Here is a 55,905-nt window from a genome sequence, read left to right on the forward strand (position 1 = left end):
GCAGGTTCGGGCTGGGCTTCCGGATCGATCCTGACCATGGTCAGCGGATCTGCGGTGGCGGCCTTCTGGGCGGCGGTGTCGGCACTGAAGCGCTTGAGGAAGGCGTCGAAGTCGGCGTCCGGGCAGGACGTGGCCGCTGTGGATGCATCAGCGGCGGTACCGGTCGGGGCGGTGCCGGCCACGGCCGGGGCGGTTTCGGCACCTGCGGCAGGTGTGGCGGCGGCGGGTGCCTCGCCCTGCGGTTTGCAGGCGGCCAGGGCCAGGCCCAGGGCCAGGGACAGCAGAAACGGATTGCGGGCTGACAACGGATCCTCCTGATCGTGCCTGGGGGCGTCGGGGGACGCGCCTTGCCGGGCAAGCTTATACAGGGTCGATGACAACCCTGTTGTGAAGCCTGCCACGGTCCGCGCCAGGCAGCGGCTGCGTGGCGCCAGGGGGCTTTCAGTCCAGCGAGATGCCGGCCAGCTTGTGCAGGGCCTCTGCGTAGCGGGCGCGGGTGCGCTCGATGACCTCCGGCGGCAGCACCGGGCCCGGCGCGGTCTTGCCCCAGTCCAGCGTCTCCAGGTAGTCGCGCACGATCTGCTTGTCGTAGCTCGGCGGGCTGGTGCCGACCTGGTACTCGTCCGCCGGCCAGTAGCGCGAGGAGTCCGGCGTGAGCATCTCGTCCATCACATACAGGCGGCCATCGGCATCGGTGCCGAACTCGAACTTGGTGTCGGCCAGCAGGATGCCGCGCTCGGCCGCGAAATCGGCCGCATAGCGGTACAGCCGCAGGGTGGCATCGCGCACGCGCTCGGCCAGGTCCGCGCCCACGGTGCGGACCATGGCGTCGAAGTCGATGTTCTCGTCGTGGTCGCCCACGGCGGCCTTGGTCGAGGGGGTGAAGATCGGTTCGGCCAGCTTCTCGGCCTGGCGCAGGCCGTCGGGCAGGGCGATGCCGCTGACCGCGCCGGTGCGCTGGTAATCCTTCCAGCCGCTGCCGATCAGGTAGCCGCGGGCGATGGCTTCCACCGGCACCGGCTTGAGCCGCTTGGTCACCACCGCGCGCCTGGCGTACAGCGCCGGGTCCACGCCGGCCGGCAGCACGCTGGCCACCTCGATGCCGGTGAGGTGGTTGGGCATCAGGTGCGCGGTCTTGTCGAACCAGAAATTGGAGATCTGGCAGAGCATCTCGCCCTTGCCGGGAATCGGGTCGGGCAGCACCACGTCGAAGGCGGAGAGGCGATCGGTCGCCACCATGAGCAGGCAGTCGCCGGCATCGGCTGGCAGCGCTTCGCGGGGCAGGTCGAACACATCGCGGACCTTGCCGCGATGGCGCAGGGTCAGGCCGGGCAGGTCGGATTGCAACAACGTGGTGGGCACAGGCACTCCTAACGGTGACGCGCGCTCGCAGGCGCGCTCTCGCGAAAAAGTCCCCGCCGCACGCCCGTGCCGACAACAGGCCCGCCGGGCGGCGGGCCGCGTAGTGTACGGCCCCGCAAGGCCCGTGTGACGTTAAAATGCGGCTTTCCGCGCGCAAGGCTGCTGTCCTGATGAATCGCTGGTACGGAAAGGTCCTGGGTCTGGTGGCCGGCACGCTGCTGTTTCGCCCCAATCCGCTGTTCGGGGCCCTGATCGGCACGCTGATCGGACACGCCTTCGACCGCGACTGGTTCAAGCTGGCCAAGGACAATCCCTACCGGGTGTTCGACCTGACCAGCGATGCGACCGATGCCGAGGTCGACCAGGCCTACCGCAAGCTGATCTCCCAGTACCACCCGGACCGATACCACGACGCGGCCCCGGAGCTGCGCGAGCAGGCCGAAAGCAAGGCGCGCGAGCTCAACAGCGCCTACGACCGGATCAAGACGCTGCGCAAGCGCCGCGGCTGATCGCGCCCCACACCTGTCGCCTCCACGGAAACACCACGATGTCCGACTGCCTGATCGCCCCGTCCATTCTTTCGGCCGACTTCGCCCGCCTGGGCGAGGAAGTCGACAACGTCATCGCCGCCGGCGCGGACTGGGTGCATTTCGACGTGATGGACAACCATTACGTGCCCAACCTGACCATCGGGCCGATGGTGTGCCAGGCCTTGCGCAAGCACGGGGTGACCGCGCCGATCGACGTGCACCTGATGGTCGAGCCGGTGGACCGTATCGTCCCGGACTTCGCCGAGGCCGGCGCCAGCATCATCAGCTTCCATCCCGAAGCCAGCCGCCACGTCCACCGCACCATCCAGCTGATCAAGTCGCACGGCTGCAAGGCTGGCCTGGTGCTCAACCCGGCCACCCCGGTGGACATCCTGGACTGGGTGCTGGAGGACCTGGACCTGGTGCTGCTGATGTCGGTCAACCCCGGCTTCGGCGGGCAGGCCTTCATTCCCTCGGCGCTGGACAAGCTGCGCGCGGTGCGCAAGAAGATCGATGCCCTGGGCAAGCCGATCCACCTGGAGATCGACGGCGGCGTGAAGGCCGACAACATCGCCCAGGCCGCCGCCGCAGGTGCCGATGCCTTCGTTGCCGGCTCGGCCATCTTCAACGCGCCCGGCGGCACCCGCCAGGCCTACGCCGAGGTCATCGGCAAGATGCGCGCGGCCGTGGCGGGCGCGCGGTGAGCCTGCACATCCGTGCGGCCAACCCGGACGACGCGCCGCTGCTGCACGAGCTGGTCACGGCGCTGGCCGTGTACGAGCGCGAGCCCAATGCGGTCGAGGCCAGCGTCGAGGACTTGCGCCAGAGCCTGTTCGGCCAGGGAGCCACTGCCTATGCCTTGATCTGCGAGCTGGACGGGCAGGCGGTGGGCTTTGCGGTGTACTTCTTCAACTATTCCACCTGGCTCGGGCGCAACGGGCTGTACCTGGAGGACCTGTTCGTGCGTCCGGAACACCGTGGTGCCGGCGCCGGACTGGCCCTGTTGCGGCACCTGGCGCAGCTGGCCGTGGCCAAGGGCTGCGGGCGCTTCGAGTGGTCGGTGCTGGACTGGAACGCGCCGTCCATCGCCTTCTACCGCGCCGCCGGTGCGCGGCCGATGGAGGGGTGGACGGTATACCGCATGCAGGGCCAGGCGCTGGCGGACTTCGCCGCCCATGGCATGCCCTCGCGCGGGGCCTGATCGGGTCGCAAAACAAAGGCCGCATCGTTGCCGATGCGGCCTTCTTCGGAAGATTGGAGGCTGATCCTGCCTCCGCCCGTCGTCCCTGATATGGCCTCCCATGTTCCGGATGGATCATGACGGCCTGATGACACGCGCCGAAGACCATCCGGGCTGCTAGCCTGCGCTTCCCACCTAGTGCCGCTGACCATGACTTCTCCCCGCTGGCGCCTGATCCTCAACGGAAAATCCGCCAGCGATGTCGAGTTGCGCGCCGCGGTGCAGCGCCTGCGCGGCCGCGGCGTGGCGCTGGATGTGCGGGTGACCTGGGAGGAGGGCGATGCCGAGCGCTACGTGGCCGAGGCTATCGCCGATGGCGTGGACACGGTGGTCGCCGCAGGCGGCGATGGCACGCTCAGCGAAGTGGCCGCCACCCTGGCCCATCGTGCCGAACCGGCCCAAGCCCTGCCGAGCCTGGGCCTGGTGCCGCTAGGCACGGCCAACGACTTCGCCACCGCGGCCGGCATGCCGGCGACCTCGCTGGAGGCGCTGTCCTTGATCGCCGAGCGCCCGGCGCGGCCCATCGACCTGCTGCGCGTGACCGCCGACCACGGCCCACACTGGTGCGCCAACATGGCCAGTGGCGGCTTCGGCACCCAGATCACCCTGGAGACCGACGAGGGGCTCAAGCGCATGCTCGGCGGGCTGGCCTACACCATCACCGGGCTGTCGCGGCTGGGCCGCATCGAGCCGCTGCAGGCGCGGCTGGAAGGGCCGGATTTCCAGTGGGAGGGCGCTTTCATCGCTCTCGGACTGGGCAACGGTCGCCAGGCCGGAGGCGGGCAGGCGCTGTGCCCCGGCGCGCTGATCGACGATGGCCTGCTCGAATTGACCGTCGTACCCGAGCTGTCCGGCGAGATCGCCCCGACCCTGGGCCGCCTGATCACGGCCGGCAAGGAGGCGGCGCTGGAGGCGGTGGCCGTGCGCGCGCGCCTGCCCTGGGTGCGCATCGTGGCCGAGCAGCCCATCACCCTCAACCTGGACGGCGAGCCGGAAATCTCGCGCCGCTTCCAGATCGATTGCGTGCCCGCGCGCCTGCGCATGCACCTGCCCGCCGCCTGTCCGCTGCTGGGGACGCCTTGATCGTTGCATCGGAAAGGGCAGGTGACGCCACGCGCAGTTGCGGTAAAGTACGGCCGTGCTCACGCTGACGACCCCGCGTTCCTTCGATTCCGCTCGCCGCGCCTGGCGATGGTGGCCCGTTGCCGTCGTCCGCCCTGTTGCCGAGCCCTCGAAGGAAACCCGTCTTGATCACCCGCGAGCAGTTCCAGCGCCACGCCGCTGATAGCCATACCGCAGGCCCCTGCAATCTCGTCCCCGTCGTCCGTGAGGTGCTGTCCGATCTGGACACGCCGCTGTCGGTCTACCTGAAGCTCGCCGACGGGCCGCATACCTACCTGTTCGAATCGGTCGAGGGCGGCGAGCGCTTCGGCCGCTATTCCATCATCGGCCTGCCGGCGCGGCGCGTGCTGACCTTCCGTGGCCACACCCTGGAAGTGCGCGAGCAGGGCGCGCTGGTCGAATCGCGCCAGGTCGCCGACCCGTTCGCCGAGATCGAAGCGCTGCGCGCGTCCTACGCCGTGCCCAAGCTGGAGGGCCTGCCGGGCTTTACCGGCGGGCTGGTGGGCTGGTTCGGCTTCGAGTGCATCGGCTATATCGAACCGCGCCTGGCCGCTGGCGGCCTGCACGATGAGCTGGACACGCCCGATATCCTGCTGATGCTGTCCGAGGAGGTCGCCGTGTTCGACAGCCTCAAGGGCCGCCTGTACCTGATCGTGCATGCCGATCCGCGCCAGGACGGTGCCTGGGATGCGGCGCAGGCGCGCCTGGACGCGCTGACCGACAAACTGCGCCAGCCCGGCGCCGGCTATCCCAAGCCGCTCAGCGCGGGCGAGGTGCTGGACGAGAGCCATTTCGTTTCCGGCTTCACCCGCGAGGGCTTCATCGGCGCGGTGGAGAAATCCAAGGAATACATCCGCGCCGGCGACATCTTCCAGGTAGTGCTCAGCCAGCGCCTGAGCGTGCCGTTTTCCGCACGGCCGGTGGATGTCTACCGCGCGCTGCGTGCGCTCAATCCTTCGCCCTACATGTACTTCCTCGATGTCGGCGACGTGCAGGTGGTGGGCTCCTCGCCCGAGATCCTGGTGCGCCTGCAGCACGACGCGGACGGGAAGGGCAAGGTCACCGTGCGGCCCATCGCCGGCACGCGTCCGCGTGGCGCCACGCCGGAGGAGGACAAGGCGCTGGAGGAAGAGCTGCTGGCAGACCCCAAGGAACTGGCCGAGCACGTGATGCTGATCGACCTGGGCCGCAACGATGCCGGCCGCGTCTCGCAGGCCGGCACCGTGGAGGTGGGCGAGCGCTTCGCCATCGAGCGCTACAGCCACGTCATGCACATCGTCAGCGAAGTCACCGGCACGCTGCAGCCGGGCCTGAGCTATGCCGATGTGCTGCGCGCGACTTTCCCCGCCGGCACCGTCAGCGGCGCGCCGAAGATCCGCGCGCTGGAAGTCATCCGCGAGCTGGAGCCGATCAAGCGCAATGTCTATGCCGGCAGCATCGGCTACATCGGCTGGCACGGCGATGCCGATACCGCCATCGCCATCCGCACCGCGGTGATCAAGGACGGCCGCCTGCACATCCAGGCCGGCGCCGGCATCGTCTACGACTCCGATCCGCAAAAGGAGTGGGACGAGACCATGAACAAGGGCCGCGCCCTGTTCCGCGCGGTCGCCCAGGCGGCCAGGGGGCTGTGATGAATGTGATGCAGGCAGGCGACGTGGCTGCCCAGGACACCAAGCTCAGTTTCCGCAACGATTACAGCGAGGGCGCGCATCCGCGCCTGCTGCAGGCGCTGGCGCAGATCGGCAACGAGCAGAACGCCGGCTATGGCCTGGACCGCCACAGCGAGCTCGCCGCCGGGATGATCCGCACACAGATCGCCTGCGCCGGGGCCGACGTGCATTTCCTGGTCGGTGGCACCCAGACCAACCTGGTGGCGATGGCGGCGTTCCTGCGCCCGCACGAGGCGGTGATCGCCGCCGACAGCGGCCATATCGCCACCCACGAGACCGGCGCCATCGAGGCCACCGGGCACAAGGTCCTGACCGTGCCCACGCCGGACGGCAAGCTCACCCCGGCGCTGGTGCAGGGCGTGCTGGATGCGCACAGCACCGAGCACATGGTGCGCCCGCGCCTGGTGTACGTGTCCAACACCACCGAGGTCGGCACGGTCTACAGCAAGGCCGAGCTGACCGCGCTGCGCGCGCTGTGCCAGCAGCACGGGCTATACCTCTACCTGGACGGGGCGCGCATCGCCGCGGCCCTGGCGGTGGCCGGCAACGACCTGTCGCTGGCCGATGTGGCCGCGCTGACCGATGCCTTCTACCTCGGCGGCACCAAGAACGGCGCCCTGCTGGGCGAGGCGCTGGTGATCGTGCATGACGCACTCAAGTCCGACGTGCGTTTCATCATCAAGCAGCGCGGCGCGATGCTGGCCAAGGGTGCGGTGATCGGGGCGCAGTTCCAGGCGCTGTTTCGCGATGGCCTGTTCTTCGACCTGGCCACCCATGCCGATGCCCAGGCCCGGCGCCTGCGTGAAGCACTTGTGGCGGCCGGCATCGCCTTCGCTTTCGATTCGCCCAGCAACCAGCTGTTCCCGATCCTGCCCACGTCAGTGGTCGAGCAGCTGGAGGACAAGTACGAGTTCCATCGCTGGCAACCGCACGGCCAGGGCTACCAGGTCATCCGCCTGGTGACCTCCTGGGCCACCAGCGAGACGGCGGTGGAAGCATTCTGCAAGGACCTGGCGGTGTTGCTCGCGCCAGCATCGGCAACTCAAGAGACGCACTGACATGCTGTTGATGATCGACAACTACGACAGCTTCACCTACAACCTCGTGCAGTACCTGCAGGCGCTCGGCGCCGAGGTCGAAGTGGTGCGCAACGACGCGTTGAGCGTCGAGCAGATCGCCAGCAAGGCGCCACAGCGCATCGTGATCTCGCCTGGGCCGTGCACGCCCAACGAGGCGGGCGTGTCGCTGGAGGTGATCGAGCGCCTGGGTGCAACCACGCCGATCCTTGGTGTGTGCCTGGGTCACCAGAGCATCGGCCAGGCTTACGGCGGGGATGTGATCCGCGCCGGCCGCATCATGCACGGCAAGACCTCGCCGATCCGGCACGAGGGCCTTGGCGTGTTCGCCGGGCTGCCGGATCGCTACGAGGCCACGCGCTACCACTCGCTGGTGGTGGACAAGGCCACGCTGCCCGAGGCGCTCGAGGTCACCGCCTGGACCGAGAACGCCGACGGCAGCATCGAGGAGATCATGGGCCTGCGCCACAGGGAATTCCCCGTGGAGGGCGTGCAGTTCCATCCCGAATCCATCCTCACCCAGCACGGCCACGCCCTGCTGAAGAATTTCCTGGAGCGCTGAGCGCTTCTACAGACGAGAGCTTCGCCGCATGACCATCAGCCCCCAGGAGGCCCTGCAGCGCACGATCGAACATCGCGAGATCTTCCGCGATGAGATGGTCGTGCTGATGCGCCAGATCATGCGCGGCGAAGTCTCGCCGCTGATGACCGCGGCCATCCTCACCGGCCTGCGCGTCAAGAAGGAAACGGTGGGCGAGATCGCTGGCGCGGCCATGGTGATGCGCGAGTTCTCCCAGGGCGTGCAGGTGGCCGATCGCACCCACATGGTCGACATCGTCGGCACCGGCGGCGATGGGTCGCACACCTTCAACATCTCCACCTGCGCCATGTTCGTGGCCGCCGCGGCCGGGGCCAGGGTGGCCAAGCACGGCAACCGCAGCGTCTCGTCCAAGTCCGGCAGCGCCGATGCGCTGGAGGCCCTGGGCGCGGTGATCGAGCTGCAGCCGGCGCAGGTCGCCGCGGCCATCGAGGCCACCGGCATCGGCTTCATGTTCGCGCCGATCCATCACCCGGCGATGAAGGTGGTGGCCCCGGTGCGTCGCGAGATGGGCGTGCGTACCATCTTCAACATCCTCGGGCCGCTGACCAATCCGGCGGGCTCGCCGAACATCCTGATGGGCGTGTTCCACCCCGACCTGGTCGGCATCCAGGCGCGCGTGCTGCACGAGCTCGGCGCCGAGCGCGCGCTGGTGGTCTGGGGGCGCGATGGCATGGACGAGATCTCCCTGGGCGCCGGCACCATGGTCGGCGAGCTGCGCGACGGGGTGGTGCGCGAGTACGAGATTCACCCAGAAGACTTCGGCATCGCCATGTCCGCCAGCCGCAACCTGCGGGTGGACGATCCGGCGCAATCGCGGCAGATGCTGCTGGGCGTGCTCGACGACCAGCCCGGCCCGGCGCGCGACATCGTCGCGCTCAACGCCGGCGCGGCGCTGTACGTGGCCGGCGTGTGCGAATCCATCGCCGCCGGCATTGAGGCCGCTCGCGCGGCCCTTGGCGATGGAAGCGCCGCGGCCAAGCTGCGGCAGTATGTGGCGTTCACCCGAGAGCTGGCGGGTAGTTGAGGAACGAGTGGAGAGGAACGAGAAACGAGTGACTCCCCGCGCGTGCGAGCAATCCTGTGCCTTGTGCGCCCGGTAAACATGCAAAAATGACCTGGTAGCGCCGTTCGGTTTCCACTCGTGTCTCGTTCCTTCCTACTCGTTCCTCACCCCGCCATGAGCGACATCCTCAACACCATCCTGGCCCGCAAGGCCGACGAAGTCGCCGCGCGGCGGGCGCAGATGCCGCTGGAGGAACTGAAGGCGCGCCTGGCCGATGCCTCGCCGGTGCGCGGGTTCGCCAGTGCGCTGCGCGCCAGCATCGCCGCGGGCGATGCGGCGGTGATCGCGGAAGTGAAGAAGGCCAGCCCCTCCAAGGGCATCATCCGGCCCGATTTCCAGCCGGCCGATATCGCCGTCAGCTATGAGTTCGGCGGCGCGTCCTGCCTGTCGGTGCTGACCGACGTGGATTTCTTCCAGGGCAGCGATGCCTACCTGCAGCAGGCCCGCGAGGCCTGCACGCTGCCGGTGCTGCGCAAGGACTTCACGGTCGACCCTTACCAAATCTACGAGGCCCGGGTGCTGGGTGCGGACTGCATCCTGCTGATCGTCGCGGCACTGGACGATGGCCAGCTGGTCGAACTGTCCGACCTGGCCCTGCAGCTGGGCATGGACGTGCTGGTGGAAGTGCACGACATCGACGAGCTGGAGCGCGCGCTGCAGGTCCCGGCGCCGCTGCTGGGCATCAACAACCGCAACCTGCGCAGCTTCGAGGTCTCGTTGCAGACCACCCTGGAGATGAAGTCCGCGGTGCCGCGCGATCGCGTGCTGATCACCGAAAGCGGCATCGTCACCGCCGCCGACGTGGCCACCATGCGCCAGGCCGGGGTCCACGGCTTCCTGGTGGGCGAGACCTTCATGCGCGCGCCGGAACCGGGCGAGGCCCTGCGCGAGCTGTTCTTCGCATGAGCCTGCCGCGTGGTCCTTACCCAACCCCTGCGGCGGATGCGCCGTTGGTGGTGTTCGACTTCGACCACACGCTCTACGACGGCGATTCGGGCAGCCATCTGTTCGCCTGGCTGCTCAAGCGTTCCTGGCCGCGCTATCTCACCGCGCTTCTGGCCACGCCGCTGCTGGGGCCGCTGGTGGCCTTCCTGCCCACACGGCGCCACGGCATTTCCGGCTACGTCTGGATCGCCACCTTCGGCCTGCATCGGCGGCGCGAACTGGATGCCCTGATCGACCAGTACGTGGACCAGCACCGCGCCGAGGTGCGGGAGCGCCTGCTGCCGCACGCGCTGGAGATTTTCGCGGGCCATCGGGCCGCGGGCGATCGCGTGGTGGTGGCCACGGGCGCACCGCCGGAACTGGCGCGCGCCATCCTGTCCTTCGTGGCGCACCAGGACGTGCCGGTCATCGGCACCGTGACCGGGCCGCGCCTGGGCGCGGTGTATGCGCGCCGGCATTGCCACAACGAGGAGAAGATGCGGATGCTGCGCGAGGCCGGGTTCGGCGAGATCGCCGTGGCCTATTCGGACAGCACGGCCGACCTGCCCCTGCTCAAGGCCGCGCGCGCGCCGGTCGTGGTCAATCCCAAGGCCTCCAAGATCACCCTCTTCGAACGCGTCCTGCCGGCCGGCACGCCCATCCTCAACTGGGGCTGCAAGGACCGGGGCGGCCAGCCGCTGCGGGAGTAAGCGGCGGCAGCAAGCGACGCAGCCGTAGGGTGGATGACGCTCCTCCATCCACCGTCGCCACGCACCGGCCAGAGTGGGCGTATCAGTCCCGGCCTTGGTGGACAAGCTTCGCGTTGTCCACCCTACGGTAAAGGTAGGGTGGATGACGCTCTTTCATCCACCACCGCCGCGAACCGGCCAACGTGGGGGTGCCCGCATGGCAGCCTCAGCCTTCGCGAGCGCATTGGTGGACAAGCTTCGCGTTGTCCACCCTACGGGTAGGGTGGATGGCGCTTTTCCATCCACCACCGCGACAAACCGGCCAAGGTGGGCATACCAGACCCAGCCGCAAGGGTCGCACTGCCTCGTGGCACAGCTGCTTGAACAAACAGCCTGACGCGTAAGCGGACCTTGCCGCGTCAGGCCATGGGCTCAGCGGGTGCCGTAGAGCACCACGGTCTTGCCGCGGGCATGCAGCAGCCCATCGGCCTGCAGCTTCTTCAGCACGCGCCCGGCCATTTCGCGTGAACAGCCCACCAGGCGCGCCAGCTCCTGGCGCGAAACGCGCAGCTGGGTGCCCTGCGGATGACTCATGGCCTCCGGCTCCTGTGCCAGATCATGCAGGGTGCGCACGATGCGGTCGGTCACGTCCAGGAACGCCAGGCGGCTGGCCTTGCGGCTGGTATCCAGCAGGCGCCGCGAAAGCTGCGCGCCGATGGCGTACAGCAGCTTGGGCGCATCGGCCGACAGCTGTCCGCTGAACAACTGGTGCAGGCGCTCGTAGCTGATCTCGGCCAGCTCGCACTGGGTGCGGGTGCGCAGGATGACCTCGCGCTTGTCCGACTCGATGAACAGGCCCATCTCGCCCACGTAGGTCCCGGGCCCGAAATAGCCCAGCACCAGCTCGCGGTCGTCGTCCTCTTCTGTGATGATGCTCACTGATCCGGAGACGACGTAATACAATGTGCCCGCAGGATCGCCAGGGCGGAACACGTCCGCACGGGCCGGGTAGCGTCGGCGATGGCTATGCGCCAGAAATCGCTCGATCACCGCTGCGTCCGGCGTCAGCGGACTGCTCGCGGGTCTGACGGGCATGGCAGTGAGGCCTGAGTTCATGGGCGTGTTTTTCAAGGTCGATCCCCAAGCTTATGCTGAACACGTCGGGGGGTTCAATCGTGTGAATGCGACGGACATTTCACCGTAACCCGGATTGCCTCATAATTCCGCCCTTCACCCGCTCCTCCCATAAGGTCCCTTCGCCGTGGTCAAACCACTGCCGCGCCTGCGACTGCAAGGTTTCAACAACCTCACCAAGGCGCTGAGCTTCAACATCTACGACGTCTGCTATGCCGTGACCGAAGAAGAACGGCAGCGCTATATCGAGTACATCGACGAGGAATACAACGCCGATCGCCTGACCCAGATCCTCACCGATGTGGCGGAGATCATCGGCGCCAACATCCTCAACGTGGCGCGTCAGGATTACGACCCGCAGGGGGCCTCGGTCACCATCCTCATTTCCGAGGAGCCGGTGATCGACAAGAAGCAGGCGGGCAACGTCATCTCCGACGCCGTCGTCGCGCACATGGACAAGAGTCACATCACCGTCCATACGTATCCGGAGACGCATCCGCACGCCGGCATCGCGACTTTCCGCGCCGACATCGACGTGGCCACCTGCGGCGTGATCTCGCCGCTGAAGGCGCTGAACTACCTGATCGAATCGTTCGAGTCGGACATCGTGATCATGGACTACCGCGTCCGTGGCTTCACCCGCGATGTGAAGGGCAAGAAGCACTACATCGATCACAAGATCAATTCGATCCAGAACTACCTGGCCAAGAACATCCGTTCGCGCTATGAGTCGATCGACGTCAACGTGTACCAAGAGAACATCTTCCACACCAAGATGCACGTGAAGGATTTCGACCTGGACACCTACCTGTTCGAAGAGAAGGCCAAAAACCTCTCCTTCAAGGAGCGCATGCGGGTCGAGGCGCTGCTCAGGCGCGAGATCGAGGAGCTCTTCCACGGCCGCAACCTGGTCGAGTAAGGCTCGCGCCGGTCAGGCGCGCCTCATCGGGGGCGTGCCAGGCTGAGCGCACATCCGGCAGGACGACCTGCCCGCGCCGATGGCGCGATCAAACGACCGACGGCGGTCCGGTGCATACCGGGCCGCTTTTCTTTTGCGCGGTCCAAAATCGAAAGGAGTTGCGACGATGGCGTGGATCTACTTGTTGCTGGCGGGCGTGCTGGAGATCGGCTTCGCCATGGGCCTGAAGTACACCCAGGGCTTCACCCGCCTGTGGCCCAGCGTGGGCACCATGGCGGCGGCGGCCTGCAGCCTGTGGCTGATGACCCAGGCGATGAAGCAGATCCCTGTGGGAACGGCCTACGCCATCTGGACGGGCATCGGCGCCATGGGCGTGGCCCTGTTGGGCATCTGGTTGTTCGATGAGAGCGCCTCGCTGGCCCGGCTGGCCTGCATCGGCTTGATCGTGGCCGGCGTCATCGGGCTCAAGCTGACCTCGGCTTGAGGCCGGGCGCCAGTCAGAGCCGGTAGGCGACGGTCTTCATCACCTTGGAGGCCGCGGCCATCACCGCCGGGATCGGCTGCGGCAGCACGCGCGCGCCGGCATGTTCGGCGCTCTGCGCGTGGCGGGCCTCGTCGGCCTTCATCACCCGCAACACCTCGCGGCTGCGCAGGTCGGCGGGGGGCAGGCTGTCCAGGTGCTCGTCGATGTGCGCCTCGACCTGGTGTTCGGTTTCAACGACGAAGCCCAGGTTCCAGCCGTCGCCGCGCAGGCCGGCCATCAGGCCGATGGCATAGCTGCCCGCGTACCACAGCGGGTTGAACAGGCTGCCGCGGCTGTCCAGCTCGCGCAGTCGGCGCGCGCACCAGGCCAGGTGGTCTGTCTCCTCCTGGGCCGCCTCCAGCAGGTGCGCGCGGGTGCCATCGTCGCGGGCCACCGCGGCCTGGCCGAAGTACAGGCCCTGGGCGCAGACCTCGCCGACGTGATTGATGCGCATCAGCCCGGCAGAATGGCGGCGCTCGCGCTCGTCCAGCATTACCTCCGGCGTCTGCCGCGCCGGGTAATCCCGCTGCGCTGGCGGATTGCCGAACACCGTCTCCAGGGCGCGCTGGGTCTCCACCAGCAGGCGGTCGAGCGGGGAGTGCAGGGGACGGACAGCCATGGGCAACCTGAACGCGTCGGGCAGGAGTGCCACAGTGTCCTCCCTAGGGCCGGGCATGCCAAGGCTGGCCCTGGCCAGCTTGCAAACCCCCGGGGCGGTCCGTACAATCCCGCCTCTTGCATTTTTGCAATACACAACGCGTGGCAAAGTTCCGGCGGAATCGTCTGCCGCAATCCGCCCGACCTACTACGAGTTCTCCATGAGCACTTTCACCGCCAAGAACGAGACCGTCCAGCGCGACTGGTACGTCGTCGACGCCGAGGGCAAGACCCTGGGCCGCCTGTCCACCGAGCTCGCCCGCCGTCTGCGTGGCAAGCACAAGCCCGTCTACACCCCGCACGTCGACACCGGCGATTACCTGGTGGTGATCAACGCCGAGAAGATCCACGTGACCGGCAAGAAGCTGCAGGACAAGATGTACCACCGTTTCACCGGCTACATCGGTAACCTGAAGACCGAGTCCCTGTCGCAGGCGCTGGAGCGTCATCCCGAGCGCGTGATCGAGACCGCCGTCAAGGGCATGCTGCCCAAGGGCCCGCTGGGCCGTGCGATGTATCGCAAGCTCAAGGTCTACGCAGGTCCCAACCATCCGCACGCCGCGCAGCAGCCGCAGGTCCTGGACATCTAATCATGGCTATCACTCAGAACTACGGCACCGGCCGTCGCAAGTCCTCCACCGCCCGCGTGTTCCTGCGCAAGGGCACCGGCAACATCACCGTCAACGACCGTCCGCTGGACGAGTTCTTCGGCCGTGAGACCGCGCGCATGATCGTGCGCCAGCCGCTGGAGCTGACCAACAACGTCGAGAGCTTCGACATCTACGTCACCGCCGCTGGCGGCGGCACCACCGGCCAGGCCGGTGCGATCCGCCTGGGCATCGCCCGTGCGCTGGTGGAGTACGATGAAACCCTGAAGTCCGAGCTGCGCAAGGCCGGCTTCATGACCCGCGACGCCCGCGAAGTCGAGCGTAAGAAGGTCGGCCTGCACAAGGCACGTCGCGCCACGCAGTTCTCCAAGCGTTAATTCGCTTTACGCTGGGCGGCGGCGTCCGTATACTTCGCCGCCCAGCTGTTCCACAGCCCCGTCGCCAAGCGGTAAGGCACCTGACTCTGACTCAGGCATTCGGAGGTTCGAATCCTTCCGGGGCTGCCATACAAAAGGTCCTCGTCTGCACAGGATGCAGGACGTTCCCAAAACCCGCCGCGTGCGGGTTTTGGTTTATCTGGACTTGCGGAGTCTCGAGATGGTCGCCAGCTTCAGCCCCCCCTATACCGATCCTGGTGCGCTGACGCAGCAGTTGAAGGAAGGCGGGTTCGCCGCGCTCACGCCCGAGGCGGTGGCGGCCCTGGCGGGCGTGGAGCTGCAGGCACTGCACGCGCTGGACGGCAGCTGGGACGCGCTGGTGCTGGACCCGTACCTGAAGGACGGCGGCCGTTATCGCCAGCGGCGCCATTCCTGCTTCGTGGTCGCGCCCGACAGCATCAGCCAGGTCCCGCACCGGGCGCATTGGCAGTCGCTGGACTACAACGCCCTGCATGGCGGCATGCACCGCTGGTTCGAGCCGATCCAGCCGCAGGTGGTGGGGCAGCCGGCGTTCCAGCTGTTGATGGGGGCCATCGCCGCCCAGTGCAGTGCGCAGCGGCCGGACGTGCCCGAGTGGTTCGTCGAGGCGCACCAGTTTCGCATTGACACCACCGACGGCATCGGCCGTCCCACGCCGGAAGGCGCGCACCGCGACGGTGTGGATTACGTCGCCGTCCTGCTGCTTGGCCGTCACGGCATCAAGGGCGGGGAGACCCGCGTGTTCGAGGCCAATGGTCCGCGCGGCCTGCGCTTCACCCTGACCGAACCGTGGAGCCTGATGCTGCTGGACGATGCGCGCATGATCCACGAGTCCACGCCGATCCAGCCGCTGGACGATGTCGGATACCGCGACACGCTGGTGCTGACCTACCGCGCAGGTGGTTTCCAGGGCGAGGCCTGAGCACGCGCGCCACCCCGGCGCTGGCTACAATCCAGCGTTTTTAAGGCAGGGGCGCGCATGAAACTGGGGTCACTGAAGGAAGGCGGCCGCGATGGCACGTTGATCGTGGTATCGCGGGACCTGTCCCGGGCCGTGCGTGCCACCGGCATCGCGCCGAGCTTGCAGCGTGCGCTGGAGGACTGGGACAACGCGGCGCCACGGCTGAACAGCCTGTCCGACGCCCTCAATGCAGGTCAGGCCGACGGGGCCTTCGATGTGGAGTGGAGCGCGCTGGCCGCGCCGCTGCCGCGCGCCTACGAATTCCTGGACGGCAGCGCTTACCTGCCACATGTGGAGCGCGTGCGCCGCGCGCGCGGCGCGCAGGTGCCGGAGAGTTTCTACGTCGATCCGCTGATGTACCAGGGCGCCAGCGGCGGCTTCATGGGGCCGCGCGATGCGATCCGCCTGGCCAGCGAGGACTTCGGCATCGATTTCGAGGCCGAGGTCGTCATCGTCACCGACGATGTGCCGATGGGCGTGGACAGCGAGGCGGCCGAGCAGCATATCCAGCTGGTGGGCCTGCTCAATGACGTGTCGCTGCGCAACCTGATTCCCGACGAGCTGGCCAAGGGCTTCGGCTTCGTCCAGGCCAAGCCGCGCTCGGCGCTGTCGCCGGTGCTGGTGACACCGGACGAGCTGGGCGCGGCCTGGCGCGAGACGCGCCTGCACCGCCCGATGCAGGTGCAGTTCAACGGCGAGGCCTTCGGCGCGCCGCTGGCTGGCGAGGACATGCAGTTCTCCTTCGCCCAGTTGCTGGCCCACGCGGCCAAGACCCGGCCGCTGTCGGCCGGCACCTTGATCGGCTCGGGCACGGTGGCCAACCACGATGTCTCCCGCGGTGCGTCCTGCCTGGCCGAGCTGCGCACCATCGAGACCCTGCGCGATGGCGCGCCGGCCACGCCGTACATGAAGTTCGGCGACCGGGTGTGCATCGAGGTGTTCGATGCGGAAGGCCAGTCGATCTTCGGCGCGATCGACCAGCGCCTGGAGCATCACGCCGGCTGAGGTGGGCCGGTCGCTCCGGCTGCGCGGCAAGGGGCCGCGCAGCGCAGCCGGCTCAGGAGAAGCCGTGGGTGATACGGGCGCTCGAGGTGTCGTAGATGTCGCCGTAAGGGTCGTGCTCGCCGGCGCTGCCTTCGGACAGGCGGAACTTCAGCGCCAGCCCGTCGCGGGAGTCGGCCGCGCGCAGGGCTTCCTCCTGCTCGATCCTGCCTTCCTTGACCATGCGGAACAGGCACTGGTCGAAGCTCTCCATGCCTTCCTCCAGCGATTCCTCCATGGCCTGCTTGACCTCGTGCACCTGGCCGCGGCGCAGCAGGTCGCGGATCATCGGCGTGTTGACCAGGACCTCCGTCGCCGGCAGGCGTCGCCCGTCCTTGCCCTTGACCAGGCGCAGCGAGACCACCGCGCGCAGGTTGAGCGCCAGGTTCATCAGCACGTTCTTGTGCGCGGTTTCCGGGAAGAAGTTGAGGATGCGCTCGATGGTCTGGTCGGCGTTGTTCGAGTGCAGCGTGGCCAGGCACAGATGGCCGGTCTCGGCGAAGGCGATGGCCGCCTCCATGGTGGTGGCATCCAGGATCTCGCCGATCAGGATCACGTCCGGCGCCTCACGCATCGCGTTCTTCAGCGCGTTGTGGAAGGCGTGCGTGTCCAGGCCGACCTCGCGCTGATTGACGATGGACTGCTTGTGCTTGTGCAGGTACTCGATCGGATCTTCGATGGTGAGGATATGGCCGGTGGTGGTGCTGTTGCGGTGGTCGATCATCGAGGCCAGGGCGGTGGACTTGCCCGAGCCGGTGGACCCCACCAGCAGCACCAGGCCGCGCGGGGTCATGATGATGTCCTTCAGCACCTGCGGCAGGTTCAGCTCGGCGATGGACGGGATCTGGCTGCGGATGGCGCGGATGACCATGCCGACCTCGCCGCGCTGCTTGAACACGTTGACGCGGAAGCGGCCGGCCTCGGGCATGGCCACGGCCATGTTCAGCTCCAGGTCGCGCTCGAACTGCGGCACCTGGCCCTCATCCATCAATGAATAGGCGATCTTCTTGACCATGCCCGGCGGCAGGCCGGTGTTGCCGAGCGGGTACAGCTTGCCTTCGATCTTGATGTAGACCGGCGCCCCGGTGGTCAAGAACATGTCGGAAGCTTTCTTTTCCGTCATCAGCTTGAGGAAATAGCCGATGTCCATGCGCTGCGCTCCACGTCTGTTAAGCCCGCACGTTGCAAGTGCGTGGCTGGCTTCCGACAATGGCCGTGCCCTTGAAACACGGCTCCCCAATGAATCCTAGCTTCGCACACTTCCCGCGACGTCTGCGCAGGGCGTCCATCGCACTGTTGATGCTCGCCTTGGCCGCCAGCCCGGTCCTGGCCCAGGACGAGGACATCGGCGTCCTCCTCGGCCGCGCCGAAGAGGCCGTCAACCGCGCGTCGCGGGCCGATGCCGACCAGTACGCACCCGACCTGATCGGCCAGGCGCGCCAGGGCCTGGCCCAGGCGCAGGCCGCCGCGGGCGACCGCAAGGGCCGCAAGGAAGCGCCATGGCTTGCCGAACGCGCCACCGCCGACGCCGACCTGGCGCGCGTGCGCAGTGAGGAGGCGGTGGCCAACGCCAAACTGCTGCAGCAGCAGAACGAGATCGCACGGCTGCGCCGGCAGTTGGGCATGGAGGCGCAGCGATGAACACGACACGCCCCTGGCTGCGCCTGGCGCCGCTGTTGCTCGCCTTCGCCTGGCTGCAGGCCCTGGCCGCCGATCTGCCTGAAGTGCAGGCCCTGAACGACCGCATTCGCGCGTTGGACGCCAGCCCGGATCTGCGCGAGATGGCCGCCTACGAACGCATGCAGGCCCTGCGCGCGGTGCAGGTGGCGGCCGAGGCCAAGCGTCGCGATCGCGACAATGCGCTGTACGTGGCCCAGCGCCGCGTGGAAATCGCCGAAACCGCGGCCCGTGGCGACCTGGCCCGTCGCCAGGCCAATGCCCTGGACCAGGACCGCACCGCGTTGCTGCTGGAAGCCAGCCGGCGCGACGCCGACCGTGCGCGCCAGGAGAGCGAGCGCCTGCGCGTGCAGGCCCAGATCCAGGCCGAGGAGGCCGAGCAGCTGCGGCTGGCAGCCGAAGCCGAGGCGCAGGCCCGCACCGATGCCGAGGCCGCGCTGAGCAGCGCCGCCGGCCAGCAGACGGCCAAGATCAGCGCAGCGCGCCAGCGCGACGCCAAGTTGGCCCGGCAGGAGGCCGAGCTGGTCTCCGGTGCCAAGCTGCCGGCCTCCAAGTTCGAGACCCGCGGTGAGGTGTTCACCCTGGGATCGGCGCTGTACCAGTCGGGCAAGACCGCGCTGACGGCCGACGGCAAGTCCACCGCCTCGGCACTGGCGGCCTACCTGGACGCCACGCCCAAGGCCAAGGCACGCATCGTGGGTTTCAGCGAGGGCGATGCCGATGGCAAGCGGCGCGCCGAGCAGTTGCGCGATGCCATCGCCGCAGCCGGCGTGCCCAAATCGCGGCTGACTGTGGCCGCCCAGCCCAAGGGCACTAAGGCCAAGGCGGCCGAGGTCGTGATTTCAGAATAAAATCAATGGGTTACGTTGGACTCGGCGGCTTGCGCACCTCCGCTTTCGCCGGCAAATGCGACGGAAATTCCAGTCCGATCAATGGCTTGCTTTCGCCCTTGTCGGGCCGAAGGGACGGGAGTAGGGTCATATCCCCAGGTGGCAACGTTCGTCGCCTGGCCCACCGGAGCTTCGCCGATGACGCCATCGCGATTCGACCACGACCCCGTGGCCAACCCGTCCGAGCCAGCCATTGCGGCGGCCCCGGAGGCGTCCGGTGACCTGCTCCACTCCCAAGCCCACGCCCCGCGCCTGCCCGGCCGGGGCGTTTGCATTTGACGCGAAAGGAGGACACCACGATGTTCGAAGGTCAACAGGAAGAAGTCGATACGCTGATCCGCACCGATCGTGAGTTCAAGCTGCTCTACCAGCGCCACAAGGAGCTGGACAAGAAGGTCACCGACGCCGAACTGGGCGTGCTGCCCATCGACGATGCCACCCTGGGTCAGATGAAGAAAGAGAAGCTCATCGCCAAGCAGAAGTTGTTGCGCATGTACGAAGCCTCCCCGCACTGACGGTACCCGTGTTTCATTGTCACGGGTGGCGGCCGCATCCTCGTCCGCGGTCGCCGCCCGTGTCATCTCCACCTTCGCCCCCGTGTGAGCCCCCTGGCCACGCCCGCGCGCCGTCGATGCGATACTTCGCAGCACTTTCTGCTGACAGCGTGAACGCGACCGCATGGCGATCCACTCTTCCGTCCTCGACCTCATCGGCCAAACCCCCATCATCCGGGCCCAGCACCTGGATACGGGGCCCTGCGAGCTGTACCTGAAGCTGGAGAGCGCCAACCCGGGCGGGTCGATCAAGGACCGCATCGGCATGTCGATGATCACCGCGGCCGAAAAGCGCGGCGACATCAAGCCTGGCGACACGCTGGTGGAGGGTACGGCGGGCAACACCGGCATCGGCCTGGCCCTGGTGGCCCAGCAGAAGGGTTACAAGCTGATCCTGGTGGTCCCGGACAAGATGAGCCGGGAGAAGATCTTCAACCTCAAGGCCATGGGCGCCGAGGTGGTGCTGACCCGCTCGGACGTGGCCAAGGGACACCCGGAGTATTACCAGGACCTGGCCGCGCAGATCGCCGCCGACACCCCGGGCGCCTACTTCATCAACCAGTTCGGCAACCCCGACAACCCGGCCGCGCACCAGTTCGGCACCGGCCCGGAGATCCTGCGGCAGATGGACGGGCAGCTGGATGCCATCGTCTTCGGCTGCGGCAGCTCGGGCACCATGAGCGGGCTGTCGGCGTGCTTTGCCGAGCATGCGCCAAACGTAGAGATGGTGCTGGCCGACCCGGTGGGGTCGATCCTGGCCGAGTACATCAACGAGGGCACGCTGAGCGAGAAGTCCGGCAGCTGGCTGGTGGAAGGCATCGGCGAGGACTTCCTGCCGGGGATTTCCGACTTCTCCCGGGTCAAGAAGGCCTATGCCATCAGCGATGCCGAAAGCTTCCACACCGCGCGCGAGCTGCTGTCCAAGGAGGGCATCCTCGGCGGCTCCTCCACCGGCACCCTGCTGGCGGCGGCGCTGAAGTACTGCCGCGAGCAGACCACGCCGAAGAAGGTGCTGGTGTTCGTCTGTGACACCGGCAACAAGTACCTGTCCAAGATGTACAACGACTACTGGATGCTGGACAACGGCTTCCTGGAGCGCCCGCAGCACGGCGACCTGCGCGACCTCATCCTGCGCCCCTACAGCCAGAAGGACACCGTGGTGGTGGGGCCGAACGACCTGCTGACCACCGCCTACCAGCGCATGAAGCTCTATGACGTGTCGCAGCTGCCGGTCATGGATGGCGAGAAGTTGGTGGGCATCATCGACGAATCGGACGTGCTGCTGCATGTCTACGGCGATGAGGCGCGCTTCCGCGACCCGGTCTCCACCGCGATGGTCAGCAAGCTGGAACGGCTGGATGTGAAGTCCCCGATCGAGGCCCTGCTGCCGGTGTTCGACCGCGGGCAGGTGGCGATCGTGATGGACCGCGACCAAGACCGCTTCCTGGGCCTGATCACCCGGATCGACCTGCTCAACTACCTGCGCCGGCGCGTTCAGTGAGCTGAATCCCCGGCGCTGAAGGCCGGGGCCCTGGACTGGTAGAATCGCCGGCTAACTTTTGGAAGCCCTCATGTCCGATTCCAAGCACGGGAGCCAGGACGGCGATCGCAAGCTGTCGCTTGCGACGCTCGCCATCCACGGTGGCCAGTCGCCCGATCCTTCGACCGGCGCGGTCATGCCGCCGATCTACGCGACCTCGACTTATGCGCAGCATAGCCCTGGGGAGCACCAGGGCTTCGAGTATTCGCGGACCCACAATCCCACCCGTTTCGCCTACGAGCGTTGCGTGGCGGCCCTGGAGGGCGGCACCCGTGGCTTCGCCTTCGCCTCGGGCATGGCAGCCACCTCCACCGTGCTGGAGCTGCTGGACAGCGGCGATCATGTGATCGCCATGGACGACCTCTACGGCGGCAGCTTTCGCCTGTTCGAGCGCGTGCGCCGGCGCAGCGCGGGGCTGGATTTCAGCTTCGTCGATCTGACCGATGTCGCGGCCTTCGAGGCTGCGATCACCGACAGGACCCGCATGGTCTGGATCGAGACGCCGACCAACCCCATGCTCAAGCTGGTGGACATCACCCAGATCGCGGCCGTCGCGCGCAAGCGCGGGCTGCTGGTGGTGGTCGATAACACCTTCGCCACGCCGATGCTGCAGCGCCCGCTGGAGCTGGGCGCGGACCTGGTGGTGCACTCGGCCACCAAGTACCTCAACGGGCATTCGGACATGGTCGGGGGCATGGCGGTGGTGGGCGATGACGCCGACCTGGCCGAGCGCATGGCCTTCCTGCAGAACTCGGTCGGTGGCGTGCAGGGCCCGTTCGACAGCTTCCTCGCCTTGCGTGGCCTGAAGACCCTGCCGCTGCGCATGCGCGCCCACTGCGACAACGCCTTGGCGCTGGCGCAGTGGCTGGACACGCATCCTGCGGTGGAGCAGGTGATCTACCCCGGCCTGCCTTCCCACCCGCAGCATGCCTTGGCCCAGCGCCAGATGCCCGGCTACGGCGGCATCATTTCCATCGTCCTTAAGGGCGGCTTCGAGGCGGCCAAGCGCTTCTGCGAGCGCACTGAGCTGTTTACCCTGGCCGAATCGCTGGGCGGCGTGGAGAGCCTGGTCAACCACCCCGCAGTGATGACCCATGCCTCGATCCCGGTCGAACGCCGCGCCCAGCTCGGCATCAGCGATGCGCTGGTGCGGTTGAGCGTGGGGGTGGAGGAGGTGGGGGATTTGCGGTTGGATCTCGAGCTGGCGCTTGCGCCCGCGCCCTGCCACTGACCCGTTCCAAGAGGCGAAGTTCCTGATGAGCAACCTCCTGTCGCCGGCCTCGGCGCTGCGCAGCTTCGCGCGACACCGCAAGTTGATCTATCAACTCGCCAAGCGCGAGGTGCTCGGTCGTTATCGTGGCTCCATCGCTGGCCTGGCGTGGTCGTTCTTCAATCCGCTGTTGATGTTGGCGGTCTACACCTTCGTGTTCTCATACGTATTCAATGCGCGTTGGGGCGGCTCTGCAGAAACGAATCGTGCCGAGTTCGCGATCATCCTGTTTGCCGGCATCATGGTCCATGGATTCCTGTCCGAGTGCATCAGTCGTGCGCCGATGCTGGTGCTCGCGAACGCAAGCTATGTCAAGAAGGTCGTATTCCCGCTGGAGATCTTGACGTGGTCGGCGGTGGCGTCGTCGCTTTTCCACATGGTCATCACCTTGGCGGTACTCCTCGTTGCGCAGTTCCTTTTGCTACATCGCCTGCCGTTGACGGTGGTTTACTTCCCGCTGGTGATTGCACCGCTGGCGATGGTTGCTGCGGGAGTGACCTGGTTCTTCGCTGCGTTGGGCGTGTACTACCGCGACATTGGGCAGATCACCGGTCTCCTGGCGACTGTGCTGCTGTTCATGAGTCCGGCGCTGTATCCCATCACCGCGCTGCCAGAGGCCATGCGGAAGTGGATCTATCTCAATCCGCTGACTTTCATTATCGAGCAGTCCAGGAACGTGTTGATGTGGGGGCTGCCCCCTGACTGGATGGGACTTCTCAAGTACTCAGTCGGCAGTCTCGTCCTGGCCTATCTGGGCTACTACTGGTTCCAACTTGTGCGTCGCGGTTTTGCGGACGTCGTCTGATCGTTAGCGAAGCATCGAATTCAATTCAAGGGTTCATCATGTCGGAAGTAGCCATTCGCGTCTCTGGCGCCTCCAAGTGCTACCAGGTGTACGACAAGCCGCACGATCGCATCAAGCAGGCTCTTTTCCCGCGTATCGGGCGTTCGTTGGGTCTTTCCTCGCGCAAGTACTTCAAGGAGTTCTGGGCGCTGCGGGATGTGTCCTTTGAAGTGCGCCGTGGTGACACCGTGGGCATCATTGGTCGTAACGGTTCAGGGAAGTCCACCCTCCTGCAGATGATCTGCGGCACGCTATCGCCCACGTCTGGCTCAATCCAGGTCAATGGTCGCGTGGCCGCATTGCTGGAACTGGGTGCTGGCTTCAATCCTGAGTTCACCGGGCGCGAAAACGTCTTCATGAGCGCTTCGATCCTTGGACTTAGCCACGCGGAAATCGAGGCGCGCCTGGACCGCATCCTTGCGTTCGCCGATATCGGAGACTTCGTCGATCAGCCCGTCAAGGTTTACTCCAGCGGTATGTACGTACGCCTCGCCTTCGCGGTGATCGCGCATGTGGACGCCGATATTATGGTGGTTGATGAGGCGCTGGCGGTGGGTGACGCAGTCTTCGTACAGAAATGCATGCGCTTTCTGCGCGCCTTTCGCGAGCGTGGCACGCTGCTCTTCGTCAGCCATGATACCGGCTCGGTTCTGAGCTTTTGCCAATCGGCCCTTTGGCTGGACAGGGGGATAATGCGGATGCATGCCTCCGCGCAAGAGACAACTCAGGCTTACATCGAGTATTGCGCTCAGGAAAGCTATGGCGACGAGGTAAAGCTGCAGGCGCTCGACCAGCGGGAGGGCAAGGCCAGCGCGTCGCGCCCGGCAGCTAAGCCGGTGGAGGAAATCAGGCTTGAGCTGTTCGACAATATCGCCCACTCGGACGGCTGGAAGTCTGGTGCGGCCAGTATTGCCTCGGTGACACTCACTAACCTAGATGATCCCGGAAAGCCCTACTTCTTCGGCGGCGAGCATGTCTCGTTGCGCGTCGTTGCCGAGGCGCACCGCGAAATGAAGAGTCCCATCTTGGGCTTTTTCGTCAAGGACAGTCTGGGTCAATCGTTGTTCGGCGAGCACACCTTCACCCATGTGCAGCCGCCGTTGGACGTGGCCGCTGGCAATCTGTTGGAAGCGGAGTTCGTCTTTCATCTGCCACTGTTGCCAAACGGCGATTACTCGATGACTGTTTCCGTTGCCGAAGGCGATCCGCTGACCAATACGCAGCATCACTGGCTGCACGACGCGGTGATCATCAAGGTGTCATCCCCGTCCCTGCGCTACGGACTTGTTGGCATTCCGTTCGAACGGGTGCGGATGGAGATCGCGGCACCAAAATGAGCGACGTTTACCAAAGCAGGATCGCGCCACTGACCAGCGACGACCCACGTATCAGCGTGGGACGCTTTACCTATGGCAACCCGACGCTCAAGGTCTGGGCAGAAGATGAGTCCATCAGCATCGGTGCGTTCTGCTCGATCGCCGATGCGGTGGTCATTTTCGGAGGCGGCGAACATCGTAGCGACTGGGTCACAACGTTCCCCCTGCGCATTGCTTTTGGAGATCCATTGGCCAAGCGCGATGGGCTCCCCGCCAACAAGGGGCCGACGCGGATTGGCAACGATGTCTGGCTGGGCCACGGTGCCCTTGTGCTGTCTGGCGTCAACATCGGCGACGGCGCCATCGTCGGCGCTGGTGCCGTGGTCACAAGGGACATCCCGCCTTATGGAATCGTTGCCGGAAATCCGGCCAAGCTAGTTAGAAAGCGTTTTGCCGATCATCAAGTCGAAGCCCTTCTACGCATCCGATGGTGGGAATGGCCAATCGAGAAGATTCATGCCTGTCAGCATCTGCTATGCAAGGACGATGTCGATGCTTTCATCGCTCAATTTCACTAGTGCATCAGCATGGTGCGCGATGTGTATGCATCCCTCTGGGTATGACGTGTCAGGAGCAGAACTGTGATCAACTTTCCTATCAATAACACGATGTTTCTGCACCCTCAGTACACGCCTGAGAGCGCTTGGCTGGGGCATATCCCGTTCGCGGGGTGGTTGGTTGAGGAGATGCGGCCCGGTGTCCTGGTGGAGCTTGGGACGCATCGCGGGGCTTCCTATCTGGCGTTTTGCCAAGCGGTACAGGGGTGCGCGGTGCAGGCAAAGTGTTATGCAGTGGATACCTGGGAAGGCGACGAGCATGCCGGGGTCTACGGCGATGACGTGTTCCTTGCGCTGCTCGACTATCACCAGCGCAACTACGCCGACTTCTCACGGCTGATGCGGATGCGCTTCGAAGAGGCGGTCGGATACTTCGAGGATGGCGGTGTCGATCTACTGCACATCGATGGCCTGCACACCTACGAGGCAGTTCGTAATGATTTCGAAACGTGGGCACCCAAGCTGTCTAAGCGCGCCGTAGTGCTCTTTCATGACATCAATGTCAGAGAGCGTGATTTTGGCGTATGGCGCTATTGGGCCGAGATCAGTCAGCGCTATCCTTCTTTCGAATTCACCCACACCCATGGTTTGGGTGTGGTGCTGGTGGGCGAGGACCAGCCCGAAGTGCTACGGCAGCTTTGCAGGTTCACGGATGTGGAAGGTGCGCCGGTCTTGATCAATCGTTTGTTCGAGCACGTAGGACAACTGATTTCTACGAAGATGGACATCGGCACGCTTGCGCGAGAGCAGGGTAGGTTGGCGGGGCAATTAAACGAGAGCGAGCGTGCGAGGGGTGAAATCTCCGCAGATCTCACCGAGCTGCGACAGGAAAATGAGGCCTTGCTGTCCCGACTCGATGAGCAAGCTGCCGCTTACCGAGGCGAGGTCGCTCACAGCGCCGAACTTTCCGCGAAAGTGGCGGAAGTCCCGCTTCTGATGGGACGGTTACAGGCGGAACTCGTGCAGCTCGCGGATGCGCTGGCGGCGCGAGACGCGGAGGCGCAACGAATTCAAGCCGAGAAGTTGCAGCATGAAATGGCGTTGGAACGAATGCGCGCCTCTTTCAGTTGGCGCCTGATGGCGCCGGTGCGATCGTTGAAGCGAATGTTCACCGGCGCACAGTGATGTTAAGATTGCGGTAATCGATCCGCGCGCACGGGTTGCAAACTTCGGAACCTTATGAAGCCATGGCGCGTTTTACTCCTCGACACCAAGCGGAGTAATCCCAACCATTACATCTGCCTAGCAATCGCCAGGGCGCTCTCACGAGACCCTGGTGTTGAGTGCCTGATCAAAGCCGACTACGCGTCGGCGATCGCGGAAGCGCGACGGCAGAAATGCAACCTCTTGCTTGCCTTCGATGGCGAAGAGCTTGATCGCTCGGTTGTCCAGCGCCTGGCGGACATATGTGGTCGCGCCGTGCTTTGGGTCACAGAAGATCCTTATGAGCGCAGTGTCAATGTGAAGAACTCGGATCTGTTCGATCTGGTGTTCACGAACGACGTCGGTAGCGTCGCCGGGTACGGGTCCAAAGGGCGGCATCTACCATTCGCCGCGGACGAGCATTTCCATTTTCACGCACTGCCAGAGGTAGACGACGGGCATTATCTCTACGATCTGTTCTTCGCGGGCACCGCTTGGCCTAATAGGGCGGAATTCCTCGCCAAGCTGCAGGCTGGGATTCCCGAGATCCGCTTGAAGCTGGCCTTGCCCGCCAACCCTTATATCCCCCCCCCAAAGCTCGGCATGGAGCTGAGCGAGTACGACTGGCGAACACCGAATACGGAGTTTGCGAAGTTTTCCAATCGCAGCCGTTCCGTGCTGACTTTGCACCGGGCGTTCTCCTCTTCTGGGAACGATCCAATCGCGCATACACCCGGACCGCGCTTCTTTGAGGTGGCTTTGGCCGGCGGCTTCCAGTTGGTGGATACCTCTATTCCTGAAATCAGGGTGGATGATTTCTTCACCGAGGGAAAGGAGTACGTCGGATTCTCGAACGCGCAGGAATGCATCCAGAAGCTCGAGCATTATTTGGCCTACCCACAGGAGCGCTTGGTGATTGCGCGCGCGGCGCAGCTTCGCGCCCGGGCGGAGCACCTGTACGCGAATCGCGTGCGGGCCCTGTTCACGGAGCTGGATGCCCTGGCGATAGCGCCCGCGCCGTCGCTGTTGTCCGAGACCAGGCAGCGCCGGCGCCTGATGATGGTGTCGCACAACGTTCTCGGCGTAGAACCCTATGGCGGCGTGGAGGTGTACCAGGATTCCGTGCGCCGAGCACTTAAGGACGAGTACGAACTGTTCTTCTATGTTCCGGATCGGTCGGTGACGCCCGTTGGCATGCGCTACGTGGTGTACAACGAAGCAATGCAGGTAGTTCAGAGCTACGACTGTGCTGCCGGGCTCGACGAGTCGCTCCTGTCCTGCCCCGAACGTGAGCAAGTATTCTCCCGGTTGCTTGAAAAGTTTCAGATCGACCTGGTGCATTTCCAGCATCTGATTGGCCATGTGCCATCGCTCGGCTTTATTCCGTCGGCGCTCGGAATTCCCGCCGTGTCGAGCCTGCATGACTATTACGTGGTCTGTTCGCGCTTCAACCTGCTGGACTACCGCGGGGTCTACTGCAACATCCCCGCGCTGCCGGCGGAGACCTGTGATGTGTGCCTTAACGCAGCGCACGGCCTTGGAGCGGGCAGTCAGGCCAAGCGCAGAGCCTTTTTCGGACGCATGTTGTTGGCGATGGATGCGCTGCATGCCAATACCGAGGGCGTGGCATCGCTGTTCAGGACGATGTATCCGTTGCTGGAGGGAAGCGACAAGCTACGGATCATGGGTGTGCCGATGCCGCTTGGCGACGAGCGTGCGATGGTGCCACAGCACCGGCCGGAATTGCCGGATACGCCATTGCGAATCGCCATCGTCGGCAACTTCACCAAGAACAAGGGTGGCGACCAACTGGTCCATGCCTTCAATCAGCTGCGGACGGACAATGTCGAATTCACGGTGATCGGGCGACTTTCCGAGCCGTACAGCGACATCTTCAACGTACTGAAGATTCCGAATCTGCGGGTGCATGGCGCTTATCGCCCGGGCAGCCTGCCGCAGATACTGGCTGGCTTCTCGATGTCGATGCACTTCTCCATCTGGCCTGAGACCTACTGCATCAGCCTGTCCGAGGCGTGGAGCGCGGGGTTGGTGCCGATCGTCTCGGACACGGGCGCTCTGGGCGAGCGAGTGGTCGATGGCGTCAACGGTTTCAAGTTACCAATGGGAGAATCGGGCGCGATCGTCTCGCTGGTACGGAGGCTTATTGCCGACCGCGCGGAAGTCGAGCGCGTGCGTGCGAACGTGCATGCCGGCCTCGGCGTCGGTCATCAGGAACATATGCAGTGGCTCAGCGGACTCTATCGCGGCCTGTTGGCACAGTTGCCGCCATGGCGCGCGCTTGACGCCGGGGCACCACCGCGTGGGCAGACGCTCAAGGAGATCGGTGTGTTGCTGATGGATCGTGAATGGACAATCCAGCCACGCGGCGCGACTGTCGTGGTGAACGAGGTTGCGCAGCTGGTGCCGACGCCAGAGCCGGGAAGAGTGCGCCGGCTGTACCGGTATTTCAGGAAGAACGGCGCAGTGAACACGGCGCGCAGGCTTGCCTCCGAGGTCGTGCGCCGCCTCTCTGGAGCTGCGAAATGAGCATGCCCTCTCGCGTCCTGGTCTGCGGTGCTTCGCCGGACAATCAGAATCGCAACGTTGTGCTGCGCAGCTACGTGGCCGAAGGTTTCTGGCAGTTGCGCGGGATCGAATCGGTGGTGAACGTGCCGCTCGAGCACGCGGCGACCAAGGCGTGGTCGGCCAGGCCGGAGTTGGTGGTGTGCTTCGGTTCGTGCATGCCCGACGATGCCGATTACAGCGGCATCAAGCGCTACTGCGCGCAGACCGGCGCAACGCTGGTGTTCTGGCTGCACGACGATCCTTACGAGTTCGATTTCAGCTACAAGATCAAGGACGTTGCCGATCTTGTCTTCAGCAACGACAAGTGGTGCGCCGAGCACTACGACCACCCGCGCGCGTTTCACCTGCCGCTGGCAGCAAGCGAACGCGCGCACTGGCGTCCGATCTCGGCGACCAAGGACGTCAACATCTTTTTCTGCGGCGTGGCCTTCGGCAACCGGATCAAGTTGCTGCGCGATCTGGCAACGCCGTTGCAGGAACACGCCGCGGTGGTACTGGGCGACGGCTGGCCGGAGTCGGAGTTGCCGTTCTGCCGCAACCAGCGCCTGCCCAACAACGAACTCTCGGATCGGTATGCGCGCGCCTGGATCACGCTCAACATGGGGCGCGACTACCATTACGCCAACGACCGCTTCAAGCTGGACCCCTCCACGCCGGGCCCGCGCACGTTTGAAGCCGCGATGGCAGGCACGACCCAGTTGTTCTTCGTCGAGAGCCTGGAGATCGTCGATTACTATGCGCCCGGCACCGAGGTCCTGCTCTACAACTCCGTGCGCGAGTTCCGCGAGTGCATAGAGGCCATGGTGGGCGATCGTACCCGCTGCCTGGCGATCGCTGCGGCCGCCCAGCAGCGCACGCTGCGCGAACATACCTATCTGCACCGCGCGCAGACGATGCTGCAGCATGTACAGGAGTGGCAGGCCGGCCGTTGACGGGGAAGCCGGGGCTTGGCCGATGGCCGAGCCTCGGCAACGGGAAACGTGGTTCGCGTACGTGAGGAGTCGGTAACGTGGCAGTGGAGTTGTGGGGAAGCCTGGCGCTTTGCGTCGCGGTGGCGTTGTCGTTGCTCGGCGTGGGGGCAGGGTTGCTGTCGCTCAGCGAAGCTGGTCGACGGCTACACGGCGTGGAACTGCTGGCGTACTCCGTCGCTGTGGGCGTGGTCGGGCATGGCGCGCTTGGCGTCTTCGTCGTCTCCCTTCCCAGCGACAACCGGCTCAATGCCTGCATCGGGTTCGCGCTGCTGTACGCGCTTTCCTGCTGGCAGTGGTATCGCCACGGCGTGCTGGGCAAGTTGCTGGCCGGGCGTTGGCGGCTGACCGTTCTTGGTTTCGCCGCATGGATCGGCATGGCGTTGTCGTGCATGGCGATCGTGTCGATGCCGGTCCGCTTTCCCGGCGAGTTGACGGATGGGCCGTACGTGATCAAGAACCACCATCTGCACGTCAAGGTGCAGGTGATGATGGGGGCGTTCCCGGCGGACAACTACCTGCCGTTTCTGTCCAGCGAGTTCCTGCTGCGGGACATCCAGTTCGCGTTCGAGCGACCGCTCATGCCCGGGCAGGAGCTGTCCAACCGCCCCATTCTGATGTCGCTGGTGAACGTGCCGTTCCGTGCCGTGCTGGATCCGCCGGCCAAGCAGGTCCACGCGCTGCCCAGGTTCAAGTATGTCGGCCAGGATTGGCCGGACGTCGGAAGCCTGGGCGACGACGAAGCATTCCGGCAGTTCCTGGCGGTCGGCATCGTGTTGAACAGCACGTTGCTGCTCGGCGCGGCACTGCTGCTCATGCGGGCCGGACTGCGCGGCGCGAATGTGTTGGCCGGATTGCTGCTGGTCGTCAGCAGCCCGTACTTCATCGCGCAGACCCTGTTCACCTGGCCGAAATCCCTGGGTGGCTTCTTCCTGATCCTAGGTGCCTACGCATTGCTGTCGCGCCGTTCCGCCTTCGCCGCCGGTGTGCTGGCGGGCATGGCGTACTGGTCCCATCCCTACGCGATCGTCTTTGCCGGATGCTTCGGGCTGTACATCCTGCTGCGCGACGGATTCAAGCCGCAGTGCGTGCGTAACGTGATCGCCTACGGCGTGGCCCTGGTCGCCTGCGTGTTGCCCTGGTGGCTGTGGACGCGATGGTACCTGCAGATTCCGTCGGACCTGGTGGCGCAGAACCTGTTGAGTTCGGCGAGCCTGGGCGATCTGCTCTGGGTGCGCGTCGCCAATGCAGCGCGGACGTTCCTGCCGCTGTATCTGGGCACCTATCCACTGGTGCCCAATCAGCTCTTCCAGGAGATGCTGATCTCGATCACCGGCGCCATGGGCGTGTTGCTGAGCGCCCAGGCGTATGCAGGCGCATGGACCTACGGCAGTCGCCGGCCCAAGGAACTCTTCGCCTTCGTGGTGTTGCCCAGCGCGCTGTTGGTGGGCGTATTCAGCGCGCCGGCGATTCCTGCGGTGCATGGCCTGCAGGCCATCGGCATCGTGCTGTGCGTGTTCGCGATGAAGTTCATGCAGGACCGGATGGGCAAGCGGATCGCGTTGGCGTGCGTCGTCCTTCAGCTGTTGATCAATCTTGGCCTGCTGTGGGCCAGGGCCGACGCGCTGTTGCCGTCGGCCTGAAGCGGAAATCGAGGAGAAACGAAATGCGCGTGCGTCCGATGCTGGCCATGGCCTCCGTCCTGTGGATACTGGCCGGGTGCCGACAGTATCCCGCCAGCGAATGCGAGAAGTATCTGGCGGCAGGCGATGTCTCCGTTCGCGTGCCGATGGACGACTCCTCCAATGCGGCGATTCCGTTGAACGATCGACAAGTGCTTGCCGGCACCTTCGCGCCCCCGGCCACCCTGCACGTCAAGCGGGCGGCGGTGCAGATCGGCAACAGCGGTGGTGCCGCCCAGGGCAAGATTGCCCTGAAGCTCTGTCAGGACGAGCGCTGCACTATCGGAAGAGCGGAGCTTGCCGGCTCCAAGGACAACGACTATCTGCCGGTCACGTTGGAATCCGAGTTTGCGCTGCAGCAAAGCGGTGGCGTGGTGCGCTACGAACTGGCACGCGAGTCCGGCGACGACAAGCTGGTCGTCTGGGTCTACCCCGCGCAGGGCAAGGAGTCGTTGACGATCAACGGCAACCCTGAGAGCAAGGTGCTCAATCTGATGTTGTATCAGCGTTGATCTGCTACGCAATGGGCGCACCCGCACGGTGTGCGGTGCGCTCGGTTGTCACTGGCGTCGCTGCGATCAGGTGACATTGCACGGCCGCAGTCACAGCCGCGGCCTCGCTCACTATTCCCGCTTCAAAGGCGCATAGGCGCCGCGTGCCGGTTTGCTTTGTCTGCGCCGTCGGCGCGCTGATCGCTGATGCGTCAGCAAATGCGGCATTGCGCGCCGGACGCTGCAGCAGCGCCCGGCACAGCGGTCAGGGGGTGCTCTCGATGTGGATGCACTTGCTGCAGCCGAGGTCGCGCTCGATCAACGGCGTGAACATGTGCATCGGCGGATTGAACTCATGGTCGAGCTCGCTCAGCGGGCGGTCCTTTACGTGGCCCTGCGCCTTCTGTTGCGTCGCGGCTTCCTTGACCACGTTGGCCCACAGCACATCGGAGGGCGTGAGCAAGTAAGGCCAGATCTGCGGAATGGTGATGCGAATGAAGGCAGCTGTGCCGGCCGCCGATCCTAGGGACAGGATCAGCAGCGGCACCAGCATCGGTTTCCCCAGCTTGCGCGCAACCATGCCAACAAGTGCGCTGATCGGCAGGTAGGCGAAGAAGGTGGCGAAGATCAGATAGCGCGTGCCGAACAGGTAGCCATCCAGGCTGTGCGGATCCAGGGTGCCCTTGGTCCGCAGCACGGGGAGCGCACTGAACAGTGCCAACGCGAGAGCGGGGAAGCCGACCACGATGCTGGCCAGCATCAGGGACGGCCGCGATTGCGTGCGGCTTCGCTGGGCCATGGCGATCGCGGTCGCGAGTAGTGCCGCGAGCAGGGCAAGACCATAGACGGCATCGACCGGGAATGCTTCCACGTCCGGCCAGCGGAAGCGCCCGCTGGCCCACAGCGACTGCAGTCCACCGTGCACCAGTCCCATGTACAGCGCACCGAACCGTTTCACCAGCGTCGACGGCGGTATCGCCAGTTCCTGTGTCGGCACGCCGCGGGTCATCATGACGCCATGCAGCGCCGTCAGTACGGCGAAGATGCAGATGGTGCGCCAGTGACGGGGCGCGAGCCGTTGGCTCCACATCAGCACGCAGCAGCTGAACAGGGTGGTGATGCTGACGACGAAGCCGACGCCGAGAAAATGCATCGAGGCATAGCTCCAGGCCATCGCCCAGAACAAGGCGCGCTCGTCCTGGAACGCACTGGCGCGAATCAGATGGCGCAGCCCTATCGCCGCACACGTCATGCAGAGGAACTGTGCGGCCATGAATGGCCAGGTCACCATTTCCGCGATCGCCGGCTGCAGCAGCAACACCAAGGCGAGTAGATAGCCGGCGATCTGCGCAAGACCGCGACGATTGCCCAATGCCTCCAGCGTCGTGCGCGTGAGCGACGCCAGTGCGGTACCCAGCAGCCCAAGCAGCAGCATCTGCCGCCAGAACCACAGATGCTCGTTGGTGCTGAACAGTCTTGCCTGCAGCAGTTCAGCGGCGAAATACAGCGGCGTGTAATGCCCGCTATAGGACAAATAAATGTGTGCGTCGACAAAGTGGGCCAGATCGCCACTGTACGCCCAGGCGATGAACAGGCCGGATTCTGCCCTGAACGTCTGGATGTTCAGCCCGGACCAGTGGTAGAACGCTCCTACAACGAGCGTCAGTGCCAACCACGGAAGAAGAAGCCTTCGGGCGAGTTGCATGGGGCCGGACGAGGGCGGTTGGGAAGCGTGGGGCATGGCGCCATTGCTCGCGTGGTGGTGCACGGTGGTCGAATGCCTTTCGCCCCGTGCAGGGGCGGCGAGGCGGGAAGCGGGTCAGTTCTTGAACGACAGGTACTTGTGGCCGAGGTAGCTGGTGACCACAGGCACGGCGACGCCGATCGCATGGGCGATCGTTTCGTCCAGATAGCGGATGCCGAGCCAGGGAAACACCCATTTCGCCAGCAACAGACTGATCGCCAGGGTCTGCAGCAGGGCGACGGCGTTGACCACGACGAACCAGGCGATCTGCGTGCGCTGGGTGTTGGAGGTTTCCTTGAACGCCAGCTTGCGCATCAGGATGAAGGCCGTGGTCATGCCGACCAGATAGGCCAGGACGATCGCCGCCGCATACGGAAACCAGAGGCTGAAGAGGATGCGCGAGCCGAAGTTGGCGGCGGCAGCGATGCCGCCGGACAACAGGAAGAAGAAGAACCGCTTGCTGATCATGCGCTCGCCGCGACCTCGGCCAGGCGCCTGCCGACGTCGATGCTTTCGTTGATCGAGCGATCTTCCGGGTAGTAGTACGCCGTATCCGCCATGTAGAAACCGCGCAGCGGCGTCTTCATCGGCGGCAGCATGTCCTGGAAACCAGGCGGGCAGATGGTCTGCGCATACTCGTAGCGATGGCAATGGGTGGCGCGGATCCACTCCGGCTTGAAGTCCGGATTGATCATCGGCAGGTAGCTGATGACCTCGTCGATCAGTTGCTGGTTGCTCCACTGCCACTTCGGGTGGGTCTTGGGCATGTAGTAGGGCGCATACACGATGTGCTCGCCCGGACCCTTGCCAGGGTTGAGGTTGCTGTACTCGATCAGGCCGGGGATGGCGATCCGCTCGTCGCTGATGTTCATCCAGAAGTTCTCGCTGACCGGCTTGGACAGCTTCAGGATCACGCAGGCGACCGGGATGTTCTCGATCGCGGCGACCTGGTCGGCGAAGGTCTTGGGCAGGCCGGGCACCATGCCGGGCACGTACTGGATCGGGGCTGTCGATACCACGCCGTCGTAGGCATGGTGGCCGTCGCGGGTGCGGATGCCGGTGACCTTGCCGTCGGCCGAGGCGACTTCCTCGATCGGCTCCGACAGCAGGATGCGTCCGCCCAGGCGCGTCACTTCCGCGGCCATGCGTTCCAGCAGCACGGCCGAGCCGCCTTCCAGATAGCCCATGCTTTCGTTGAACAGATTGCGCCGCGACAGCGCCACGCGCTTGATGCGGGTGCCGATCCACGACGCGGACAGATCGTTCTGGTATTCGAAGAACTTCAGCGCGAACGCCTTCTCCCACATCACCTTGTAGGCCTTGGGGCCGATCCAGCGGGTGATCCAGTCGCGCGCGTTCTCCTTGTCCAGCGCGGTCCAGTCGCTGATGCCCTTGGTGTGCATGACGTGCAGGGCGTAGCGGATCTTGTCGACCAGCCCCAGGTGCGGGAAGCCGAGCAGCGCGAACGGCGTTCCCCACTTGTGCAGCTTGCCCTGGTAGTAATACCCCATCTTGGTGTCCGTCCAGTGCAGGCGGTCGGACAGCTTCAGATCCTCGAGCAGCTTGAACAGCGGGAAATCCGTCTTGCAGATGAAGTGGTAGTACCGCTCGATGCGCAGGCCGTCGAAATCGAAATCTGCGGACATGCCGCCGATGCGGTCGTCGCGTTCGTAGACGTCGACCTGGTGGCCTTTCTTCAACAGTTCCATGGCGGCCATCAGGCCCATGGGGCCGCTGCCGACGATCGCGAATGTGCTCATAGTTTCTAAGTCTCGTATGACGGGTCAGCGCTTGAGCACGATGTGGCTGTAGCGCGGGTCGGTATAGCTCTCGCGGATCGCGTCTTCGAACGGCGTTTGGCGCACGCCGAACACCGCTTCAGTATCGACGCCCTTGAAGTCGTCGCCGGCGCTCAGCGCCTTCAACTGGTCGGCGGTGAACGGCGGCTTGGAACTGAAGAGCGAATACACACGCAGCAGGAAGGCGAAGAAGCCGATCGGGATATGCACGATCAAGGTGTGCAGTTTCTTGACTCGCTTGATCGTCTTGATGATGTTGACGTAGTCCACGCGGGTGTCGCCGACGATGTCGTAGACATCGCCGTCGGGTTCGCGCTCGATGCACTTGGCGATGCAGCGGCAGAAGTCGCGTTCGTACAGCGGCTGGCGCATGAAGCGGCCATCGCCCGGGATCGGGAACACCGGCGTCTTGGCCATGAAGCGCGACAGCCAGCCCAGGTGCTTGGGGTCGAACCAGCCGAACATCAGGGTCGGGCGCAGCACGCAGTGGCGCAGGCCGCTGGCGACCACCATCTCTTCCTGCGCGCGCTTGGTGTTGGTGTAGTCGTCCTTGGCCACCGAGTTCACCACCGAGGAGCTGATGTGCACCAGGTACGGCACCTTCGCCGCGCGGCAGGCATCGAGCACGTGCGCGGTCGCGGTCAGGTTGTTGCGGGTGAACAGGTCGGTGGTCTTGCCGGTGATCTGTGCGTGCAACTGGGCCACGCACGCCGCGCCCTCGAATTCGCGCGCCCAGTCGCCAGGCTCGGCCAGATCCGCCTCGACCACGCGCACGGCCGAATGCAGTTCGCGCAGGACCTGCAGGTTGTGCGCATGCTTGTCGATCGCCACCAACTGGGTGTAGCCCTGCTGCTCCAGTTCGACGATCAGGTTCTGGCCGACCAGGCCCGCGGCGCCGGTGATGACGATCTTGGCGTGTTTGTCGGTCATGTCAGAGCTTGATCCTGCGGAAGACGAATTCGGGAATGGATTTGATGACCAGCATGATCGCCCACCAGAACGATGGCAGGTAGGCCACGGGCTGGCGCTTGTCGATGGCGCGCACGATGCCCTTGGCCACCTGTGCAGGCTTCGCCCACAGCGCGCCCTTCTTGAAGGCGGCTGTCATCGGCGTATCCACGAAGCCCGGCTTGATGGTGAGGACGTTGATCCCTGCCGGGCGCAGGCGTTGGCCCAAGCCGCTCAAGTAGGCGCTGACGGCGGCCTTGGCGCTGCCATAAAGATAATTGCTGGCACGGCCGCGATCGCCTGCTACTGAGGAGATGACCGCCAGCGTGGAGCCCGACTTCAGACGCAGCGCCAGTGCTGCGCAGAGCGCAATCGTGGATGTGCCATTGGTGGCAAATTCGCGCAAGGCCAGCTCGACCGACGCGTCGCAGGCCGCCTGATCGGGGAGCGTGCCATGCGCGATCAGCACGATGTCGACCTCATCCAAGGAGGCCCAGGCCCCATCCAGTGCGGGCGCGTGCGAGGCGCCATCGTTGACATCGAGGACGCCGACACTGGCTGTCGCGCCGCGTGTTCGCAGGTCAGCGGCGATGGTCTCCAGCCGGCTCGCCTGGCGGCCGAGCAGATGGATCGACGCGCCGCGTTCGGCGTAGCGACGTGCCGTGGCTTCGGCGATGGCCGAGGTGGCACCGATGATGAGGACGCGTTGCATGCTTACTCCGTAACCCGGCGCCAGAAGCCGGAGGAAAAACGTGGATCGATGAAGGCGTTGAACGTCTTCCACTTCGGGTAGGCGCGCTGAAACGACGCCGCGGACATACGGGCATCCTTTGCAGGATAGAGTGCGCCGCCGGCCTCATCCACGATGCGGTCCAGGCGGTCCAGCAGGCGGAACACCGCCGGTCCGGTATTGGGAAAGTCCAGGGCCAGTGTGGTCCCCGGGCGGGGAAAGGAGAGCATGCCGGGCGAGGCCCGGTCACCAAACTCCTTCAGGACGGCCAGGAACGAGCCGCTGCCGCTGCGTGAGATCTCCTGCAGCAGCGCATCCACCCCTGCCGACGCGTTCGCCGGTGGCAGCGCGCACTGGTACTGCAGGAAGCCTGCTGGGCCGTACATGCGGTTCCAATGGGCGATTCCATCGAGCGGATAGAAGAAAGGCAAGAGGTGGCTGGCAACGCGTTTGTGCCTTGCCGGCTGGCGCCAGTAGTACAGCGCGTTGAAGGGGCGAAGTGTCAGCTTGTTCACCAGCGACACCGGCGGCGTGAAAGGTATCGCCAGGCCCTTGCTTGGCGCACCCGGGCGCTCCCCCGCGCTCTGGGCTGCGTGATCGGCGCGGGTGAAGTGTCCGCGGCCACGCGACTTTCCGCTGGACAGGCAATCGATCCAGGCCACGCTGTACTCATGGCTGTCCACCGAAGCCCGCGACAGCGCGAAAAACTCATCCAGCGATCCGAACCTGATGTTCTCCACCTCCAGTGCAGGGCCAGGAACGCGACGGAGCTGGAGCTCGGCCTCGGTGATGAGGCCGGTCAACCCCAGGCCACCGACCGTGGCGCCGAACCAGCCCTTGGCGTCGTCATCGGGCTTGCACGTGCGGCGCGTGCCGTCGCTACGCAGCAGCTCGAGCTGGCGCACATGGTGGCCGAAACTGCCGGTCCGGTGGTGATTCTTGCCATGGACATCATTGGCGATGGCGCCTCCCACCGTGACATGGCGCGTGCCGGGGGTGACAGGCAGAAACCAGCCTTGGGGGAGGACAAGATCGATGATCTCGGCCAGGGTCACGCCTGCTTCGCAGCGCAGGACGCCGCTTGCGCGATCGAAATCGATGAAGCGGTCAAGACCACGGGCGTGCAGCAGCGTGCCCTGCGGATTCAGGCAACTATCGCCATAACTGCGCCCATTGCCATGTGGCAACGCGCTACCAGTGAAATCGGGAAGGGCCGCGGCGCGGTCAACCAGCCCGACCACGGTCTGAGCGACCCGCGGATAGCGGCCCCACGACTGGCCGGGCCTTGCCATCAAATCGCCGCCAGTGCGAACGCGCCGCAAAGCACGACGACGATCTGGCTGACGCGATCGGTAGCGGCAAAGACGATCGGGTCGTCATGCATGTCGCCACGATGGGCGACCACCCAGACGCGGCTGACCCAGTAGAGCAGAATCGGGCAGATCATCCACAGCAGCTTTGGGTGCCTATACAGCTCCACGCTCTGGGGACTGTCGATGTAAAGCGCCATCACCATCACGGCGATGTAGCCGGCCGCAGCGCCGAGCGATTGCAGCAGGGGCAGATCCTCCACTGAGTAGCCGCGGCCGCTCGCCTTGCTCTTGCCGCTGGCGAGCATGGCGTGCAGCTCCGTGTAGCGCTTGAGCAGGGCCAGCGACAGGAAGATGAACATCGAAAACGCCAGCAGCCAAAAGGACAGCTCCGATTCGATCGCCAGGGCGCCGCCGATGATGCGCACGGTGTACAGCGCGGCCAGTAGCACGACGTCGATCATCACGATGCGCTTGAGACGCAGCGAGTAGGCGAGCGTCATGACGTAGTAAGCCAACAGCACCGCCGTGAACTGCACGTTGCAGACCAAGGAGAGCGCAAGGCCGCAGAGCGTCAGGATTGGTGCGGCGAAAAGGCCATGCAGCAGGGGAAGCTTGCCCGCTGCGAATGGGCGCTTGCGCTTGCGCGGATGCTGGCGGTCCGGGGTCAGGTCCAGCAGATCGTTGAGGACATAGACGCCGGAGGCGCACAGTCCAAAAGCAACCAGCGCCATGAAGGATTGGACGACGGACTCGGGATCTAGAAAGCGATGGGCGGTCAGCAGCGGAACGAACACCAGCAGGTTCTTGAGCCACTGGTGCAGGCGCAACGCCTTAAGCCAGGCCTTGCCGCGCGCGGGCGCGGGCCAATGGGCGCGAACCTCGGTGCGTTGCGCAGCACGCTGGGCAAGCCCGCGGCCATTATTGACCACCCATGCCGCCGATGCCTGTTCCCAGACTGCGAGGTCCACCTCGCCATTGCCCATGTACTCGAATCCGCGCGGGCCGAAGCGCTCCACCAGGGCCTGCGCCTTGTTGGCTCCGGACAAGTTCTTGTGGCCGTCGCTGGCGATGACTTCTTCGAACAAGCCCAGATGTGCGGCGATCGGCGTCACCAGTAGCTGGTCCGAGGCGGTACACAGGACACGCGGACGCAGCGAAGTGGTGCGCAGCGTCTCCAGGACCTGCGGGTTGTAGGGCAGGGTGTCGGCGGGCAGGGTGACCCGCTCGGCGAGTTCGCGCTTTAAAGCGGCCTTGCCACCCATCAGCCAGATCGGAAGCAGGAAGATGTAAAGCGGGTTGCGCGCAAGTAGCGCAAGCAGCGACTCGTACAGAATGTCCGAGTTCAGCAGGGTGCCGTCCAGATCCACGCAGAGGGCCGGCCCATGTTCGCGTGCTGCGCCGAAGGCAGGCCCTGTGGACGTTGACGACATGTGTAACCTGGCAGCCGTGGTATGGCTGCCGATTATACGATGGTCGCGCCATCCCTTCAGGTCCTGATCAGGTGGCGCTCGAGGTTCAAAGCCGACAGTGCGCCCACGGTGATGGCGAACCAGAGCGTCACCAGTCGCGTGCCAATGGCCGCTGCCAGCGCCTCCGGGGTTGCCACGCCAAGCCGGCCGAGCATCAGGACGATCGCCAGCTCGGTCGTCCCGACTCCCCCGGGAACAAAGGAAAGTGCCCCCATCAGCATGGCGAGTGGATAGATGCCGAGCAGTGCCGTGAGCGGGCCCTGGATGCCCAGTGCACTGCTGATGCCGAAGAACGTCAGCGCCGTCAGGCCCCAGGCCAACGCGCCAGTGAGCATGCTCAGCGCAAGCGACCGCCATGTCAGACAGCGCGCCAGATCCTCCACCGCATTCCTGATGAACGACAGCATCTTCCTGAGCGGACCCTCAGGCAGCCTCGCAGCAGACCATCCGAAGCAACGGCCCGATCCTGGCCAAGCTGCAAAGCCGAACAGCACACCGACGAAGGCAAGCACCACCACGCAGAGCAAGCCCAGTGTTGGGAAAACGCGCGCGGCCAAGAGCGACAGCAGCAGGATGACCAGCAGGTCGCAGGCACGCTCGAACACAAACACGGCCATCGTCCGGGACGCCGGGACGCCCATGCGCTCGAAATAGCGGATACGCAGTAGCTCACCTGCTTTGCCAGGTGTCGCGGTCAGCGCAAAGCCAGCGAGATAGGCGAGGAAGCCCGGCCACCACGGCAGGCGATGTCCCCGGCCCCGTAAAAGCCACCGCCAACGCCCATAACGTACGACATAACTGGCCAGGACCAGGGGCAGCATGAGGACCAGTACGCCGCCTTGATCCAGCAGGCGGCGGAATGTGCCGTTTTCCCGGTCGATCCACCACAGCGCAGCGATGTAACAGGCGCAGACCACTGCGACGGTGGCTGCCTGCCAATGTGCGCGTTGTCCTCTCCTTGTGGTTCTACCGTCCAGCCGTTCGTTCAAGGAGATGTTCCGGTCAGGTCGCCGCGTCCAACTCAGGAAGGAGCGCGAACAGATCGCCCACCAGCCCGATATCGGCAATCTCGAAGATCGGCGCGTCCGGATCCTTGTTGATCGCCACGATGGTGCCGGCGTCCTTGATGCCGGTCAGGTGCTGGATGGCGCCGGAGATGCCGATCGCCATGTACAGCTCGGGGGCGATGATCTTGCCGGTCTGGCCAACTTGCAGCTCGTTGGGGACGTAGCCGGCATCCACCGCCGCGCGTGAGGCGCCCACGGCGGCGCCGAGCTTGTCGGCCAGCTTGTAGATGATCTCGAAGTTTTCCTTCGAGCCCACGCCGCGGCCGCCAGACACCACACGGCGGGCCGACTGCAGATCCGGGCGGTCGGACTTGCCGGCCGCCAGGCCGATGAAACGCGTGTGGCTGGGCAGGTCGACCTGCACGCTGGCCGCTTCGATGGGTGCGTTGCCGCCCTGGGCGGCCTCGGGCCAGGAGGCGGTGCGCACGGTGGCAACCACGGTCTGGCTGGCATCGGCCTGGACGGTGATGATGGCATTGCCGGCATAGATCGGGCGGGTGAAGCTGTGATCGCCCTCGACCGTGATCAGGTCCGACACCTGGGCCACGCCCAGCAGCGCGGCCACGCAGGGCATTAGGTCCTTGCCGAAGGTGGTCGAGGGGCCGAACACGTGCGTGTAGCCGGCCGCCAGGGCCGCGATCTGCGGCGCGAGCACCTGGCCGATGGCATGTTCGTTGGCCGCGTGGGTCACGGTGACAACCTTGGTGACGCCCGTCAGCTTGGCGGCAGCGTCAGCGACGGCGGCCGGATCGGCGGCCAGCACGGCGACGTCCAGCGCCTCTGGCTTGAGCGCGGCGGCGGCGCTGACGGTCTTGGCGGTGGAGGCGTTGAGCACGCCGTCCAGGTGTTCGGCGATGACGAGGACTTTGGACATGTGCAGGTTCCTGTTCCTTCATTCCCGCCTGGGCGGGAGTGCATGAGTTCGATCGGGCGACGAGTGGTGGCGCAGGGCGCGGGGGAGGCGAGGCGGGCTCTTTAGAGCAAGCCCTTCTGCTTCAGCGCGGCCACCAGCTCGGCAGCGTCCTTGACCATCACGCCCCGGCTGCGCTTGGGCGGGGCGGCGTAGTGGCTCACCTTCAGCTCCGCGCCGGCTTCCACGCCGAGGTCGGCGAAGGCGATGGTCTCCAGCGGCTTGGACTTGGCCTTCATGATGTCCGGCAGCTTGATGAAGCGCGGCTCGTTCAGGCGCAGGTCGGTGGTGATCACCGCCGGCAGATCGACTTCCAGCGTTTCCAGGCCGGCATCAACCTCGCGCGTGACCGTGGCCTTGCCATCGGCGATCTCGACTTTGGAGGCGAAGGTGGCCTGCGGCCGGCCCCACAGCGTGGCCAGCATCTGGCCGGTCTGGCTGGCGTCATCGTCGATGGCCTGCTTGCCCAGGATCACCACATCCGGCTGCTCCTTTTCGACCAGCTTCAGCAGGGTTCGCGCGGCGGTGAGCGGCGAGACGGCGGCGTCGGCGACCACATGCAAGGCGCGGTTCGCACCCATGGCCAGGCCGTTGCGCAGGTGCGCGGCGGCATCGGCCGGGGCGATGGTGGCCACCACCACTTCGGTGGCGATGCCCTTGTCGCGCAGGCGCAGGGCCTCTTCCAGCGCGATCTCATCGAACGGATTCGGCGAGAGCTTGACGCCCTCGGTGACCACGCCGGAGTTGTCCGGCTTGACCTGAATGCGGACGTTGTAGTCCACCACGCGCTTGTAGGCGACGAGAATCTTCATTGCTTGGGCAAACCTCAAGGAAGTCGATCAAGCCCGGCCCTGGGGGACGGCGCGGGGCGAGGCAGGATTCTAGCGGATGTGGTCTAACCATGCGATGGCGTATGGTTTCACTGAGGCGCGGGCCAGTCGCTGATTCATTCTGGGCTTGTGTCGCTGGCGGTTTATCCTATGGGGCTTCCGCAACGAAGCGGGACTTGGTCGTCTATTCGGAGAATTGCGTGTCGCAGACGTGGCTGGTTACCGGCGGTGCCGGATTCATTGGTGGGAACTTCGTCCTGGAGGCGGTTGAGCGGGGCGTCAAGGTGGTCAACCTGGACGCGCTGACCTATGCCGGCAACCTGAAAACCTTGGCCTCTTTGGACGGCAACCCCAACCACGTCTTCGCGCACGGGGATATCGGCGACAGCGCCCTGGTAAGCCGGCTGCTGGCTGAGCACCAGCCGGACGCGGTGCTGAACTTCGCCGCCGAGAGCCACGTGGACCGTTCTATCGACGGCCCGGGGGCGTTCGTCCAGACCAATGTGGTCGGCACGCTGGGCCTGCTGGAAGCGGTGCGGGACTACTGGAAGGGGTTGCCGGCCGAGCGCGGCGCGGCTTTTCGCTTCCTGCACGTGTCCACCGATGAGGTCTACGGCACCCTGGGCGAGACCGGCAAATTCACTGAAACCACCCCGTATGCGCCCAACTCGCCCTACTCGGCGTCCAAGGCCGCCTCGGACCATCTGGTGCGCGCGTTCCACCACACCTACGGGCTGCCGGTGCTGACCACCAACTGCTCCAACAACTACGGGCCGTACCATTTCCCTGAAAAACTCATCCCGCTGGTGATCGCCAAGGCGCTGGCTGGCGAGCCGCTGCCGGTCTACGGCGATGGCAAGCAGGTGCGTGACTGGCTGTTCGTCTCCGACCACTGCGAGGCGATCCGCACGGTGCTGGCCAAGGGGCAGGTCGGTGAGACCTACAACGTCGGTGGCAATTCCGAGAAGCAGAACATCGAGGTGGTCCAGGCGATCTGCGCACTGCTGGATGCGCGCCGTCCGCGCCAGGATGGCCAGCCGCGCAGCAGCCAGATCACCCATGTCGCCGATCGTCCGGGCCACGACCGTCGCTATGCGATCGATGCCTCCAAGCTGAAGAATCAGCTGGGCTGGGAGCCCAAGCACACCTTCGAGCAGGGCATCGCCGAAACGGTGGACTGGTACCTGGCCAACCAGGCGTGGGTCAATGGCGTGCTCGATGGCAGCTATCGCCTGGAGCGCATCGGAGGGGTGCAATGACGCAGCGCAAGGGCATCATCCTGGCCGGCGGCTCCGGCACACGGCTGTATCCGATCACCAAGGGCGTCAGCAAGCAGCTGTTGCCGGTGTACGACAAGCCGATGATCTACTACCCGCTCAGCGTGCTGATGCTGGCGGGTATCCGCGAAGTGCTGATCATCAATACGCCGCACGAGCAGGTGCTGTTCCAACAGCTGCTGGGCGATGGCTCGGCCTGGGGCATGGACATCCAGTACGCGGTGCAGCCCAGCCCGGATGGCCTGGCGCAGGCTTACCTGATCGGTCGGGACTTCGTGGACGGCAAGCCGAGTTGCCTGGTGCTGGGAGACAACATCTTCCACGGGCACGGGCTGACCGAGACCCTGCAGCGCGCCGACGCGCGGACCGAGGGGGCCACCGTGTTCGGCTACTGGGTCAACGACCCCGAGCGCTATGGCGTGGCCGAGTTCGATGCCTCGGGCAAGGTGATCGACATCGAGGAAAAGCCGGCCAAGCCGCGCTCCAACTACGCGGTCACCGGTCTGTACTTCTACGACGGCAATGCGCCGGAGCATGCCGCGGCGTTGAAGCCCTCGCCGCGCGGCGAGCTGGAGATCACCGATCTGAATCGCCGTTACCTTGAGTCGGGACAGCTGCATCTTGAGCCGCTCGGGCGCGGCTATGCGTGGCTTGATACCGGCACGCATCAGTCGCTTCACGAGGCGTCCAACTTCATCCAGACCATCCAGGATCGCCAGGGCCTGCAAGTGTGCTGCCCTGAAGAAATTGCCTTCGGTCAGAAGTGGATCGATGCCGAGCAACTGGAGCGCCTGGCGGCGCCCCTTCTCAAAAATGGCTATGGCCGCTATCTGCACGAGCTGGCGGTGCGGGGGAAAGTGATTTGAAGATCATCGAAACGAGTTTGCCGGGCGCCACCCTCATCGAGCCGGCAGTGTTCGGCGACGACCGCGGGTTCTTCATGGAGACCTGGAATGCCCAGCGCTACGGCGAGCTTGGCCTGCCGGACCGCTTCGTGCAGAGCAATGTTTCTTCCTCGTCCAAGGGCGTGCTGCGTGGCCTGCACTACCAGTGGCCCAATCCGCAGGGCAAGCTGGTCAGCGTGCTGGAAGGCGAGGTCTACGACGTGGCGGTGGACATCCGCCGCGGCTCGCCGCATTTCGGCAAGTGGGCCGCCGTGCTGCTGAGCGCGGAGAACAAGCGCCAGTTCTGGATTCCGGAAGGATTCGCGCACGGGTTTGCGGTGCTGTCCGACCGCGCGGTGTTCAGCTACATGTGCACCAATGTCTACGACAAGGCGGCCGATGCCGGCGTGCGCTGGGACGACCCCGCCATCGGCATTGACTGGCCGGTCGGCGAGCCGCTGCTGTCGGACAAGGACGCCAGGGCGCCTTTGCTGGCGGACGTGGCTGAAGAGCGCCTTCCGGTCTACACGCCATGACCGTCTTGCTGCTGGGCGCCAATGGCCAGGTCGGCCATGAGTTGCGCCGCGCGTTGGCGCCGTTGGGTGCGCTCGTTTGCACCACCCGCAGCGGCATGCTGGAAGACGGCACGCATTGCGAAGTGGCGGACCTGGATCAGCCAGACAGCCTGACGGGGTTGCTGGACCGGATCGCTCCGACCACTGTGGTCAACGCCGCGGCCTATACCGCCGTGGACAAGGCCGAGGAGGATCGCGAGGCCGCGTTCCGCGCCAACGCCGAATCGCCGGGTGTGCTGGCGCGTTGGTGCGCGGCGCACGGCGCCACGCTGGTGCATTACTCCACCGATTACGTCTTCGATGGCCAGGGTACGGCGCCTTACGCAGTGGATGCCCCGACCGCGCCGTTGGGCGTCTACGGGGCCAGCAAGCTGGCTGGCGAAGACGCGATCCGCGCCGCGGGCGGCCGGTACCTGATCTTCCGCACGGCCTGGGTGTACGCCTCGCACGGCAAGAACTTCCTGCTGACGATGCTGCGCGCCGGCGGCCAGCGCGATGAGCTGCGCGTGGTAGCCGATCAGATCGGGACGCCGACCCCGGCGGCGCTGATTGCCGATGTCACCGCGCAGGTCCTGCAGCGCGGCGGCGATGCCTCGGGCACCTGGCACCTCACCGCGGCGGGCCAGACCAGCTGGCACGGCTTTGCCCAGGCCATTTTCGACAAGGCCCTGGCCGCGGGTCTGATGCCGTGTGCGCCAAGGGTCGCCGCGATTCCATCCTCCGACTATCCCACCCCGGCCAAGCGCCCGGCTTACTCCTGCCTGGACACCGGCAGCCTGCAATCGGACTTCGATGTCGTCCTGCCCAGCTGGGAAGCGGGGCTGGAGCGGGTCATCGCGGAACTGGCGGCCAAACAGGGCTGACAGGCAACACCCGATCGGGGGAAGGGGCGGCGGCCGTCAATAAGGCGTTGCAGGTCGATGGCGTATCGTTAGCCGGCTATTTCCCCCATCCCCCCTCGAGGTTGCGTCCCATGAAGATTGCGGTGGCCGGTACCGGCTACGTCGGGTTGTCCAACGGTGTCCTGCTGGCCAGGCACCATGAAGTCGTCGCGCTGGACATTGTCGAAGCCAAGGTCCGGATGCTCAACGAAGGGCGCTCGCCCATCGTCGACAAGGAGCTGGAGGCCGCGCTGGCCGAAGGCGGCCTGAACTTCAAGGCCACCTTGGACCCCAACGAGGCGTATGCCGACGCGGAGTTCGTGGTCATTGCGACCCCGACCGACTACGACCCGCAGACCAACTACTTCAACACCCGCTCGATCGAGGCGGTGATCAAGCAGGTGATGGCGATCAATCCGTCGGCCACGATGATCATCAAGTCGACCGTGCCGGTGGGCTACACCGAGAAGGCGCGCGCGCAGTTTGGCACCGACAACATCGTGTTCTCGCCCGAGTTCCTGCGCGAGGGCAAGGCCCTGTACGACAACCTGCATCCTTCCCGCATCATCGTCGGCGAGCGCTCGCCGCGCGCGGAGAAGTTCGCCGCGCTGCTGCAGGAAGGCGCGATCAAGCAGGACATCCCGGTGCTGTTCACCGAGCCGACCGAGGCCGAGGCGATCAAGCTGTTCGCCAACACTTACCTGGCCATGCGCGTGTCCTACTTCAACGAGCTGGACACCTATGCGGTGACCAACGGGTTGGACAGCCGTCAGATCATCGAGGGCATCTGCCTGGATCCGCGCATCGGCAGCCACTACAACAATCCGTCCTTCGGCTATGGCGGCTACTGCCTGCCCAAGGACACCAAGCAGCTGCTGGCAAATTACCAGAGCGTGCCGCAGAACATCATCCGCGCGATCGTGGATTCAAACACCACGCGCAAGGATTTCATCGCCGCCGACGTGCTCAAGCGCAGCCCCAAGGTCGTGGGCATCTATCGCCTGATCATGAAGGCCGGCTCGGACAACTTCCGCGCCTCCAGCATCCAGGGCGTGATGAAGCGCCTGAAGGCCAAGGGTGTGGAAGTGATCGTCTACGAGCCCACGCTGAACGAGCCGGACTTCTTCCGCTCGCGCGTGGTCAACGACCTGGAAACCTTCAAGCGCGAGTCGGACGTCATCATCAGCAATCGCATGGCCAGCGCCCTGGATGACGTGGCCGAGAAGGTCTATACGCGGGATTTGTTTGGGGACAATTGAGGTAGGAACGAGTGAAGAGGAACGAGGAACGAGTTAAGGCCAAGTCGCCTTATTCGTCCCTCGTCCCGTTTGAATCGCGAAGGGCCGAAGGGGAGCGAGGAAGGAATCGAGGCCAATGACCTGACTCGTTCCTCGTTCCTCTCGACTCGTTCCTCGCTCCTCAGCCCTTCAGCAGCGCCGAGATCTCCTCCGTCTTCTCCTGCAGCAGCGCCGCATCCCCACGCGTTTCCACATTCAGGCGCAACAGCGGTTCCGTGTTGGAGCTGCGGATGTTGACGCGCCAGGTGCCGAAGTCGGCGCTGGTGCCGTCGGTGTAGTCCAGCTCCGGGTTCAGGTCGGCGTAGCGATCCATCACGCGCTTCACCGCGGCCTTGGCGTCGTCCACCTTGAAGTTGATCTCGCCGCTGCAGGGGAACTTGGCCATGCGGTCCTCGACCCAGCTGCCCAGCGAACGGCCCGAGGTGGACACCAGCTCGGCGATCAGCAGCCACGGGATCATGCCGGAGTCGGCGAAGGCGAACTCGCGGAAGTAGTGGTGGGCGCTCATCTCGCCGCCGTACACCGCGTTCTCCGAACGCATCTTTTCCTTGATGAAGGCGTGGCCGCTCTTGCACAGGACCGGCACGCCGCCGGCTTCCTCGACCATCTCCACCGTGTTCCAGGTCAGGCGCGGGTCGTGCACGACCTTGCCGCCTGGCTGCTTCTTGAGGATGGCCTGAGCCAGCAAGCCGACCAGGTAGTAGCCCTCGATGAAGCGGCCGGTCTCGTCGAAGAAGAAGCAGCGGTCGAAGTCGCCGTCCCAGGCGATGCCGAAGTCCGCGCCATGTTCCTTGACCGCGGTAGCGGTCGCCTCGCGGTTTTCCGGCAGCAGCGGGTTGGGGATGCCGTTGGGAAAGTTGCCGTCCGGCTCGTGGAACACCCGGATGAATTCCAGGGGCAGATGCGGTGCCAGCAGGTCCACGATCGCACCGGCGCCGCCGTTACCGGCGTTCACCACCACTTTCAGCGGCTTCAGGCTGTCCGGCTTGATGTAGCTGAGCAGGTGCTGGATATACGCCGACTTGTCAGGGCGATGCTCTTCGTTGGCGGTCGGCTCGGTCGCCGGGGCCTTGTCGGCATCGGCCTTGTCGCGGATGTCGAACAGGCCGGTGTCCGAGCTGATCGGCCGGGCCTGCTCGCGCACCAGCTTCATGCCGTTGTAGTCCATCGGGTTGTGGCTGGCGGTGACCATCACGCCACCGGCGGCCTTGAGGTAATCGGTCTGGAAATAGACCTCCTCGGTGCCGCACAGGCCGATGTCGATCACCTCGCGGCCCTGCGCGCGCAGGCCGGCCGAGAGTGCGTCCTGCAGGCCGGCGCTGGTCAGGCGCACGTCGTGGCCGAGCACCACCGGGCCTGCATCCAGCGTAGAGGCCAGCGCGATACCGATGCGGCGGGCCAGGTCCTCGTCGAGTTCGTCTGGAACGCGGCCACGGATGTCGTAGGCCTTGAATGCGGGAAGCGGCATTGGGCGAAAGTCCTTTCGGGTTTGGGGGGAGGCGAGTGTAGCCAAGCCCATGTCCGCTGGGCGTCACGGGGACTGAACCAAAGTCCAAGTGGCGCCGACGGGTGGCTCGCTAGAATGCGGGTTTCACTTACAGCGGAGCGCAGATCGATGAGCACCGGTTCCCCCACGCTTGAGCGCAAGGGCAAGCTGTACCAGGACGCGGCCGCGGCGCTGTCGGACCTGGTGTCCGATGGCCAGACACTGGCGGTCGGCGGTTTTGGCCTGTGCGGCATTCCCGAGGCTTTGATCGCCGCCTTGCGCGATACCGGGGTCAAGGACCTGACGGTGATCTCCAACAATGCCGGCGTGGACGGGTTCGGTCTGGGCCAGCTGCTGGCTACGCGCCAGATCCGGAAAATGATTTCGTCCTATGTGGGCGAGAACAAGGAGTTCGAGCGGCAGTTCCTGGCCGGCGAACTGGAGCTGGAGTTCAACCCGCAGGGCACGCTGGCCGAGCGCCTGCGGGCCGGCGGGGCCGGCATCCCGGCGTTCTTCACCGCCACCGGCTACGGCACGGTGGTGGCCGAGGGCAAAGAAACGCGCCAGTTCGGCGATCGTCATTACGTGCTGGAGACCGCCCTGGTGGCCGACGTCGCCCTGGTCAAGGCCTGGAAGGCCGACAAGTCGGGCAATCTGGTCTTCAACAAGACCGCACGCAACTTCAATCCGGCCTGCGCCATGGCCGGCAAAGTCTGCGTTGCGGAAGTGGAGGAACTGGTCGAAGTGGGCGATCTGGACCCGGACCAGGTCCACCTGCCAGGCATCTACGTGGACCGCATCGTGGTCAACGCCCATCCGGAAAAGCGCATCGAGCAACGCACCGTCAGCGAAGGAGGCAAGTGATGGCCTGGACCCGTGAGCAGATGGCGGCCCGTGCTGCCCAGGAACTGACCGACGGCGCCTACGTGAATCTCGGCATCGGCTTGCCGACCCTGGTGGCCAACCACATTCCCGAGGGCGTGGACGTGTGGCTGCAGTCGGAGAACGGCCTGCTCGGCATTGGCCCGTTCCCGACCGAGGCGCAGGTCGATCCTGACCTGATCAATGCCGGCAAGCAGACCGTCACCGCGCGCAAGGGCGCCAGCTACTTCGGCAGCCACGATTCCTTCGCGATGATCCGTGGTGGCCATATCGACCTGGCCATCCTCGGTGCGATGCAGGTGACCGACAAGGGCGACATCGCCAACTGGATGGTGCCCGGCAAGATGGTCAAGGGCATGGGCGGGGCCATGGACCTGGTGGCAGGGGTCAAGCGCGTGGTGGTGATCATGGAGCACGTGGCCAAGGACGGTAGCCACAAGATCCTGCCCGCCTGCGACCTGCCGCTGACCGGCGTGGGCGTGGTCGACCGCATCATCACCGACCTGGGCGTGTTCGACGTCACCCCCGACGGCCTGATGCTGGTGGAGGCCGCGCCGGGGGTCAGCGTGGATGAGCTAAGGGAGAAGACCGGCGTGGCCTTCAAGGCCTGAGTCATTGGCTGGGGCGGGCGTAGCGATAGTCCGCGCCCGGCTCGCGCACGGCGTGCCCGATCTCCTCGATTCGATACCCAGCGTGCGCGACGGCGGCGCCAAAGGCGCGCTCCAACCCGTGTGCAAGCGTGCCATCGATCTGGCCTTGTTCGCGCTCGAAGTCCTCCGGCGAAAGGTGCGCGTCCAGCGCCGGGCGCAGCGCCGCCATCCGCGCCCAGAACATCGTGCCCGACGCAAAGTGCAGGTGTGCGCCGCGGGTTTCCACGCCCAGGCGCGCGCTCAGGAAGTCCAGGCTTTCGGCATTGTCGCCCACGTACTGTTCCACAGACAGCAAATGACCCGCAGGCGCCAGCATGCCCAGTGCTGGCGCATCGCGGAACCGCGCGATGCACTGCATCGGCGCCTGCGGTAGCAGGCTGTCCAGCAGCTCCCTGGCCCAGTGCATCCCGTCGTCGCGATGCACGGATTGCTTGGTATGAAGCTTCAGCACGAGCTCGACGCCTTCGTCGCAGAGCCGGTCGGCCTCATGCAGGAATGGCAGGACATCGCGCCCATGGTTCTCGTAGCAGCGGACTTCGGCGTCCAGGGCATGGGCCTGCATGACCGTTCGCACGCGTTCGGAAAGTTCAGACGTCGTGGTGACGACGATGCGTGGGCGCGTGGTCGGCTCCCAATTCGACAAACGTGCGGCGATCTCCGGTAGCGCGTCGAGATACCAGGCGTGGAGCACGATCGCCGCGCTCACGCCGACCGGCGCTGCGGGTGCATGTGCGCGCCGGGTTTGCTGCAGCCAGGCATGGCCCAGGCGCAGGTCAGGCTCCAGCACGGCACCTTCGGCCCACTCGTTCCATGCGTTGATGAAGACCAGGCGATGCTCGCTGTCCACCTGCGCCAGGCGCTCGTGGATGGTGCGGCGAAGCCAGTCGCCGTAGCCGCGCGGGGAGGCGTGCAACAGCACCTGACCTTTTCCGGAGCGCCGCGCCTCGTTGTCCCAGCCAGGGTTGACGCCCGGATACAGGCGATACTCCGGCAGAGGGCGCTGTGACATGTCATTGGCAAGCACGCGCCAGTCCAGCACGGCACCGGCGTAATCGGGATTGATGAGGCGTTGCTTCGCCGAGATGGAGGGCGCGCTGGCCATGTTGGGGGGGAACTCGACCGCGGCATCGAAGCCGATATCGCGCGGATCGGGCCGTTCGAATCCCTGGACATAGGCCAGGTGGATCTCACCGAGATCGTGCTCGCGACACCACTGGCGCCAGCGGGCGGCGGTGGCGGCCGCATCGGGCATCAGGTGCGGACGGTAGACCACCAACATCGGCCGGCCTTCGACCCGCAGGTAGCGGCGGTCGCGCAGGTAGGGCGCGATGTGCGCGATGAAGGCAAGGTCGTCCTCGGCGCTGTGCTGCTGTGCGATGAGCACGTCCTGGTCGCGGCCATCCCAGCGCCGGCTCCAGTTCTCGTTGGCCCAGCACAGGCAGAAGGGCAATGCGATCGCCTCGTCGGCCAGCCACTGCTGCAGGGGCTGCTCCATCAAGGTCTTGCCGGCGAACCAGTAGAAATAGAAGCAGAAGGCACCGATGCCGTTCTCAGCGGCCAGTGTCGCCTGCGCGCGCATGGTCTCGATCTGGCGCAGATCGTAGAAGCCAAGATCCGCGGGCAAGCGGGGCTGGACATGACCTTCGAACTGCGGCAGTGCACGGGTGACGTTGCGCCATTCGGTGAAGCCTTTTCCCCACCAGCGGTCGTTCTCCTCGAAAGGATGGAACTGGGGCAGATAGAAGGCCACCAGCCTGGCCGATCCAGGCGGCAGGGGTGGTTGCGCCTGATGCGGTCTGAATCCGATCGCCGGCAGGTCGCTGCGGATCATTGGACGACGGGGCGCGGCGGCGCCCCGCCGGCCCTTCGGCGGCGGCGGGGCCCAGTCGGCATGACGGCGCAAGAATCGCACCCGCCAGCGATCGCGCGCGCTGTCGGAGAGGGGGACGAGTCGAAAGCCCGCGCGCAAGGCGATGTAGAGCATTCTTTGCACGGACTGGGTCAACGACTTCATCGGGTACTCGCAGGTTCGGGAGAAGGACGAAGGCCAGCGCCGCCGTCCAGTGCGCCATGAACGTGCAAGCCCTTGCTCGTTGGCCATGGCGCGGCCGACAGGATACCGTGGCCCTTCAGGACGCATGGAACGACACGATGCGAGAGCGGGCGAAGCATGCGTTCTCGCCCATGCGGCAGGCCTGGGCGCGTGTAAGGTGCTAGCGTGAGGACCATGGTCAATCCATCCCCGGCGGCGGACGTCGCCTTGGTCCATCCATGGCTGCTGCCAGCTCAAGGCGATGCGGTGTTCGCCGCGCTCATGGCCGACATCCCCTGGGAAACCCACCGCATCCGCATGTTCGGCAAGTGGGTGGATTCGCCGCGCCTGAGCTGCTGGATCGGCGATCCGCAGGCGACATATCGGTACTCGGGCGCCGATTTCGCCCCGCACCCCTGGCTGCCGGTGCTGGCGGAGATGCGTCAGCGTCTGCAGCAGGAATTGGGCGTACCGTTCAACAGCGTCCTGGCCAACCGCTACCGCGACGGGCGCGATGCCATGGGCTGGCACAGCGATGATGAGCCCGAGCTTGGACCCGAGCCGGTGATCGCGTCGGTCAGCCTGGGGGCGACGCGGCGGTTCGTCCTGCGGCGACGGGACGATCATGCGGTCAAGCAGGCCTTCCTGCTGGAGCCGGGTAGCCTGCTGGTGATGCGCGGCCGTTCGCAGTTCGAGTGGCAGCATGCGCTGCCGCGGACGGCCAGGCCGGTGGGCGAGCGCATCAATCTGACCTTTCGCCAGGTCATGCGGCGCTGAAGGGAGGCCTGCACCGCAGCGATCGACCCGTGGGAGCCGCTCCCACAGATGCGTTCGGCTTCCAGTTGCCCTAACGCGCGGGCGTCGCCTTGCCCACTGCGGCTGCCTTCGGCCGCGAGGCCTCTGCCGGCGGATGCGCCTGTGCGCTGGCCAGTGTCCAGCCGCCGATCTCGCCGGTGACCTGCGTCAGGGCGCGATCGAAGCCCTGCACGACCTGGGCGATCTCGGTGCTGCCCACCGGCTGGGCCGAGGTGAAGGTGCGCGAGGCTGCCACGCTCTGGTCGTAGCTCTGCACCAGCTTGGCGTTGACCACCACGTGCACGGTCGGCTGCGCGGCGCCGGCGTAGTCCGCCTCGAAGCGGCGCACTTCCAGCACCAGCTTGTAGGTGCCGCGGATGCCCGACTCGGTGGTGCCGGTGCCGCCGGTCTTGCCCGAATCCTCCAGCGTGCGCACCACCGCATCCTGCAGCATGTCCGTGGCGCTCTGCGCCCAGGCCGCGCCGTGGTAGACCTGCAGTTCGTGCTCGACTGGCCGCACGGCGATGCGCGAGCTATCCAGCACGCGTGGCGCGCTGGGCTTGGACACCACCACCGACCACGGAATCGTCGGCCAGGCCGGATCCGGGGTGACCTGCACGATGGGCGAGTAGATGGTGGTGGGCTCGCGATCGCCACCACCGACCAGCGAGGAGCATCCAGCCAGCGCCAAGGTTGCAGCCAGCGTCAGGGTGAGGATCGGCGCCTTCATTTCGGTTCGAACTCCTTGGGGGCATCGCGGCCGAGCAGGTAGCGCGCGGGATTGCTGTCGAGGCGGTCGCTGACGCGGCGCAGGTCGCGGATCAGGCCACGTAGCTCGTTGAGCGTGGGACCCAGCTGGGCCAGGCCCTCGTTGGCGAAGCTGTTGATGGCCTGGCGGTTCTCGCCAAGCAGTGCGTCGGCATTGCCGGCGGTCGAATCGATCTTGGCCAGGGCCGAATCCAGCTTGTCCAGTGTGGCCGGCAGCTCCTTGACCACGTTCTCGTCGAAGCGCTTGAGCGTGCCGTCGGCGGTGGTCAGGGTCTTGTTGAGGCTGTTGGCGGCATCGCGCGCGGAGACCAGCAGGGCTTGCACGCCAGCTTCGCGGTCGGAGATGTCGCCGCTGATCTTCTGCAGGTTCTTCAGGGTGGCGTTGATCGAGGCCACGTTGTCGTCGCTCAGCACCTGGTCCAGGCGCTCGACGATGCGGTTGGCGGTGTCGGTGATGTTCTGCAGCGCCGAGGGCGCGGTCTGGATCACCGGCGCATCGCGGGTATCGGCCTTGGTCAGCATCTGCGACTGCGGCGAGCCGCCGCTGAGCTGGATGATGGACGGGCCGGTCAGGCTGGTGATGGCCAGCTTGGCGCGGGTGTCGGTCTTGACCGGAGTGTTGGAATCCAGGCGGATGCGGGCGATGACCTGGCTGGGATCTTCCGGCGCCAGCGACAGCTTGGTGATCGAGCCTACCGCGATGCCGTTGTACTGCACCGGGCTGCCGATGCTCAGGCCGGTGACCGCCTCATGGAACACCACTTGGTATTCCTGCCAGCTGCGCTCGGAGGAGTATTTGGCGGCCCACAGGCCGAACAGCAGCAGGCCGATCGACACCACCAGGGTGAAGGCGCCGATCAGCACGTAGTTGGCTCGGGTTTCCACGCTCAGTGCTCTCCGTCGTTGCGCTCATGCCGCGCGGCACGGGCGCGCGGGCCATGGAAGTATTCCTGGATCCAGGGGTGCTCGTTGCGTTCGATCGCCGCCAGGGTATCCACCGCGATCACCTGCTTGTCGGCCAGCACGGCCACCCGGTCGCAGATAGCGTACAGGGTGTCCAGATCGTGGGTGATGATGAAGACCGTCAGGCCCAGTGCTTCCTGCAGGGTCTTGATCAGGCGGTCGAAGGCGGCCGCGCCGATCGGGTCCAGGCCGGCGGTGGGCTCGTCCAGGAACAGCAGCGGCGGGTCCAGCGCCAGGGCGCGCGCCAGGCCGGCGCGCTTGCGCATGCCGCCGGACAGCTGCGAGGGCAGCTTGCTGATGGCATCGGCCGGCAGGCCGGCCAGCTTGACCTTCAGCAGCGCCAGCTCGTAGTGCCAGGTCTCGGGCAGTTCGCCGTGGTGCTCCTTCAGCGGCACCTGCACGTTCTCGCCCACGCTCAGCGAGGAGAACAGCGCGCCATCCTGGAACAGCACGCCGGTGTTGCGCTGGATGTACTTGCGATCGGCAT

General features: G+C 65.5%; 57 protein-coding genes and 1 tRNA gene (2 of these 58 running past the window's edge). 38 read left to right on the top strand and 20 right to left on the bottom strand.

What is annotated here, in order from left to right; genetic code table 11:
- Positions 1-305 carry the 5' portion of a DUF4348 domain-containing protein gene (locus tag EPA99_RS14620; protein WP_241688403.1) on the bottom strand. Its footprint begins 217 nt before the window's first position, so only the first 305 of its 522 coding nucleotides appear in the window; it begins with the start codon at positions 303-305; its stop codon lies beyond the left edge, outside the window.
- A 136-nt stretch (positions 306-441) separates the two neighbouring features.
- Complete coding sequence (locus EPA99_RS14625) at positions 442-1,362, bottom strand: phosphoribosylaminoimidazolesuccinocarboxamide synthase (RefSeq protein WP_164978667.1); 921 nt, start codon at positions 1,360-1,362, stop codon at positions 442-444.
- A gap of 170 nt (positions 1,363-1,532) precedes the next feature.
- On the opposite strand from EPA99_RS14625, the gene EPA99_RS14630 reads away from it, so the two are divergent.
- From EPA99_RS14630 to EPA99_RS14675, 10 genes are all read left to right on the top strand, one after another.
- On the top strand, positions 1,533-1,871 hold the full coding sequence (locus EPA99_RS14630; protein WP_129471981.1) for a J domain-containing protein: 339 nt from the start codon (positions 1,533-1,535) through the stop codon (positions 1,869-1,871).
- A 38-nt stretch (positions 1,872-1,909) separates the two neighbouring features.
- On the top strand, positions 1,910-2,596 hold the full coding sequence (gene rpe, locus EPA99_RS14635) for a ribulose-phosphate 3-epimerase (protein ID WP_129471982.1): 687 nt from the start codon (positions 1,910-1,912) through the stop codon (positions 2,594-2,596).
- Positions 2,593-3,093 carry a GNAT family N-acetyltransferase gene (locus EPA99_RS14640; protein WP_129471983.1) on the top strand — a complete coding sequence of 167 codons (501 nt, stop codon included), beginning with the start codon at positions 2,593-2,595 and terminating at the stop codon, positions 3,091-3,093. Before rpe ends, EPA99_RS14640 begins: the two co-directional genes overlap by 4 nt.
- A gap of 189 nt (positions 3,094-3,282) precedes the next feature.
- On the top strand, positions 3,283-4,215 hold the full coding sequence (gene yegS / locus EPA99_RS14645) for a lipid kinase YegS (RefSeq protein ID WP_129471984.1): 933 nt from the start codon (positions 3,283-3,285) through the stop codon (positions 4,213-4,215).
- A 164-nt stretch (positions 4,216-4,379) separates the two neighbouring features.
- Positions 4,380-5,888: an anthranilate synthase component I gene (trpE, locus tag EPA99_RS14650; protein ID WP_129471985.1), complete on the top strand. Its 1,509-nt coding sequence runs from the start codon at positions 4,380-4,382 to the stop codon at positions 5,886-5,888.
- Positions 5,888-6,985, top strand: coding sequence for a threonine aldolase family protein (locus tag EPA99_RS14655; protein ID WP_241688404.1), 1,098 nt, complete (start codon positions 5,888-5,890; stop codon positions 6,983-6,985). The genes trpE and EPA99_RS14655 overlap by 1 nt, the downstream gene beginning before the upstream one ends.
- 1 nt (position 6,986) lies before the next feature.
- The gene (locus EPA99_RS14660; RefSeq protein WP_129471986.1) at positions 6,987-7,565 is read left to right on the top strand and encodes an anthranilate synthase component II; all 579 of its coding nucleotides are present in this window, start codon (positions 6,987-6,989) and stop codon (positions 7,563-7,565) included.
- Between the two features lie 28 nt (positions 7,566-7,593).
- Positions 7,594-8,628, top strand: a complete 1,035-nt coding sequence (trpD, locus tag EPA99_RS14665) for an anthranilate phosphoribosyltransferase (RefSeq protein WP_129471987.1) — start codon at positions 7,594-7,596, stop codon at positions 8,626-8,628.
- Positions 8,629-8,781: 153 nt separating this feature from the next.
- A complete protein-coding gene (gene trpC / locus EPA99_RS14670; protein WP_129471988.1) occupies positions 8,782-9,573 on the top strand; it encodes an indole-3-glycerol phosphate synthase TrpC in 792 nt (263 codons plus the stop codon).
- The gene (locus EPA99_RS14675) at positions 9,570-10,301 is read left to right on the top strand and encodes an HAD-IB family phosphatase (protein ID WP_129471989.1); all 732 of its coding nucleotides are present in this window, start codon (positions 9,570-9,572) and stop codon (positions 10,299-10,301) included. Before trpC ends, EPA99_RS14675 begins: the two co-directional genes overlap by 4 nt.
- Positions 10,302-10,712: 411 nt before the next feature.
- Here the strand turns inward: EPA99_RS14675 and crp are convergent, their stop codons facing one another.
- A complete protein-coding gene (gene crp / locus EPA99_RS14680; RefSeq protein WP_129471990.1) occupies positions 10,713-11,396 on the bottom strand; it encodes a cAMP-activated global transcriptional regulator CRP in 684 nt (227 codons plus the stop codon).
- A 145-nt stretch (positions 11,397-11,541) separates the two neighbouring features.
- Here crp and speD point away from each other — a divergent pair, with 145 nt between their 5' ends.
- Complete coding sequence (gene speD / locus EPA99_RS14685) at positions 11,542-12,333, top strand: adenosylmethionine decarboxylase (RefSeq protein WP_129471991.1); 792 nt, start codon at positions 11,542-11,544, stop codon at positions 12,331-12,333.
- A gap of 166 nt (positions 12,334-12,499) precedes the next feature.
- Positions 12,500-12,817: a quaternary ammonium compound efflux SMR transporter SugE gene (gene sugE, locus EPA99_RS14690; RefSeq protein ID WP_129471992.1), complete on the top strand. Its 318-nt coding sequence runs from the start codon at positions 12,500-12,502 to the stop codon at positions 12,815-12,817.
- Positions 12,818-12,830: 13 nt separating this feature from the next.
- Here the strand turns inward: sugE and coq7 are convergent, their stop codons facing one another.
- Positions 12,831-13,475, bottom strand: coding sequence for a 2-polyprenyl-3-methyl-6-methoxy-1,4-benzoquinone monooxygenase (gene coq7, locus EPA99_RS14695; RefSeq protein ID WP_129471993.1), 645 nt, complete (start codon positions 13,473-13,475; stop codon positions 12,831-12,833).
- A gap of 199 nt (positions 13,476-13,674) precedes the next feature.
- Between coq7 and rplM the strand changes: the two genes are divergently transcribed.
- The 5 genes from rplM (at position 13,675) to EPA99_RS14720 (ending at position 16,503) form a co-directional block, all read left to right on the top strand.
- Entirely contained in the window at positions 13,675-14,103 is a 429-nt protein-coding gene (gene rplM, locus EPA99_RS14700; RefSeq protein ID WP_129471994.1) for a 50S ribosomal protein L13, read from the top strand.
- 2 nt (positions 14,104-14,105) lie between these two features.
- The gene (gene rpsI, locus EPA99_RS14705) at positions 14,106-14,498 is read left to right on the top strand and encodes a 30S ribosomal protein S9 (RefSeq protein WP_129471995.1); all 393 of its coding nucleotides are present in this window, start codon (positions 14,106-14,108) and stop codon (positions 14,496-14,498) included.
- A 54-nt stretch (positions 14,499-14,552) separates the two neighbouring features.
- Positions 14,553-14,627: transfer RNA gene (locus EPA99_RS14710), tRNA-Gln, on the top strand.
- 91 nt (positions 14,628-14,718) lie between these two features.
- Complete coding sequence (locus EPA99_RS14715) at positions 14,719-15,459, top strand: 2OG-Fe dioxygenase family protein (RefSeq protein WP_164978668.1); 741 nt, start codon at positions 14,719-14,721, stop codon at positions 15,457-15,459.
- Positions 15,460-15,516: 57 nt separating this feature from the next.
- Positions 15,517-16,503, top strand: coding sequence for a fumarylacetoacetate hydrolase family protein (locus EPA99_RS14720; protein WP_129471997.1), 987 nt, complete (start codon positions 15,517-15,519; stop codon positions 16,501-16,503).
- A gap of 52 nt (positions 16,504-16,555) precedes the next feature.
- On the opposite strand, the gene EPA99_RS14725 is transcribed toward EPA99_RS14720, so the two are convergent.
- A complete protein-coding gene (locus EPA99_RS14725) occupies positions 16,556-17,689 on the bottom strand; it encodes a PilT/PilU family type 4a pilus ATPase (RefSeq protein ID WP_129471998.1) in 1,134 nt (377 codons plus the stop codon).
- A gap of 89 nt (positions 17,690-17,778) precedes the next feature.
- Between EPA99_RS14725 and EPA99_RS14730 the strand changes: the two genes are divergently transcribed.
- The 13 genes from EPA99_RS14730 to EPA99_RS14790 all read left to right on the top strand — a co-directional run bounded on the left by EPA99_RS14730 (position 17,779) and on the right by EPA99_RS14790 (position 32,138).
- The gene (locus tag EPA99_RS14730; RefSeq protein WP_129471999.1) at positions 17,779-18,180 is read left to right on the top strand and encodes a DUF4398 domain-containing protein; all 402 of its coding nucleotides are present in this window, start codon (positions 17,779-17,781) and stop codon (positions 18,178-18,180) included.
- Positions 18,177-19,067, top strand: a complete 891-nt coding sequence (locus EPA99_RS14735; protein ID WP_129472000.1) for an OmpA family protein — start codon at positions 18,177-18,179, stop codon at positions 19,065-19,067. The genes EPA99_RS14730 and EPA99_RS14735 overlap by 4 nt, the downstream gene beginning before the upstream one ends.
- A gap of 338 nt (positions 19,068-19,405) precedes the next feature.
- Positions 19,406-19,621 (top strand): HP1242/YdcH family protein, encoded by a 216-nt coding sequence (locus EPA99_RS14740; protein WP_129472001.1) that lies wholly within the window; start codon positions 19,406-19,408, stop codon positions 19,619-19,621.
- A 163-nt stretch (positions 19,622-19,784) separates the two neighbouring features.
- Positions 19,785-21,161: a pyridoxal-phosphate dependent enzyme gene (locus tag EPA99_RS14745; RefSeq protein ID WP_129472002.1), complete on the top strand. Its 1,377-nt coding sequence runs from the start codon at positions 19,785-19,787 to the stop codon at positions 21,159-21,161.
- Between the two features lie 70 nt (positions 21,162-21,231).
- Positions 21,232-22,431 (top strand): cystathionine gamma-synthase, encoded by a 1,200-nt coding sequence (locus EPA99_RS14750; RefSeq protein WP_129472003.1) that lies wholly within the window; start codon positions 21,232-21,234, stop codon positions 22,429-22,431.
- 25 nt (positions 22,432-22,456) lie between these two features.
- On the top strand, positions 22,457-23,275 hold the full coding sequence (locus tag EPA99_RS14755) for an ABC transporter permease (protein ID WP_129472004.1): 819 nt from the start codon (positions 22,457-22,459) through the stop codon (positions 23,273-23,275).
- Positions 23,276-23,313: 38 nt separating this feature from the next.
- Entirely contained in the window at positions 23,314-24,651 is a 1,338-nt protein-coding gene (locus EPA99_RS14760) for an ABC transporter ATP-binding protein (protein WP_129472005.1), read from the top strand.
- Positions 24,648-25,208: a CatB-related O-acetyltransferase gene (locus tag EPA99_RS14765; protein WP_129472006.1), complete on the top strand. Its 561-nt coding sequence runs from the start codon at positions 24,648-24,650 to the stop codon at positions 25,206-25,208. Before EPA99_RS14760 ends, EPA99_RS14765 begins: the two co-directional genes overlap by 4 nt.
- Positions 25,209-25,271: 63 nt before the next feature.
- Positions 25,272-26,372: a class I SAM-dependent methyltransferase gene (locus EPA99_RS14770; RefSeq protein WP_206733769.1), complete on the top strand. Its 1,101-nt coding sequence runs from the start codon at positions 25,272-25,274 to the stop codon at positions 26,370-26,372.
- A 54-nt stretch (positions 26,373-26,426) separates the two neighbouring features.
- Entirely contained in the window at positions 26,427-28,937 is a 2,511-nt protein-coding gene (locus EPA99_RS14775) for a glycosyltransferase family protein (protein WP_129472007.1), read from the top strand.
- Positions 28,934-29,908 (top strand): CgeB family protein, encoded by a 975-nt coding sequence (locus tag EPA99_RS14780; protein WP_206733770.1) that lies wholly within the window; start codon positions 28,934-28,936, stop codon positions 29,906-29,908. Before EPA99_RS14775 ends, EPA99_RS14780 begins: the two co-directional genes overlap by 4 nt.
- Before the next feature lie 77 nt (positions 29,909-29,985).
- On the top strand, positions 29,986-31,587 hold the full coding sequence (locus tag EPA99_RS14785; protein ID WP_129472008.1) for a hypothetical protein: 1,602 nt from the start codon (positions 29,986-29,988) through the stop codon (positions 31,585-31,587).
- A gap of 23 nt (positions 31,588-31,610) precedes the next feature.
- Complete coding sequence (locus EPA99_RS14790) at positions 31,611-32,138, top strand: hypothetical protein (protein WP_129472009.1); 528 nt, start codon at positions 31,611-31,613, stop codon at positions 32,136-32,138.
- A gap of 244 nt (positions 32,139-32,382) precedes the next feature.
- On the opposite strand, the gene EPA99_RS14795 is transcribed toward EPA99_RS14790, so the two are convergent.
- The 10 genes from EPA99_RS14795 to EPA99_RS14840 form a co-directional block, all read right to left on the bottom strand.
- Positions 32,383-33,822, bottom strand: coding sequence for a hypothetical protein (locus tag EPA99_RS14795; RefSeq protein ID WP_129472010.1), 1,440 nt, complete (start codon positions 33,820-33,822; stop codon positions 32,383-32,385).
- 114 nt (positions 33,823-33,936) lie between these two features.
- Positions 33,937-34,329 (bottom strand): GtrA family protein, encoded by a 393-nt coding sequence (locus tag EPA99_RS14800; protein ID WP_129472011.1) that lies wholly within the window; start codon positions 34,327-34,329, stop codon positions 33,937-33,939.
- Positions 34,326-35,621, bottom strand: coding sequence for an NAD(P)/FAD-dependent oxidoreductase (locus tag EPA99_RS14805; protein ID WP_129472012.1), 1,296 nt, complete (start codon positions 35,619-35,621; stop codon positions 34,326-34,328). The genes EPA99_RS14800 and EPA99_RS14805 overlap by 4 nt, the downstream gene beginning before the upstream one ends.
- Positions 35,622-35,645: 24 nt before the next feature.
- Positions 35,646-36,590 (bottom strand): NAD-dependent epimerase/dehydratase family protein, encoded by a 945-nt coding sequence (locus tag EPA99_RS14810; RefSeq protein ID WP_129472013.1) that lies wholly within the window; start codon positions 36,588-36,590, stop codon positions 35,646-35,648.
- A 1-nt stretch (position 36,591) separates the two neighbouring features.
- A complete protein-coding gene (locus tag EPA99_RS14815) occupies positions 36,592-37,320 on the bottom strand; it encodes an SDR family oxidoreductase (RefSeq protein WP_129472014.1) in 729 nt (242 codons plus the stop codon).
- Positions 37,321-37,322: 2 nt separating this feature from the next.
- Complete coding sequence (locus tag EPA99_RS14820) at positions 37,323-38,630, bottom strand: FAD-binding oxidoreductase (RefSeq protein WP_129472015.1); 1,308 nt, start codon at positions 38,628-38,630, stop codon at positions 37,323-37,325.
- Complete coding sequence (locus tag EPA99_RS14825) at positions 38,630-40,018, bottom strand: UbiA family prenyltransferase (protein WP_241688407.1); 1,389 nt, start codon at positions 40,016-40,018, stop codon at positions 38,630-38,632. Before EPA99_RS14825 ends, EPA99_RS14820 begins: the two co-directional genes overlap by 1 nt.
- A gap of 119 nt (positions 40,019-40,137) precedes the next feature.
- On the bottom strand, positions 40,138-41,109 hold the full coding sequence (locus EPA99_RS14830; protein WP_129472017.1) for a lysylphosphatidylglycerol synthase transmembrane domain-containing protein: 972 nt from the start codon (positions 41,107-41,109) through the stop codon (positions 40,138-40,140).
- A gap of 13 nt (positions 41,110-41,122) precedes the next feature.
- Positions 41,123-42,061, bottom strand: a complete 939-nt coding sequence (locus EPA99_RS14835) for an electron transfer flavoprotein subunit alpha/FixB family protein (protein ID WP_129472018.1) — start codon at positions 42,059-42,061, stop codon at positions 41,123-41,125.
- A 101-nt stretch (positions 42,062-42,162) separates the two neighbouring features.
- Positions 42,163-42,909, bottom strand: a complete 747-nt coding sequence (locus tag EPA99_RS14840) for an electron transfer flavoprotein subunit beta/FixA family protein (RefSeq protein WP_129472019.1) — start codon at positions 42,907-42,909, stop codon at positions 42,163-42,165.
- 218 nt (positions 42,910-43,127) lie between these two features.
- Here EPA99_RS14840 and rfbB point away from each other — a divergent pair, with 218 nt between their 5' ends.
- The 5 genes from rfbB to EPA99_RS14865 all read left to right on the top strand — a co-directional run bounded on the left by rfbB (position 43,128) and on the right by EPA99_RS14865 (position 47,803).
- On the top strand, positions 43,128-44,186 hold the full coding sequence (gene rfbB / locus EPA99_RS14845; protein WP_129472020.1) for a dTDP-glucose 4,6-dehydratase: 1,059 nt from the start codon (positions 43,128-43,130) through the stop codon (positions 44,184-44,186).
- On the top strand, positions 44,183-45,070 hold the full coding sequence (gene rfbA / locus EPA99_RS14850) for a glucose-1-phosphate thymidylyltransferase RfbA (protein WP_129472021.1): 888 nt from the start codon (positions 44,183-44,185) through the stop codon (positions 45,068-45,070). Before rfbB ends, rfbA begins: the two co-directional genes overlap by 4 nt.
- Positions 45,067-45,624 (top strand): dTDP-4-dehydrorhamnose 3,5-epimerase, encoded by a 558-nt coding sequence (gene rfbC, locus EPA99_RS14855; RefSeq protein WP_129472022.1) that lies wholly within the window; start codon positions 45,067-45,069, stop codon positions 45,622-45,624. Before rfbA ends, rfbC begins: the two co-directional genes overlap by 4 nt.
- Complete coding sequence (gene rfbD, locus EPA99_RS14860; RefSeq protein WP_129472023.1) at positions 45,621-46,526, top strand: dTDP-4-dehydrorhamnose reductase; 906 nt, start codon at positions 45,621-45,623, stop codon at positions 46,524-46,526. Before rfbC ends, rfbD begins: the two co-directional genes overlap by 4 nt.
- 110 nt (positions 46,527-46,636) lie before the next feature.
- The gene (locus EPA99_RS14865) at positions 46,637-47,803 is read left to right on the top strand and encodes a nucleotide sugar dehydrogenase (protein WP_129472024.1); all 1,167 of its coding nucleotides are present in this window, start codon (positions 46,637-46,639) and stop codon (positions 47,801-47,803) included.
- Between the two features lie 160 nt (positions 47,804-47,963).
- Here EPA99_RS14865 and EPA99_RS14870 read toward each other — a convergent pair whose 3' ends face one another.
- Entirely contained in the window at positions 47,964-49,310 is a 1,347-nt protein-coding gene (locus tag EPA99_RS14870; protein ID WP_129472025.1) for a phosphohexomutase domain-containing protein, read from the bottom strand.
- Positions 49,311-49,457: 147 nt separating this feature from the next.
- On the opposite strand from EPA99_RS14870, the gene EPA99_RS14875 reads away from it, so the two are divergent.
- The gene (locus tag EPA99_RS14875; RefSeq protein ID WP_129472026.1) at positions 49,458-50,192 is read left to right on the top strand and encodes a CoA transferase subunit A; all 735 of its coding nucleotides are present in this window, start codon (positions 49,458-49,460) and stop codon (positions 50,190-50,192) included.
- The gene (locus EPA99_RS14880) at positions 50,192-50,821 is read left to right on the top strand and encodes a CoA transferase subunit B (RefSeq protein ID WP_129472027.1); all 630 of its coding nucleotides are present in this window, start codon (positions 50,192-50,194) and stop codon (positions 50,819-50,821) included. Before EPA99_RS14875 ends, EPA99_RS14880 begins: the two co-directional genes overlap by 1 nt.
- A gap of 1 nt (position 50,822) precedes the next feature.
- On the opposite strand, the gene EPA99_RS14885 is transcribed toward EPA99_RS14880, so the two are convergent.
- Positions 50,823-52,874, bottom strand: coding sequence for a glycoside hydrolase family 99-like domain-containing protein (locus tag EPA99_RS14885; RefSeq protein WP_129472028.1), 2,052 nt, complete (start codon positions 52,872-52,874; stop codon positions 50,823-50,825).
- 213 nt (positions 52,875-53,087) lie between these two features.
- On the opposite strand from EPA99_RS14885, the gene EPA99_RS14890 reads away from it, so the two are divergent.
- Positions 53,088-53,669, top strand: a complete 582-nt coding sequence (locus tag EPA99_RS14890) for an alpha-ketoglutarate-dependent dioxygenase AlkB family protein (RefSeq protein WP_129472029.1) — start codon at positions 53,088-53,090, stop codon at positions 53,667-53,669.
- Positions 53,670-53,739: 70 nt separating this feature from the next.
- Here EPA99_RS14890 and EPA99_RS14895 read toward each other — a convergent pair whose 3' ends face one another.
- The 3 genes in view from EPA99_RS14895 to EPA99_RS14905 are tightly spaced (at most 2 nt apart) and all read right to left on the bottom strand, a layout consistent with a single transcriptional unit that may run on beyond the window.
- Positions 53,740-54,417 carry an ABC-type transport auxiliary lipoprotein family protein gene (locus EPA99_RS14895; protein WP_129472030.1) on the bottom strand — a complete coding sequence of 226 codons (678 nt, stop codon included), beginning with the start codon at positions 54,415-54,417 and terminating at the stop codon, positions 53,740-53,742.
- The gene (locus EPA99_RS14900; protein WP_129472031.1) at positions 54,414-55,340 is read right to left on the bottom strand and encodes an MlaD family protein; all 927 of its coding nucleotides are present in this window, start codon (positions 55,338-55,340) and stop codon (positions 54,414-54,416) included. The genes EPA99_RS14895 and EPA99_RS14900 overlap by 4 nt, the downstream gene beginning before the upstream one ends.
- A gap of 2 nt (positions 55,341-55,342) precedes the next feature.
- Positions 55,343-55,905 carry the 3' portion of an ATP-binding cassette domain-containing protein gene (locus EPA99_RS14905; protein WP_206733775.1) on the bottom strand. Its footprint extends 256 nt past the window's final position, so 563 of the gene's 819 nt are visible here — the last part of the coding sequence; its start codon lies beyond the right edge, outside the window — the gene reads right to left on this strand; the stop codon is at positions 55,343-55,345.

It is taken from the genome of Pseudoxanthomonas composti, from assembly GCF_004122095.1.
Lineage (GTDB): Bacteria > Pseudomonadota > Gammaproteobacteria > Xanthomonadales > Xanthomonadaceae > Pseudoxanthomonas_A > Pseudoxanthomonas_A composti.

Coding starts and splice junctions, on each gene's coding strand:
- EPA99_RS14800 (WP_129472011.1), bottom strand. CDS start 34,329: ATGATCAGCAAGCGGTTCTTCTTCTTCCTGTTGTCCGGCGGCATCGCT.
- EPA99_RS14720 (WP_129471997.1), top strand. CDS start 15,517: ATGAAACTGGGGTCACTGAAGGAAGGCGGCCGCGATGGCACGTTGATC.
- EPA99_RS14765 (WP_129472006.1), top strand. CDS start 24,648: ATGAGCGACGTTTACCAAAGCAGGATCGCGCCACTGACCAGCGACGAC.
- EPA99_RS14760 (WP_129472005.1), top strand. CDS start 23,314: ATGTCGGAAGTAGCCATTCGCGTCTCTGGCGCCTCCAAGTGCTACCAG.
- EPA99_RS14775 (WP_129472007.1), top strand. CDS start 26,427: ATGAAGCCATGGCGCGTTTTACTCCTCGACACCAAGCGGAGTAATCCC.
- EPA99_RS14875 (WP_129472026.1), top strand. CDS start 49,458: ATGAGCACCGGTTCCCCCACGCTTGAGCGCAAGGGCAAGCTGTACCAG.
- EPA99_RS14750 (WP_129472003.1), top strand. CDS start 21,232: ATGTCCGATTCCAAGCACGGGAGCCAGGACGGCGATCGCAAGCTGTCG.
- EPA99_RS14815 (WP_129472014.1), bottom strand. CDS start 37,320: ATGCAACGCGTCCTCATCATCGGTGCCACCTCGGCCATCGCCGAAGCC.
- EPA99_RS14795 (WP_129472010.1), bottom strand. CDS start 33,822: ATGCAACTCGCCCGAAGGCTTCTTCTTCCGTGGTTGGCACTGACGCTC.
- EPA99_RS14880 (WP_129472027.1), top strand. CDS start 50,192: ATGGCCTGGACCCGTGAGCAGATGGCGGCCCGTGCTGCCCAGGAACTG.
- EPA99_RS14865 (WP_129472024.1), top strand. CDS start 46,637: ATGAAGATTGCGGTGGCCGGTACCGGCTACGTCGGGTTGTCCAACGGT.
- EPA99_RS14840 (WP_129472019.1), bottom strand. CDS start 42,909: ATGAAGATTCTCGTCGCCTACAAGCGCGTGGTGGACTACAACGTCCGC.
- EPA99_RS14885 (WP_129472028.1), bottom strand. CDS start 52,874: ATGAAGTCGTTGACCCAGTCCGTGCAAAGAATGCTCTACATCGCCTTG.
- rfbD (WP_129472023.1), top strand. CDS start 45,621: ATGACCGTCTTGCTGCTGGGCGCCAATGGCCAGGTCGGCCATGAGTTG.
- trpC (WP_129471988.1), top strand. CDS start 8,782: ATGAGCGACATCCTCAACACCATCCTGGCCCGCAAGGCCGACGAAGTC.
- EPA99_RS14740 (WP_129472001.1), top strand. CDS start 19,406: ATGTTCGAAGGTCAACAGGAAGAAGTCGATACGCTGATCCGCACCGAT.
- rfbA (WP_129472021.1), top strand. CDS start 44,183: ATGACGCAGCGCAAGGGCATCATCCTGGCCGGCGGCTCCGGCACACGG.
- EPA99_RS14655 (WP_241688404.1), top strand. CDS start 5,888: ATGAATGTGATGCAGGCAGGCGACGTGGCTGCCCAGGACACCAAGCTC.
- EPA99_RS14630 (WP_129471981.1), top strand. CDS start 1,533: ATGAATCGCTGGTACGGAAAGGTCCTGGGTCTGGTGGCCGGCACGCTG.
- EPA99_RS14895 (WP_129472030.1), bottom strand. CDS start 54,417: ATGAAGGCGCCGATCCTCACCCTGACGCTGGCTGCAACCTTGGCGCTG.
- EPA99_RS14745 (WP_129472002.1), top strand. CDS start 19,785: ATGGCGATCCACTCTTCCGTCCTCGACCTCATCGGCCAAACCCCCATC.
- rpsI (WP_129471995.1), top strand. CDS start 14,106: ATGGCTATCACTCAGAACTACGGCACCGGCCGTCGCAAGTCCTCCACC.
- EPA99_RS14810 (WP_129472013.1), bottom strand. CDS start 36,590: ATGACCGACAAACACGCCAAGATCGTCATCACCGGCGCCGCGGGCCTG.
- EPA99_RS14820 (WP_129472015.1), bottom strand. CDS start 38,630: ATGGCAAGGCCCGGCCAGTCGTGGGGCCGCTATCCGCGGGTCGCTCAG.
- trpD (WP_129471987.1), top strand. CDS start 7,594: ATGACCATCAGCCCCCAGGAGGCCCTGCAGCGCACGATCGAACATCGC.
- sugE (WP_129471992.1), top strand. CDS start 12,500: ATGGCGTGGATCTACTTGTTGCTGGCGGGCGTGCTGGAGATCGGCTTC.
- EPA99_RS14780 (WP_206733770.1), top strand. CDS start 28,934: ATGAGCATGCCCTCTCGCGTCCTGGTCTGCGGTGCTTCGCCGGACAAT.
- coq7 (WP_129471993.1), bottom strand. CDS start 13,475: ATGGCTGTCCGTCCCCTGCACTCCCCGCTCGACCGCCTGCTGGTGGAG.
- crp (WP_129471990.1), bottom strand. CDS start 11,396: ATGAACTCAGGCCTCACTGCCATGCCCGTCAGACCCGCGAGCAGTCCG.
- EPA99_RS14835 (WP_129472018.1), bottom strand. CDS start 42,061: ATGTCCAAAGTCCTCGTCATCGCCGAACACCTGGACGGCGTGCTCAAC.
- EPA99_RS14660 (WP_129471986.1), top strand. CDS start 6,987: ATGCTGTTGATGATCGACAACTACGACAGCTTCACCTACAACCTCGTG.
- EPA99_RS14725 (WP_129471998.1), bottom strand. CDS start 17,689: ATGGACATCGGCTATTTCCTCAAGCTGATGACGGAAAAGAAAGCTTCC.
- EPA99_RS14735 (WP_129472000.1), top strand. CDS start 18,177: ATGAACACGACACGCCCCTGGCTGCGCCTGGCGCCGCTGTTGCTCGCC.
- EPA99_RS14890 (WP_129472029.1), top strand. CDS start 53,088: ATGGTCAATCCATCCCCGGCGGCGGACGTCGCCTTGGTCCATCCATGG.
- EPA99_RS14870 (WP_129472025.1), bottom strand. CDS start 49,310: ATGCCGCTTCCCGCATTCAAGGCCTACGACATCCGTGGCCGCGTTCCA.
- EPA99_RS14715 (WP_164978668.1), top strand. CDS start 14,719: ATGGTCGCCAGCTTCAGCCCCCCCTATACCGATCCTGGTGCGCTGACG.
- EPA99_RS14790 (WP_129472009.1), top strand. CDS start 31,611: ATGCGCGTGCGTCCGATGCTGGCCATGGCCTCCGTCCTGTGGATACTG.
- EPA99_RS14675 (WP_129471989.1), top strand. CDS start 9,570: ATGAGCCTGCCGCGTGGTCCTTACCCAACCCCTGCGGCGGATGCGCCG.
- EPA99_RS14755 (WP_129472004.1), top strand. CDS start 22,457: ATGAGCAACCTCCTGTCGCCGGCCTCGGCGCTGCGCAGCTTCGCGCGA.
- EPA99_RS14805 (WP_129472012.1), bottom strand. CDS start 35,621: ATGAGCACATTCGCGATCGTCGGCAGCGGCCCCATGGGCCTGATGGCC.
- rpe (WP_129471982.1), top strand. CDS start 1,910: ATGTCCGACTGCCTGATCGCCCCGTCCATTCTTTCGGCCGACTTCGCC.
- EPA99_RS14730 (WP_129471999.1), top strand. CDS start 17,779: ATGAATCCTAGCTTCGCACACTTCCCGCGACGTCTGCGCAGGGCGTCC.
- yegS (WP_129471984.1), top strand. CDS start 3,283: ATGACTTCTCCCCGCTGGCGCCTGATCCTCAACGGAAAATCCGCCAGC.
- rplM (WP_129471994.1), top strand. CDS start 13,675: ATGAGCACTTTCACCGCCAAGAACGAGACCGTCCAGCGCGACTGGTAC.